This window comes from Enterobacter sp. ENT03, from assembly GCF_019218745.1.
In the GTDB taxonomy this organism is placed as follows: domain Bacteria; phylum Pseudomonadota; class Gammaproteobacteria; order Enterobacterales; family Enterobacteriaceae; genus Enterobacter_D.
Window position 1 is genome coordinate 286,695 of sequence record NZ_JAHUXA010000002.1, and the last position, 50,371, is coordinate 337,065.

The 50,371-nt window shown below is 54.7% G+C and carries 45 protein-coding genes, 1 tRNA gene, 1 other RNA gene and 2 pseudogenes (1 of these 49 running past the window's edge); 42 read left to right on the forward strand and 7 right to left on the reverse strand.

Features of this window, described 5'->3' with window-relative positions:
- The 6 genes from KW828_RS06320 to KW828_RS06340 form a co-directional block, all read left to right on the forward strand.
- A tRNA-Arg gene (locus KW828_RS06320) sits at positions 1-37 on the forward strand (it extends 40 nt beyond the left edge of the window).
- A 216-nt stretch (positions 38-253) separates the two neighbouring features.
- Positions 254-442 carry a hypothetical protein gene (locus KW828_RS21870; RefSeq protein WP_256350025.1) on the forward strand — a complete coding sequence of 63 codons (189 nt, stop codon included), beginning with the start codon at positions 254-256 and terminating at the stop codon, positions 440-442.
- Positions 443-529: 87 nt separating this feature from the next.
- Positions 530-910 carry a phage holin family protein gene (locus KW828_RS06325; RefSeq protein WP_218335602.1) on the forward strand — a complete coding sequence of 127 codons (381 nt, stop codon included), beginning with the start codon at positions 530-532 and terminating at the stop codon, positions 908-910.
- Positions 897-1,181, forward strand: a complete 285-nt coding sequence (locus tag KW828_RS06330; protein WP_072570100.1) for a phage holin family protein — start codon at positions 897-899, stop codon at positions 1,179-1,181. Before KW828_RS06325 ends, KW828_RS06330 begins: the two co-directional genes overlap by 14 nt.
- Positions 1,178-1,804 (forward strand): glycoside hydrolase family 19 protein, encoded by a 627-nt coding sequence (locus KW828_RS06335; protein ID WP_218335603.1) that lies wholly within the window; start codon positions 1,178-1,180, stop codon positions 1,802-1,804. The genes KW828_RS06330 and KW828_RS06335 overlap by 4 nt, the downstream gene beginning before the upstream one ends.
- A complete protein-coding gene (locus KW828_RS06340; RefSeq protein ID WP_218335604.1) occupies positions 1,801-2,268 on the forward strand; it encodes a lysis protein in 468 nt (155 codons plus the stop codon). Before KW828_RS06335 ends, KW828_RS06340 begins: the two co-directional genes overlap by 4 nt.
- Here the strand turns inward: KW828_RS06340 and KW828_RS06345 are convergent, their stop codons facing one another.
- Positions 2,269-2,547, reverse strand: coding sequence for a hypothetical protein (locus KW828_RS06345; RefSeq protein WP_218335605.1), 279 nt, complete (start codon positions 2,545-2,547; stop codon positions 2,269-2,271).
- Positions 2,548-3,036: 489 nt separating this feature from the next.
- On the opposite strand from KW828_RS06345, the gene KW828_RS06350 reads away from it, so the two are divergent.
- Together KW828_RS06350 and KW828_RS06355 are read left to right on the forward strand one after the other, a co-directional pair.
- Positions 3,037-3,237 carry a hypothetical protein gene (locus tag KW828_RS06350; protein WP_218335606.1) on the forward strand — a complete coding sequence of 67 codons (201 nt, stop codon included), beginning with the start codon at positions 3,037-3,039 and terminating at the stop codon, positions 3,235-3,237.
- Positions 3,238-3,462: 225 nt separating this feature from the next.
- Positions 3,463-3,912 carry a hypothetical protein gene (locus KW828_RS06355; protein WP_256350026.1) on the forward strand — a complete coding sequence of 150 codons (450 nt, stop codon included), beginning with the start codon at positions 3,463-3,465 and terminating at the stop codon, positions 3,910-3,912.
- Positions 3,913-4,164: 252 nt separating this feature from the next.
- Here KW828_RS06355 and KW828_RS06360 read toward each other — a convergent pair whose 3' ends face one another.
- Entirely contained in the window at positions 4,165-4,539 is a 375-nt protein-coding gene (locus tag KW828_RS06360) for a hypothetical protein (protein WP_218335607.1), read from the reverse strand.
- Between the two features lie 414 nt (positions 4,540-4,953).
- On the opposite strand from KW828_RS06360, the gene KW828_RS06365 reads away from it, so the two are divergent.
- From KW828_RS06365 to KW828_RS21875, 28 genes and pseudogenes are all read left to right on the forward strand, one after another.
- On the forward strand, positions 4,954-5,553 hold the full coding sequence (locus KW828_RS06365) for a DUF1983 domain-containing protein (RefSeq protein WP_256350027.1): 600 nt from the start codon (positions 4,954-4,956) through the stop codon (positions 5,551-5,553).
- A gap of 129 nt (positions 5,554-5,682) precedes the next feature.
- Positions 5,683-6,141 (forward strand): hypothetical protein, encoded by a 459-nt coding sequence (locus tag KW828_RS06370; RefSeq protein ID WP_218335608.1) that lies wholly within the window; start codon positions 5,683-5,685, stop codon positions 6,139-6,141.
- Positions 6,142-6,234: 93 nt separating this feature from the next.
- The gene (locus KW828_RS06375) at positions 6,235-6,591 is read left to right on the forward strand and encodes an HNH endonuclease (protein ID WP_218335653.1); all 357 of its coding nucleotides are present in this window, start codon (positions 6,235-6,237) and stop codon (positions 6,589-6,591) included.
- A 17-nt stretch (positions 6,592-6,608) separates the two neighbouring features.
- Positions 6,609-7,163, forward strand: coding sequence for an HNH endonuclease (locus KW828_RS06380; RefSeq protein ID WP_218335609.1), 555 nt, complete (start codon positions 6,609-6,611; stop codon positions 7,161-7,163).
- A gap of 123 nt (positions 7,164-7,286) precedes the next feature.
- On the forward strand, positions 7,287-7,784 hold the full coding sequence (locus KW828_RS06385; protein ID WP_218335610.1) for a phage terminase small subunit P27 family: 498 nt from the start codon (positions 7,287-7,289) through the stop codon (positions 7,782-7,784).
- 3 nt (positions 7,785-7,787) lie between these two features.
- Positions 7,788-9,518: a terminase large subunit gene (locus tag KW828_RS06390; protein ID WP_218335611.1), complete on the forward strand. Its 1,731-nt coding sequence runs from the start codon at positions 7,788-7,790 to the stop codon at positions 9,516-9,518.
- On the forward strand, positions 9,518-10,822 hold the full coding sequence (locus KW828_RS06395; protein ID WP_218335612.1) for a phage portal protein: 1,305 nt from the start codon (positions 9,518-9,520) through the stop codon (positions 10,820-10,822). The genes KW828_RS06390 and KW828_RS06395 overlap by 1 nt, the downstream gene beginning before the upstream one ends.
- Positions 10,823-10,830: 8 nt before the next feature.
- Positions 10,831-11,682, forward strand: a complete 852-nt coding sequence (locus KW828_RS06400; protein WP_218335613.1) for a head maturation protease, ClpP-related — start codon at positions 10,831-10,833, stop codon at positions 11,680-11,682.
- Positions 11,683-11,691: 9 nt separating this feature from the next.
- A complete protein-coding gene (locus KW828_RS06405; RefSeq protein WP_218335614.1) occupies positions 11,692-12,900 on the forward strand; it encodes a phage major capsid protein in 1,209 nt (402 codons plus the stop codon).
- A 42-nt stretch (positions 12,901-12,942) separates the two neighbouring features.
- Complete coding sequence (locus tag KW828_RS06410; RefSeq protein ID WP_218335615.1) at positions 12,943-13,275, forward strand: head-tail connector protein; 333 nt, start codon at positions 12,943-12,945, stop codon at positions 13,273-13,275.
- Positions 13,272-13,628: a phage head closure protein gene (locus KW828_RS06415; RefSeq protein WP_218335616.1), complete on the forward strand. Its 357-nt coding sequence runs from the start codon at positions 13,272-13,274 to the stop codon at positions 13,626-13,628. Before KW828_RS06410 ends, KW828_RS06415 begins: the two co-directional genes overlap by 4 nt.
- Positions 13,597-13,986, forward strand: coding sequence for a hypothetical protein (locus tag KW828_RS06420; RefSeq protein ID WP_218335617.1), 390 nt, complete (start codon positions 13,597-13,599; stop codon positions 13,984-13,986). Before KW828_RS06415 ends, KW828_RS06420 begins: the two co-directional genes overlap by 32 nt.
- A complete protein-coding gene (locus KW828_RS06425) occupies positions 13,983-14,387 on the forward strand; it encodes an HK97-gp10 family putative phage morphogenesis protein (RefSeq protein WP_218335618.1) in 405 nt (134 codons plus the stop codon). The genes KW828_RS06420 and KW828_RS06425 overlap by 4 nt, the downstream gene beginning before the upstream one ends.
- 32 nt (positions 14,388-14,419) lie before the next feature.
- A complete protein-coding gene (locus KW828_RS06430; RefSeq protein ID WP_218335619.1) occupies positions 14,420-14,872 on the forward strand; it encodes a phage tail protein in 453 nt (150 codons plus the stop codon).
- A gap of 63 nt (positions 14,873-14,935) precedes the next feature.
- Positions 14,936-15,298: a phage tail protein gene (locus KW828_RS06435; RefSeq protein ID WP_218335620.1), complete on the forward strand. Its 363-nt coding sequence runs from the start codon at positions 14,936-14,938 to the stop codon at positions 15,296-15,298.
- Positions 15,299-15,536: 238 nt separating this feature from the next.
- Positions 15,537-18,878: a phage tail tape measure protein gene (locus KW828_RS06440; RefSeq protein ID WP_218335621.1), complete on the forward strand. Its 3,342-nt coding sequence runs from the start codon at positions 15,537-15,539 to the stop codon at positions 18,876-18,878.
- 2 nt (positions 18,879-18,880) lie between these two features.
- Positions 18,881-19,219, forward strand: a complete 339-nt coding sequence (locus KW828_RS06445; RefSeq protein ID WP_218335622.1) for a phage tail protein — start codon at positions 18,881-18,883, stop codon at positions 19,217-19,219.
- Positions 19,216-19,971, forward strand: coding sequence for a phage minor tail protein L (locus tag KW828_RS06450; protein WP_218335623.1), 756 nt, complete (start codon positions 19,216-19,218; stop codon positions 19,969-19,971). Before KW828_RS06445 ends, KW828_RS06450 begins: the two co-directional genes overlap by 4 nt.
- Before the next feature lies 1 nt (position 19,972).
- Positions 19,973-20,683 (forward strand): C40 family peptidase, encoded by a 711-nt coding sequence (locus KW828_RS06455; RefSeq protein ID WP_218335624.1) that lies wholly within the window; start codon positions 19,973-19,975, stop codon positions 20,681-20,683.
- A 43-nt stretch (positions 20,684-20,726) separates the two neighbouring features.
- Positions 20,727-21,335 (forward strand): hypothetical protein, encoded by a 609-nt coding sequence (locus KW828_RS06460; RefSeq protein ID WP_218335625.1) that lies wholly within the window; start codon positions 20,727-20,729, stop codon positions 21,333-21,335.
- 36 nt (positions 21,336-21,371) lie between these two features.
- Positions 21,372-21,962, forward strand: coding sequence for a tail assembly protein (locus tag KW828_RS06465; RefSeq protein WP_218335626.1), 591 nt, complete (start codon positions 21,372-21,374; stop codon positions 21,960-21,962).
- Positions 21,963-22,015: 53 nt separating this feature from the next.
- The gene (locus KW828_RS06470) at positions 22,016-25,468 is read left to right on the forward strand and encodes a host specificity protein J (protein WP_218335627.1); all 3,453 of its coding nucleotides are present in this window, start codon (positions 22,016-22,018) and stop codon (positions 25,466-25,468) included.
- Positions 25,468-25,779, forward strand: a complete 312-nt coding sequence (locus KW828_RS06475; protein WP_218335628.1) for a hypothetical protein — start codon at positions 25,468-25,470, stop codon at positions 25,777-25,779. The genes KW828_RS06470 and KW828_RS06475 overlap by 1 nt, the downstream gene beginning before the upstream one ends.
- The gene (locus KW828_RS06480; RefSeq protein WP_218335629.1) at positions 25,779-26,429 is read left to right on the forward strand and encodes a hypothetical protein; all 651 of its coding nucleotides are present in this window, start codon (positions 25,779-25,781) and stop codon (positions 26,427-26,429) included. Before KW828_RS06475 ends, KW828_RS06480 begins: the two co-directional genes overlap by 1 nt.
- A 107-nt stretch (positions 26,430-26,536) precedes the next feature.
- Positions 26,537-26,767 (forward strand): cor protein, encoded by a 231-nt coding sequence (locus KW828_RS06485; RefSeq protein WP_218335630.1) that lies wholly within the window; start codon positions 26,537-26,539, stop codon positions 26,765-26,767.
- A 56-nt stretch (positions 26,768-26,823) separates the two neighbouring features.
- Positions 26,824-28,086 carry a tail fiber domain-containing protein gene (locus KW828_RS06490; protein WP_218335631.1) on the forward strand — a complete coding sequence of 421 codons (1,263 nt, stop codon included), beginning with the start codon at positions 26,824-26,826 and terminating at the stop codon, positions 28,084-28,086.
- Between the two features lie 24 nt (positions 28,087-28,110).
- Positions 28,111-28,242, forward strand: a pseudogene (locus KW828_RS06495) (helix-turn-helix domain-containing protein); the annotation flags it as partial.
- A 294-nt stretch (positions 28,243-28,536) separates the two neighbouring features.
- Positions 28,537-28,746, forward strand: a complete 210-nt coding sequence (locus KW828_RS21875) for a S24 family peptidase (RefSeq protein ID WP_341450893.1) — start codon at positions 28,537-28,539, stop codon at positions 28,744-28,746.
- 19 nt (positions 28,747-28,765) lie between these two features.
- Here the strand turns inward: KW828_RS21875 and KW828_RS06505 are convergent, their stop codons facing one another.
- The 3 genes and pseudogenes from KW828_RS06505 to ssrA all read right to left on the reverse strand — a co-directional run bounded on the left by KW828_RS06505 (position 28,766) and on the right by ssrA (position 30,439).
- Positions 28,766-29,368 carry a hypothetical protein gene (locus KW828_RS06505; RefSeq protein ID WP_057107384.1) on the reverse strand — a complete coding sequence of 201 codons (603 nt, stop codon included), beginning with the start codon at positions 29,366-29,368 and terminating at the stop codon, positions 28,766-28,768.
- A gap of 197 nt (positions 29,369-29,565) precedes the next feature.
- Positions 29,566-29,804, reverse strand: a pseudogene (locus KW828_RS06510) (DinI-like family protein).
- Positions 29,805-30,076: 272 nt separating this feature from the next.
- Positions 30,077-30,439: a transfer-messenger RNA gene (ssrA, locus tag KW828_RS06515) on the reverse strand.
- Between the two features lie 575 nt (positions 30,440-31,014).
- Here ssrA and KW828_RS06520 point away from each other — a divergent pair.
- The 4 genes from KW828_RS06520 (at position 31,015) to KW828_RS06535 (ending at position 48,091) form a co-directional block, all read left to right on the forward strand.
- A complete protein-coding gene (locus KW828_RS06520) occupies positions 31,015-43,359 on the forward strand; it encodes an Ig-like domain-containing protein (RefSeq protein WP_218335632.1) in 12,345 nt (4,114 codons plus the stop codon).
- Between the two features lie 72 nt (positions 43,360-43,431).
- The gene (locus tag KW828_RS06525) at positions 43,432-44,769 is read left to right on the forward strand and encodes a TolC family outer membrane protein (protein ID WP_218335633.1); all 1,338 of its coding nucleotides are present in this window, start codon (positions 43,432-43,434) and stop codon (positions 44,767-44,769) included.
- A gap of 9 nt (positions 44,770-44,778) precedes the next feature.
- A complete protein-coding gene (locus KW828_RS06530) occupies positions 44,779-46,911 on the forward strand; it encodes a type I secretion system permease/ATPase (protein WP_218335634.1) in 2,133 nt (710 codons plus the stop codon).
- A 10-nt stretch (positions 46,912-46,921) separates the two neighbouring features.
- On the forward strand, positions 46,922-48,091 hold the full coding sequence (locus KW828_RS06535; protein ID WP_218335635.1) for an HlyD family efflux transporter periplasmic adaptor subunit: 1,170 nt from the start codon (positions 46,922-46,924) through the stop codon (positions 48,089-48,091).
- Positions 48,092-48,148: 57 nt separating this feature from the next.
- Here KW828_RS06535 and smpB read toward each other — a convergent pair whose 3' ends face one another.
- The gene (smpB, locus tag KW828_RS06540; protein ID WP_072571551.1) at positions 48,149-48,631 is read right to left on the reverse strand and encodes an SsrA-binding protein SmpB; all 483 of its coding nucleotides are present in this window, start codon (positions 48,629-48,631) and stop codon (positions 48,149-48,151) included.
- A 156-nt stretch (positions 48,632-48,787) separates the two neighbouring features.
- On the opposite strand from smpB, the gene KW828_RS06545 reads away from it, so the two are divergent.
- Both KW828_RS06545 and KW828_RS06550 read left to right on the forward strand, forming a co-directional pair.
- Complete coding sequence (locus tag KW828_RS06545) at positions 48,788-49,225, forward strand: type II toxin-antitoxin system RatA family toxin (RefSeq protein ID WP_218335636.1); 438 nt, start codon at positions 48,788-48,790, stop codon at positions 49,223-49,225.
- Positions 49,215-49,511, forward strand: coding sequence for an RnfH family protein (locus KW828_RS06550; protein ID WP_218335637.1), 297 nt, complete (start codon positions 49,215-49,217; stop codon positions 49,509-49,511). Before KW828_RS06545 ends, KW828_RS06550 begins: the two co-directional genes overlap by 11 nt.
- A gap of 61 nt (positions 49,512-49,572) precedes the next feature.
- Here the strand turns inward: KW828_RS06550 and bamE are convergent, their stop codons facing one another.
- Positions 49,573-49,914 carry an outer membrane protein assembly factor BamE gene (gene bamE, locus KW828_RS06555; RefSeq protein ID WP_218335638.1) on the reverse strand — a complete coding sequence of 114 codons (342 nt, stop codon included), beginning with the start codon at positions 49,912-49,914 and terminating at the stop codon, positions 49,573-49,575.
- Positions 49,915-50,371 lie beyond the last annotated feature (457 nt).

A 50,371-nucleotide genomic window follows, 5' to 3' on the forward strand; every position in this document is an offset into this window, starting at 1 on the left:
TCTGCGGTTCGGGGTTCGAGTCCTCGATGGCGGACCATTGACTGAACGGATGTATTGGAATTAACGTATTGATGTGGTGAATCCCCCTGTGCGGTGGGGCGATCCAGCATCTGCACATATGCATCGCGGGTTCTGTGTGCTGGCGCAGGCTCACCGGGAGGCACCCGGCACCACAGTTTATCCAATAAGGCTTCACCGTTCTGAGGCTTTTAAGCTGCTTTAATCTCTGTCTCAATCAAACGGAACTTCAACTATGAGAGAAGGATTTTACTGGGTAAGCCATAACGGTACTGTGCAGGTGGCTTACTACACCGATGAGCCGGTTGATGACATCGTCACCGGTACTATAGTTTCAGGCATATGGCACATGACTCGTGGTGACGACTTGTGCAACAACGGTGAAGTCGAGGTCCTAAAAGGCCCACTTGAGCCGCCACTCTAAATTCTACGTCTTTTCGAGGCTCCCTTACGGGGGCCTTTTTTATTTCCCCTCATCTGAGAGGATCAACAGCAATGACGAGGGGGCTAAATGTCCGAACCTTTATCCGGTTCTGTTGCAGCTGCGAGCGCTTTAACCGGAGCCAGCATTTATGGGCTGCTGACTGGCACTGATTATGGTGTCGTGTTCGGAGCGTTCGCTGGTGCCGTTTTCTATGTGGCCACTGCAGCAGACCTGACGATTTTCCGCCGATCTGCATACTTCATCGTTTCCTATTTTGCCGGGGTATACGGTTCAGGGCTGGTGGGCTCCTGGCTTGCCAGCATGACCAGTTACAACGACAAGCCGCTTGATGCGCTGGGCGCGGTGCTCCTGTCCGCCGTTGCTATCAAGACACTCACGTTTTTCAGTGAGCAGGACCCGCTGACGTTATTGCAAAGGTGGAGAGGAGGAACCAATGGTAATAAGTGATCCTCTGGTGCTGACCAACGTAATGACATGCACCGCGATTGTTCTGCGCCTGATGATGTTTCGTAAGCCGGGCGGGAAACATAACTGGTGGGCGTCCTGGCTGGCGTACCTGATCATACTCGCGTATGCCTCGGTGCCGTTCCGCTTTCTGTTCGATTTCTATTTCCACGCCCACTGGGCAACCGTCACCATCAACTTAATCATCTGCGCCGCCGTGTTCAGGGCACGGGGTAATGTGGCGCGGCTGTTCTACGTTCTGAGGCCAGAATGAACCAGACACAATTTCAACGGGCGGCTAATCTCAGCGCCGGGTTAGCCGCGCGCTGGTTTCCGCACATCGATGCGGCGATGCGTGAATTCGGTATTACCGAACCCGTACAACAGGCCATGTTCATTGCGCAGGTCGGCCACGAATCAACAGGCTTTACCGCGCTTGTGGAAAGCTTCAATTACAGCGTGGCAGGGCTGGCCGGCTTCATTCGTGCCGGGCGTATCACCCAGGATCAGGCGAATATGCTCGGCCGCCGCGCTGGTGAACCTTCCCTGCCACTGGAGCGACAGCGGGCGATCGCCAACCTGGTATACAGCAAACGCCTCGGCAACAAAGGTCCGCAGGATGGCTGGAAGTATCGAGGTCGAGGTCTGATTCAGATCACCGGGCTTGAGAATTACCGCAGCTGTGGTACCGCGCTGAAACTTGACCTGGTCACCACGCCTGAACTGCTGGCGGAAGACCTCCACGCAGCCCGATCAGCAGCATGGTTCTTTGCCACCAGCGGTTGCATGCGCTATCCGGGGGACGTGGTGCGGGTGACGCAGATCATAAACGGCGGGCAGAACGGCATTGAAGACCGCTCAAAGCGTTATGAGGTAGCGCGGCGGGCACTGACATGAGCCTCGCCTTCCTGAAGACATGGTGTAAACCGCTGGTTGTACTGGTGGTGATCATTCTGCCGCTGGTGGCTGCCTTACATTATTACGGCAAAGCAACTGGCGAACAGCGCCGCGCCGAAACCGCCGAACATAACCTCAAACTGGCCAACGACACCATTACCGACATGCAGAAGCGGCAGCGTGACGTGGCCGCGCTGGATGCCAAATACACCGGAGAGTTGGAAGATGCTAAAGCCACTATTGCTCAGCTTGAGCGGGATGTTGCTGCTGGGCGTAAGCGGCTGCAAGTCAACGCAAGATGTACCGCGAACGGATCGCCCGGCACCGGCAGCATGGTCGATGCTTCCGGCCCCCGACTTACTGACGCCGCTGAGCGGGATTATTTCACCCTCAGAGAGCGAATTGAAACAGTAACGAAGCAGGTTGGTTATTTGCAGGAATACATCACCAGGCAATGCCAGTAACTACTTAAAGTATTTATCCATGGGGTCGTAATGCTGGTATTTTCTGTAAAAAAAGAGCCAATAGACAAATCCTATAGCAGCACCTAGCCCTGCCATCATGAGATAAAGATCCTCGCGATGGTTAAGCAAGTCAGAGAAGGAATATGAACCTTTCCATATATCAATAAGGCTACCGCCAATCACCACATCTAAAATCAGGGCCATCAGTGGCAGGGCAATAGCATGTGCCGCCATGAGGTAGAGCAGAGCTCCAAGTCTGTACTTGGTATTTATGTGCATAGCCTGCCTCCTTACAAGTTGCTATGAAGCATAACATAATCATTCAAGAGCCTGGCTTCTGTCGGGTTTTTTATTGGGCCATGACAACCCCCAAGAAGATTCACCTGCACATAAAGAGCAACATCAGCCTCGCTCATGCGGGGCTTTTTTATGCGCATCGCACGAACATTAAATTCTTTTTGTTAGCCACATGTTGGATGGTTTTTGTGCGTTCAGAAAAAAGTATTATGATAAACGCGCCGTCAAATGATGGCCTATACATGGTAAGCACAATGAAAAAGGCACTGGCTGTACTGTTTGTTCTGATGTCTCTGGGTGTAACAACTCAAGCGTATGCAGGTAACTGTCAACATGACTCCGATACCGCAAGCGATGGTTCTCGCTGTGGTGGACGATCTGCTGACTCCCGTCCTGGAGGCGGGGGATCTCGTTAAAAAATCAAAGGTCGCTTAGGCGGCCTTTTTTATTAACAGAAACAGGAGAAGAAGCATGTTGACAGTAAAAGTAATGTCGCCGGGCGGCGGAGAAGAGATTCATTGCGGTCTGAGTGTAGGTTTCAATCCTGTACAGCACAGTATTGCTGTATCTGGCATGGACCAGAATATCTTCCTCAAAGAGGGAGAGGTTGCATACGTGATGAATCCGGCAGGAAAGACCATTTCTCATTATGAGCATGTGCAACAGCAGTAAGCAGCCCCAGGCGCTTTCGAGCAGAGCGCCTGATGATGTTCTCCACTCTGCACAACACGGTTAGCCACGCTAAGAAATTGTTTCTTCATTGCACAGGAGTGAAAAATGACTTTCTTAGCGTTTATTATAATCAGGGTTACCAAATTTAGTAGGTTGAAACTCAATTTCTTGATTGTCTCAATTTTTTTTTGAATAGTATAGCGACCTCACCAGCAGTCACGAATCATGATAAAACTTAAGAATATTTTTGGCCTTTGTCTTTTGGTTGGAGGCTACTGTAGCGCAGACTCAAATTCACGCGAATACAATGTCTGGTATGAAAAAGATGCCGTTTTGTACGATATAACACAAACTTCTGATGGTCGTCCTGTAATGATAAGTATCTCACAGGCTGGCTTTAAAACTGCCAACATGGTTATTTCTTATTTAACCGAAGGTAGTTGCCCGTCAGAGAGTTTACCGCTTCTGGTTAATGGCGAACAGATCCCTTCTGAGTATGTGTGTAAGCAGCAAGGGCATGAAAAACTTGAGCACTATGTCGTCAGGGATGCAGGAAGAGTTAACGCCATGGTCCAGCACCTGAAGTCAGACTTTACATTAATTGTACAAAAAGAAATTAAGGTCTGGGCAGCCAATATAAATTCACCAAAATATGGCATCGCCCCTAAATTTTAAGACTGCTTTCGACAGATCATTAAGTATGACTGAAGTAATGAGTCCCCTTAAGGAAGTCAGCCAGCATCTCGTCAATCTATTGGAAACCACGTAGGAACAGATGCTGATCCGCGAAGGGTCGCCATGGCAAAAACTGAGATGCCGAAAACCTACATGTTCGCGTGTCGCTTGGTAGCGAAGCCATCTGGCGACTGCCAAGGCATTACAGCAGGCATTCATTGAATGCCTGTGATAACGCCTTATGAGATCAGGTTAGCGATGATCGCGAAGCCATGCTTCTTTTAATAAATCAGAAGTGCCTGTAATTTGCTCATTGAAGCTTGCGCCATTACGCTCCATTAACGCCGCAAATTTGTTTATTAAACGAGTGCCATCCTCATGAGACACTATGTTTGAGAAGAATTCCTCAGATATTCCTTTTTTAAGACATAGAGTCTTTAGGATGATGATAAAATCCTTTTGCTTTTCATAATCAGAAAACCACGTAGGCCGCAAGTTATCATCTGTTGTGCCAATTTCCCGCATTGCTCGCTGTACGTTTGCATAGTGCATACGTGATTTTGCGCGCATGTATCCTTTGATTAAAATTAAAGCAATCACTGCGATGATAAAAACGAAAATAACCATCTAAAAATCCTGTAGTTAAGGGGCCTCTACATACAGTATCATTTCCTTCTACATAACTTTACATACTAAATATGGTACCCCGTATGTTTTGGATCTGGATTATCGTTGCTGCCTTGCTTTACAAACCTTTTTGCCGCTGGACTGCCACCTGTCAGGCCCCAATACTTAGCGCTATATTCTGGCCTTTGTTGAGTGCATTTATGCTTGGTGCGCTGATTTTCGCCATCATTAAGGACAAGTTGGGCCACTGACAAGTGGCTTTGCTCCTTTCTTATCTAAGCCACTGGCATCTGCTGGTGGCTTTTTTATGCGCTTCGCACGCGCACCAGAGAGTCTTTCAGCCGTGAGCCTGGGGATCCGCCTCTCTCGGGCGGCTGTCCCGTGCGACAGGCTCACATCTAAAAGGAAACCACCATGGGTTATATAAAATCCCCCGCACTGTCTGACAAAGCGCACGATGTGCTGTATGCGCTGTTCTTCAGAGGCGCGTTGAAGAGTGGCGAGCTGCCATCAAAATCTGGTGCTGATGAGCTTCGCGAGCTGGGATTCGCAGAAACCCGCCATACTGCGACGCAATTCCAGAAGGGAAACTATTTCACATTCCTTACTGCAGAGGGGCAGGATTTTGCCATTAAGCATCTGGTCAACACGCGATTTGGCGAGCCTGCTGGTGGTTACATCGGCAACCAGCATGCTGCAGGCATGGTCATCGGCGTTGAAGATGACCAGAGCAAGATAGTGTTTGAGGCTGATCGCTATAAAGTGCATGAAGACGTTTCATCCATCATCCAAAATGCCAAGGCAATTACAAACACGAAGATTAAGCTTGGCGATGAAATGAAGCAGGCCGTCATTGACACTGTGCGGGAAAGTGATTTGCTTAAGTCGCTGCAGGCTTCACTTGATGCTCAGTTTTCTGCTCAGTTAACAACGCAGCTGAACATTAATGAAGCTGTAAAACGCGCCATCCTTAACGCACAGCAACCCGGCGGGCTGCTGTATAACCTTCGTTAGCGGTGCAGCTTATGGCATCCAGTTCACCATGGCACAACCTCTACAACACTAAACGCTAGAGGAAAAGCACATCCTCAGATGATACCCTGAAAAGCTGTTAACACTTTCAACGGCTAAAGAGGCAAAAGGGTGATTGGAATTCTGAAACGTGGTCGCGCTGCAGTAAAAGTTAAAAATCATGTCACAGACTTGATGACTGCAATGAGAGTCTCCTTCCGAGAATTAACGACTGGAGAACGCTTCGATGAGACTACGCTGCATATAGTTTGCACGAGTATTATCGTTGCGGCGATCATGGAGCGAGGTGTCAGCTCACCCAGACTAATGACTGCTCTCTCTGATCATATAATGAACTCATACGGATTAAACCTAGAGGAAATGCAGCTTACGCCTGTACTTGCGCATGGAATGCTCAAAGGAGTAAATGGCAAAGATCCACAGCAGGTTAAAATGAGCATGCTAAATGACATTTGCCCTGGGCATGAGTTTAGTGTGACAGGAATTGGGTGGTTTGAAGCCAACATGATGTTAGTAAGGGAACAAATCGATTCAAACCTTAAGGAAGCTATTCATATTCTGAGTAGATAGTTAGGTTGCTGGTTCGCCACACATAGAATGACACTTCTCCTTACACTTGATAAGCCACTGGCATCTGCCGGTGGCTTTTTTATTGGAGTGAATATGCCTTCAGCAATACCGAGAGCCTGTCGTAAGCGCGGCTGTTCAGGCACGACAACGGACCGGTCAGGTTACTGTGAAGCACACCGCAATGAAGGCTGGCAACAGCATCAGCGGGGGCTTAGCCGCCACCAGCGCGGCTATGGAAGTAAGTGGGACATTATCAGAGTCCGTATCCTGACGCGTGATCGACATCTATGTCAGGAGTGCCTGAGGAATGGAAAGCCCGTCCCGGCATCGACAGTTGACCATATCAAACCCAAAGCTCACGGCGGCACCGACGACGATCGGAATCTGGAGTCTCTTTGTTACTCCTGCCACTACCGAAAGACAGCTAAAGAACGGCTGAACCCCCAGTAATCAATAGGTAAATTAAAATGACTGAGTCGTTAAATGATTCAGGGTTGCCGCACGCCTGTCTCAAAGACATCCCCGGCTACCCAGGGTATCAGGCTAGCGATGATGGATTTATTTACTCGCTTCGCTCAGGCAAGGCCCGGCAGCTCTCAATGCGGCTACATAACGGCTATTGGCATGTGAATGTTAATACCGGCTTTAGCCGAGCGACGAAAGTTAAAAAGCAAGTGCATCAGTTGGTGTTGTTTGCATTCGCCGGGGTTAAACCATCGGACATGCATGTCACTCGTCATCTTGATGGCAACCCGCTAAATAACAACAGGTCAAATCTTGCATGGGGAACACCCATAGAGAACGCCGCCGATAGTCTTAACCACGGCACGGCTGTATGCCTCAGGAGAGGGCAGGGCGCCCCGGCCACAAAGTTAGCACCAGCGACCATCATGAGTATTGAAAGAGACGCGAAGTCTGGAATGAAACTGGTCGATGTTGCAAAGCGCTATGGCATCACACATACGCACGTACGCCGCATCAGGGATCACGAATGCCACCCTGACATGTGGCCTAGGGGATAGGGCGGGTGAAAACTTCAGGGCATGTGCCCCAAGGGACCGCCGCCTAACCCTTTTTCACATCGCCGCAGGTTAGAAAACTTTTTTATGGGGATCCCCACCAACGATTAATAGGAGTTTTCGATTATGCCCGGACCACCGAAAACCCCGACACATCTGGCTCTGGTGAAGGGTAACCCATCCAAACGAGCTATCAACAAAGCAGAACCAAAACCTGCTTCAGGGGTTCCCCCAGTTCCGAAGCATTTCGACAAGATGGGGAAGTACTGGTTTAAGCGAATCGGCGAAGAGCTTGATGCTGTCGGGGTGATGACCACTCTGGACGGTAAAGCGCTCGAGCTGCTAATCGAGGCTTACACCGAGTACCGAAGTCACTGCGACACGTTAGAGCGGGAAGGTTACACCTATGCCGTCTACAGCGAGGATGATCCGGACGAAGGAAAGGAGCGAGAAATAAGGATGATCAAACCGCACCCGGCGGCAGTGATGAAAGCCGATGCGTGGAAGCGCATCAGGGCAATGCTCGCTGAATTCGGTATGACCCCGGCCAGCCGATCCAAGGTTGGTGCAAAAGGCCCGGCTGAGGCCGATCCACTGGAAGAATTTCTTAAAAAGCGCAAATGATGAATGGCAACGGTTTCGGAAGGTGTTCAGTACGCCGAGCGCGTGCTGTCTGGCGAGATTGTTGCTGGCGAACTGGTACGTCTGGCGTGCCAGCGATTCCTTAATGACTTAGAGCATGGGCCTGAGCGCGGCATCTACTTCAGCGAGGAACGCGCCCAGCACATTCTCGATTTTTATAACTTCGTTCCTCATGTGAAAGGAGCGCTGGCAGGCAAGCCGATAAAGCTGATGGCCTGGCACGTTTTTATCCTCATCAACATTTTTGGTTTTGTCATTCCGCTTATTGATGAGATGACAGGTCAGGCGGTGACTGATGAGGATGGTGACATTGTCATGGTGCGCCGGTTCCGCACGGCTTATGACGAGGTGGCGCGTAAAAACGCCAAATCGACACTTTCTTCAGGCATTGGGTTGTACATGACCGGCGCCGACGGCGAGGGTGGGGCTGAGGTCTACTCAGCTGCGACGACACGAGATCAGGCACGGATTGTTTTTGATGATGCCAAGAACATGATCAAGAAAGCCCCCCGCACGCTGGGGCGTCTTTTTGGTCACGTTAAGCTGAACATTCATCAGGAACGCTCGGCCTCTAAGTTTGAGCCCTTGTCCAGCGATGCTAACAACCTCGACGGCCTGAACATTCATTGTGGGATTGTCGACGAGCTGCATGCTCACCGTACCCGTGATGTATGGGACGTTCTGGAGACAGCCACCGGCGCGCGTCTTCAGTCTTTGCTTTTTGCTATCACAACCGCAGGGACCAATAAAGACGGAATCTGCTATGAGCAGAGGGACTATGCCATCAAGGTGCTGCGCGGTGTGGTGGAAGATGACACTTACTTTGCTCTGATCTACACCCTGGACGAAGGCGACGATCCCTTTGACGAGGCCAACTGGCCAAAAGCTAACCCCGGACTGGGCATCTGTAAGCGCTGGGATGACATGCGTCGTCTGGCGAAAAAAGCGAAAGAGCAGGTTGCTGCACGGCCGAACTTCTTCACCAAGCACCTCAACATCTGGGTTACTGCGGAAAGCGCCTGGATGGATATGGATCGCTGGGCGAGGATGCCGGGCATTGCACCTGAGGCTGAGCGTAAAGCCTGGCCTCTGTGGGTGGGTGTCGATCTCGCAAACAAAATCGATATATGCGCAGCAGTGAAAGCCTGGCGCGATCCCGCTGGTGAAACTCACATGCAGCCACGCTTCTGGATCCCGGAAGGGAGACTGGAAACAGCACCTGCACACATTGCCGAGCTTTACAGGAAGTGGGCCGATGCCGGGTATCTTGAACTGACTGATGGTGATGTTATCGATCACGGGATGATTAAAGCCGACATTGTGCAGTGGGTTAAAGGCGAGAACATCAAGGAGATTGCTTTCGATCCCTGGAGTGCTGTTCAGTTCAGCCTGTCACTTGCGGAGGAAGGTTTGCCGCTGGTGGAAGTTGCGCAGACGGTCAAAAACCTTTCTGAGTCCATGAAATCAGTGCAGGCGGAAATTTACGGTAACAAGTTCCACCATGACGACAACCCAGTAATGCGGTGGATGATGTCAAACGTTACGGTTAAGCCGGACAAAAACGACAACATTTTTCCAAACAAATCCACGCCTGAAAACAAAATCGACGGACCGGTAGCACTGTTCACCGCTAAAAGCCGAATGCTGGTGAATGGCGGGGAAGATGCACAGGACCTGAGCGGATTCTTTGAAAACCCGATAATGATAGGTATCTGATGAAAGCGAACAAACAGCCCGGCAGGGTTAAAAGTGCGCTGCTTAACTGGCTGGGGGTGCCCATCAGCCTGACCACAGGAACGTTCTGGGAGGAATGGTTTGGTACAAGCAGCAGCGGCCAGGTAGTTACTGCTGACAAAGCAATGCGGCTTTCAGCAGTGTGGGCTTGCGTCAGGCTGCTTAGCGAGTCTGTTTCTACCCTACCGCTGAAGATTTACGAGCGGCAGGCGGACGGTTCCCGCAAGGTGGCAACTAACCATCCGGCATATTCAGTGCTTTGTCGCCGGCCTAATTCGGAAATGACGCCATCACGCTTCATGCTGATGGTTGTCGCCAGCATCTGCCTGCGCGGTAATGCGTTCGTCGAGAAGAAATACATCGGTCAGAAGCTGGTATCGCTGGTGCCTTTACTGCCGCAGAACATGGTGGTGAAGCGACTCGATAGCGGTGCGCTCGAATACACCTATACCGAGAACAAAACAAAGCGCGTGATTCCGGTAAAAAACATCATGCACATTCGGGGATTCGGTCTCGACGGGGTTTGCGGGATGATGCCCATGATGGCCGGTCGGGATGTGATTGGCGCTGCGCTGGCGGTGGAGCAGTCTGCCGCAAAAATCTTTGAAAATGGCATTCAGAGCTCGGGGTTTCTCTCTTCCGATACAGCACTAAATGACGATCAGCGCGCGCGTCTGCGGAGCTATATGCAGGCGTTCACCAGTTCGAAGAATGCCGGAAAAATCATGGTGCTCGAGGGCGGCATGAAGTATCAGGGCGTCACGATGAACCCTGAAGACGCGCAGATGCTGGAAAGCCGATCATTCAGTATTGAAGAGATCTGCCGTTGGTTTCGCGTCCCGCCGTTTATGGTAGGTCACGCCGACAAACAGAGCAGCTGGGCATCCAGCGTTGAAGGCATGAACCTGCAGTTCCTGACTAACACGCTCCGGCCTCTGCTGGTGAATATTGAGCAGGAGATTTCGCGCTGCTTGCTGGACAGTGATGATGAGCTTTTTGCAGAGTTCTCAGTAGAAGGTCTGCTGCGTGCCGACAGCGCTGGACGATCTGCCTATTACACAACTGCGCTGCAGAATGGCTGGATGTCGCGCAATGACGTGCGCCGGCTTGAAAACCTGCCACCGATTGAGGGTGGTGAAATTTACACTGTCCAGCTGAACCTGACGCCGCTTGATCAGCTGCGTGAGAACAATGTTGGGGCGCAGGCCAGCAACATCATGAAGCTTCACGCCTTCCTTTTCCCGGACATTCCACCGGAGCAGTCACCGCTGAAAAAAGCGGCTTAGGAGAACCAATGAAGAAGATGAGCACTCTTCCGGCGGCGCCGGAGGGGCGGATTTCTGCGTCCGGAAAACGCGATCTGCCTGCAGCAGCTATTGAACGCTGGGACAGCAGCATTCGAGCTGCTGCGCAGTCAGGCGAGAACACCATCACCATTTTCGACGTGATCGGAGAGGACTGGTGGGGGGACGGCGTGAGTGCAAACCGGATTGCAGCAGCGCTGCGTTCGCTCGGCGGCGAGGATGTGACGGTTCACATCAACTCACCTGGCGGGGATATGTTCGAAGGTCTCGCCATTTACAACCTTCTGCGTGAATACCAGGGGAAGGTCACCGTGAAAGTGCTGGGTCTCGCAGCGTCAGCGGCATCCATCATCGCAATGGCGGGGGATGAGGTCCAGATTGGCCGCGGCGCGTTTCTTATGATCCATAACGCCTGGATTATGGCTGCCGGCAACCGGAATGATTTCCGGGAATACGCCGACTACCTGGAGCCATTCGATAAAGCGATGGCAGACATCTATGCCGCCCGCTCCGGCATGCCGGTCGAAGAAATTAAGTCGCTGATGGACAAAGAGTCCTTTATTGGCGGTAGCGACTCAGTGGCCAGAGGCCTGGCCGACGCGCTGCTCCCGTCCGATGAAATCACCAGCGATGAAGAAAGCCCAGCAGCAGCAATCCGTAAAATTGATGCTTTTCTGGCGAAGGGGGGCATGCCCCGCTCTGAACGCCGGAAGCACCTGAAAGCTTTGAGCAGCATGCCAGGCGCTGCTGCCAGAGAAAACGACAAGCCGGGCGCTGTCGATGAAGTAAGTCCTGAAGCAATCAACTCTCTCAAATCTGCGCTGGCGTCGTTCGGCGAATAAGGAAACAACATGTCCCAAGTAAATGAACTCCTGCAGAAGGTATCGGCCAAACTGGAAGAGGTCTCCTCTGATTTCAGTAAGAAGGCTGAAGACGCGCTGGCTGAAGCCCGCAAGTCAGGCTCATTGTCTGCAGAAACTAAAGACGCGGTTGATAAAATCGCGCTTGAGCACAACGTGCTCAACGAATCCCTGAAAACGCTTAAAGCCTCAGTTGGTGATCTGGAGCAGCACGTAGCCAGCATGCCGCTGAACGCTGCGAAAGAAGGCGTCCAGTCTGTCGGTCAGCAACTGGTGTCGGCGGAAGTGATGAAAGATATTCGCTCCAGCATGGAGGGTGGTAAGCGCCTGAGCGTGCCGGTGCAGGCTGCCATCACCACCGTTGACGTTCCGGGGCAAATTATCGCACCGACGCGCCTGCCTGGCATCGATCAGACGCCGAAGCAGCGTCTTTTCATCCGCGATCTGATTGCACCGGGCCGCACCCAGTCGAACACCATCTACTACGTGAAGCAGACCGGCTTCACCAACAATGCCGCGGTTGTACCGGAAAACACCACGAAGCCTTACAGCGATATTCAGTTCACTGAAGAGACGACGCCGGTGCGTACCATCGCGCACATGTTCAAGGCATCTAAGCAGATCCTGGACGACTTTGCACAACTCCAGTCAACGGTGGACGCGGAGATGCGTTACGGCCTCAAGTACGTCGAAGAGCAGGAAATCCTTTTCGGCGACGGCACCGGCGCGCACCTGAAAGGGATCATCCCTCAGGCCGTTGCGTTTAACCCGGCGTTTGCAGTTGAGAAACAGTCCGGTATCGACGTACTCCGTCTCGCAATGCTGCAGGCGCAACTGGCGCGCTTCCCGGCGTCCGGACACGTCCTGCACTTTACCGACTGGGCGCGCATCGAGTTGACCAAAGACGAGCTGGGCCGGTATATCCTGGCAAATCCGGCGCAACTCACCACGCCGACACTGTGGGGTCTGCCTGTGGTTGCGACCGAAGCTGTTCAGTTCCTGGGTAAATTCCTGACCGGCGCATTTAACTCAGGCGCACAGCTTTTCGACCGCGAAGATGCCAACGTTGTGATCTCAACCGAGAACGCCGACGACTTCGAGAAGAACATGATCTCCATTCGCTGCGAAGAGCGCGTTGCGCTGGCTGTTTATCGTCCGGAAGCGTTCGTGTTCGGTGCCCTGACGGGTGCTGGCAGCTAAACACTACGGCGGCCTGCGGGCCGCCATTTTTGAGGCAAATTCATGTCGTTTCTTGAACCGTCCTTAGTCCGTAGCCATTGCCGTATCGATGATGATTTTACAGGTGATGACAACCTGCTTGAAATCTATACCGGCGCGGCGGCGCGCTACGTTGAAACCTGGACACGGCGCAAGCTCTACAAAACCAATGATGAGCCGGGCTTTGCTGATGACGCCGATCGTCTGCTTCTCAATGACGATGTGCGCACGGCGATGCTGCTGCTTATCGGCCACTGGTACGCCAATCGTGAAGCAGTCGCTGTTGGCGAGACGGCGGCCCAGGTCCCTTTCGCAGTGGAGGCTCTTCTTCAGCCTTACAGGATTTATGGACTATGAGTTCGTTGCGAGCTGGCGAGCTGAATAAGCGCATAACTCTACAAACAGTAGAAATTCAACGTGGGCCTCTGGGAGAGCAACTACCAGATCAGCCTGTTCCTGTTGCTAAAGTATGGGCAAAAGCGGAGGTCGTTTCTAACCGGAAAATTCGCACGCTTGATCAACAGCAGGTGGTTGAAACGTGGTTATTCACAATCCGTCCCCGCAAAGACGTGCAGACAGACTGGAAAATAACCTGGGGCGATGAGGTCTATACCGTGCGCGCTGTGGATCGCAGCCAGCCAGATCGCGCTGTAATGACTGCAGAAAGGGAGAACCGCCATGATAGAACTGGCAATCAAAACTTCTCTTGAACGCCTTTCCGGGATGGCTGTTTACCCACTTTTATTACCAGACAGCGAGCAAAACGGGGTAACTTTTCAGCGAATATCAGATCCTGATGTTGAAAACGGTATGGTTCGCACAGGCCTTATTGCCGGACGCTTCCAGATTTCCATGTACAAAGTTGACGATTACACAGGCCTGTTACAACTGGACAAAGCGATCTGGGCTGAATGGAAAAATATCATTCACGGATACCTCGAGGGATATCCGGTTCAGTATGTTCAGCGCGGCAATATCCTTCAGGACAAAACCACGCTGACGAGTAATCAAGTTCAGTATCGGCTCATCCGCGATTTCATTCTTTATTTTTATGAGGATTCATCATGATCCGCATGGAAGTAAAAGGGCTTCAGGAACTCGAGCGCCAACTCCTGGCGCTGGGCGAAAAGGTCGGGACGCAGATTCTACGTGATGCCGGGAAAGCTGCTCTTGAGCCCGTGCTGGAGGACATGAAAGCACATGCTGGTTATGACGAAACAGCAAAAGGTGAGCACATGCGCGACTCCATTAAAATTCGCTCATCCACTTCCAAAGCCAGGGGCAATGCGGTTGTTTATCTTCGCGTTGGCCCGAGTAAAAAACACTTCATCAAAGCCCTGGCTCAGGAGATGGGGACGGTTAAGCAGGTTGCCAGTCCCTTCATTCGTCCGGCCCTCGATTATCAGAAAGCGAAAGTTCTGCGCATTCTCGCGATAGAAATCCGCGATCGTATTGAAAACCATCGGTAGCGCTCGCTGCCACCTTTAAAGAGAGAGAAATTATGGCTGATAAAACTTCGCCAGAGTACGCGATGCTGCCTGCCGGCACAGTCGTTATGTGGGGTACTGCGGGCAGCAACGTAGCAACAATGAAACCGCTTATTAACTGTAAGGCGCTGGGCGCAACCGGACAGACAGGCAGCTTTGTGGACTGCACCACACTGATTGATACCAGCAAGCAGTTTATTTCCGACCTGCCGGAAGGCCCGGAAAAATCGCTTGGCTTCATCGACGATCCTGCCAACCAGGACTTTGCCGATTTCCTTAACGCAGCGGAGAACCGTGAAACCGTGCAGTTTTACGTTGAGCTGCCAAACGGACGTACGGCGAATATGATCCTGGCGCTGTCCGGCTGGCAGATGAATGAAATCACCGCGCCGGCCAGCGAAGTCATTCAAATTACCGTTCAGGGTAAACAGAACAACATTGCCTGGGGTACGGCTGCAGGCAGCTGATCTTCGACATTATTCATTGGCCGCCTCTGGCGGCTTTTTATTATTTAATTCTCAGGAAAAACTATGACTACCATTGATGTGTCTGCTCTGAAATCTGCGCTTCTGAAACCAAAAAACGCCATTATTACTGCCGAAATCTTTGGCACTACTGTTTATCTTCGCCGAATGACTGCCGGCGAACTTATCGATCATGAAGAAGCACTTCGTGACAGCCAGATCGCCGAAGATGCTCGTAAAGCCTCAGAGCTCAGCGTACAGCTCATTGTCGACTGCCTTGTACAGCCTGACGGCAGCCCTATTGCCGCTGAAGACAAACCTACCGCAGCCGAGCTGCTGCAGGCGCATGATAACGTCGCGCTGTTGGACGCTATTGCCACCGTCAAAAAGCATGCCTTGGGCAAGCTTGAGGATGCGGAAAAAAACTAACCAGCTCGCCCTGGCTTGAGCTGATTTTCTGGCTGGCCGACCGCTGGGGCGAGCCCGATCCGTCGAAGATAGCTTCACTCCCGGTAGAAACTCTCTACCACTGGCGCGCGTATTTCCTGCGTACCGGTGCCATCAGCCGTCCCGGCGAGGAGAGTGGGCCACCTCCTGAAACCCCGCCTCCCGCTGCAGTCAGTAACGTTGACGATCAGTGTGCGGCCGTAATGAGAGCGTTAATGTAATGGCTGACGTTGCCTCCCTTGCCGTCGGGCTGCATCTCAACGCAGCCAATTTCAAATCTCAGCTGATGGGCGCATACGGTGACGCTGAGAACTCCTCAAAACGCTTCAACCGCAACGCCCAGGAAGATGCAAAAAAGACCGATGAGGCCTATTCCCGGATAGGAAAAACTGTCACGGGCGTTGCCGGCCGTCTGGCGGGGCTTGCTGGCGTCGGGCTGTCACTGGGTACCATCATCACGACAACCCGTGATTACGGGCAGGCATTATCGGATCTGTCGGCCATCACTGGCGCAACGGGCGCCCAGTTAAAGACGCTCGATGAAGCCGCCCAGGAAATGGGTCGGAGCACTGAATACAGTGCGAGCCAGGCTGTTGAAGCACTGAAGCTGATGGCTTCGGCTAAACCTGAACTGCTTCAAACTGCAGACGGACTGACTGAGGCAACAAAAAGCGCGCTTACGCTTGCCCAGGCAGCCGGGTCAACTTTGCCGGACGCAACCCGGACGCTGGCCCTTTCGTTAAACCAGTTCGGCGCAGGCGCTCAGGAGGCAGACCGTTATATCAACGTGCTGGCTGCCGGTGCCAAATTCGGTGCTTCTGAAATTGCTGATACTGCCGCCGCCATCAAAAATGGCGGTGTGGCCGCGGCGCAGGCCGGGGTAGGGTTTGAAACGCTGAACGCAGCGATTCAGGTTCTGGCTGAGCGTGAAATTAAAGGCGGTGAAGCAGGCACCGCGCTGAGAAACATCATTCTTGCTCTGGAAAAAGGCACTGACAAAACGCTGAAGCCGTCAGTTGTAGGGCTCAGTGGCGCACTGGAGAACTTGTCGAAGAAAAATCTTTCCACCGCGCAGGCCGTTAAACTCTTCGGGGTTGAGAACATCAACGCGGCATCCGTGCTGGTGGACAACCGTAGCAAACTTGACTCCCTGACCCAGGCCCTTACTGGCACCCAGACGGCGCATGAGCAGGCTGCTATTCGGGTGAATAACCTGAATGGTGACATCATGGGGCTGACCAGTGCTTTTGAAGGGATGATCATTAAGATTGGTCAAAGCAGTACCGGCCCTCTGCGTTCCGGTATCAAGTCAGTAACCGATGGCATTAACCTGCTTACCGATAATTTTAATGCCGTTGCAAGCGTGGCGCTTTATACGCTGATCCCCGTCCTTTCAACGAAGCTCACCGCGGGGCTGAGGGAAAGCGTAAGTGCCTGGCAGCAGAATCAGGCAGCCGTAAAAGCTACGGCTGCGGCCCAGGCTGATGGCGCGCGCAAAACGCTGGAAGCTACTGCCGCCACGCTCAAGCGAAATGACGCTGAGTTTGGTTACTATCGTCAGCTGGAAAAAACCGCCAGGCAGCATGGTCTTAACGTTAACTACCAGGGGGAGTTTAACCGGCTTATCCGGGAGGAAACCGAGCAAACTAATCTGGCCACGCGTGCCCAAATGCAGCTGGCAGCGGCCAATCGTCAGGTATCACTGACAGCTCGTGCTGCCTCGGTTGCAGTTGGTCTGGCTCGTGGTGCTTTAGCTCTGGTTGGGGGGCCATTCGGCGCAGCAATGCTGGCGGGATCCGCGCTTCTGTATTTCCATCAGCAGGCGAAAGATGCCCGCCAGTCTGCAGTTAACCTCAAGGATGCGGTCGTTGAAACCACGGCTGCGCTGATGCAGCTTTCTGATAAGCAACTGGCTGTTAAACAGCTCGATCTTGGGGACCAACTTGAGAGCCAGCTGGGAGAACAGGAAAAGCTTCAGAACCAGCTGAAGTACATGAATAAACAGATTGATCAGTCGAACAAGCAGGGCTGGATCGGCGATGTCTTTGGTAACAAGAAGGACATGCAGGCTGCGCGTCAGCGAGCTGAAGCTGATTTGGAGTCGGTTAATCAGGGTATTCAAAAAACACGAGACAATCTGGAAAACGTCGGTAAAGCGCGATTTTTAGTTCATACAGGTATTGCCAACCAGGCCAACGCCTTAGCGAATGACATCAAGACCATTACAGCCGAGACAGCGAAAGCCGGGGAAGGTGTCACTACACCGTGGACCGGGAAAGATACTGAAAAAGCCAAAAAGGAAACGGTTAACCAGTACCTTCAGTTGCGCAGGGAAATCGAAGAAGCTCACGCTACCAGCCTTGGCAGAATCGACCTGCAGGAAAGGGCCAGCCAGGAAAAACTGATCGCCGCCGCTCGCAAAAATGGGGCAAGTGAGCAGGATCTGCAGCGCACTCTGCTGATGAATGCCGAGAACTACGAGAAACAACGCGCTGAACTGGCCGAACAATATTCCCCTGCGCGCGCAGCTATCAATCAGGAAAAGGAGGCCAGTCAGGAACTCAAGTCGCTACTTGATGCCCGTCTGCTTACCGAGAAGGAGTATATGGCGGCGCGGGTTAAGCTGTCACAGGATACTTCCCGGCAGATTTTGCAGGCACAGGCTGATGCCCTTGCGGCGCCGCGTCTAGATCCTGGTGGGGATGTGGATCCATTGGCCCAGCAAAGGAATCAACTGGTACAGCAGCAAAGCCTTATTGAAACCTACTATCGAAATGGGGCCGTCAGTAAGCAACAGTACGAAATGCTGATGCAGAAGAGCAGTAAAGATTCTGCAGATGCTCAGTATCAAACCGCGCTGGAATTATATCGCTCACAAAGTGACTTCAATAACCTGGCGATCGGCATGGTTGAAGCCACCCGGGAGCGAACCACGAATGTTCTGACTGGCCTGCTGACCCGTACCCAGACTTTTAAAGAAGGCATGATCAATCTGTTCTCCACGCTGACTCAGTCGATTATTCAAAACCTTGTCGATATGGCAGCGCAGGCGCTGGTTACTAATACCATTTTGAGTTCGATTATGGGTATTGGTTCGAGTGTGCTTGGCGGTGTCAGTGGAGGCGCGGCGGCCAGCTCTGGAACAGCGATTTCCGACTATGGCAGCAACTTCCAGTTCAACGCTAAAGGCGGCGTTTATTCGTCCTCAGATTTAAGCGCATACAGCGGTCAGGTTGTCGATAACCCCACGTTCTTCGCCTTCGCGAAAGGGGCAGGGGTAATGGGCGAGGCAGGCCCGGAGGCGATCATGCCGCTAACCCGCGCAGCTGATGGCTCACTGGGTGTACGTGCAGTATCTGGAGCCGGAACAGGAGGCGACGCGGCACCGAGGGTTTATATCACCATCGACGGCAATGGCAACACATCCACGCAGGCGCCTTCCGGACTGGAACAATTCGGAGCTGACGTCGGACGATTCGTCGATCAGCGATATAAGCAAAACGTCATGCGTGATATTCGTCCCGGCGGAGATATCTGGAACTCGATGAAAGGAACCCGATAAATATGGCCATCGAAACCTTTCCCTGGAGTCCCAGGGTTAGTCCGTCCCAAACAGTCTCGTTTAGAACCAGAAGTGCAAAGTTCGGTGACGGATATGAGCAGATCTCTGGTGATGGCATTAACCCTCGTAACCAGCAATGGGAGCTTAACTTTGTAGGCACAGAGGAATACATCCAGAAGATCAAGAATTTCCTGGACAGGCATGGAGGTACAAAAGCCTTTCTATGGAAACCACCGCTTGAATCGCTGGGGTTATATCGCTGCGCCGAGTATAAGCCCACTCCTATGGGGGGTGAGAACTACTCCCTTTCTGCAACGTTCCAACAGGCCTTCAAACCATGAGTCTTAACGCAGATTATCAGAAGCTTGAGCCCGGCGATGAAGTCAGGCTGTTCGAGGTGGATGGTACTGCCTTCGGTACGGGCGAGGTGTTGCGCTTTCACAGCTACCGCCTTGCTCACACTGAAGCGGAAATCGCCGCTGCTGGTGGGGATGAAAATAAGCTACCGGCGAAATCTATCTGGTGGCAGGGTGAGGAATACAAAGCCTGGCCTTGTCAGATTGAGGATATCGAATCTTCTACCAGTGGCAGCAGCGCGCAACCGAAATTATCGGTGGCTAACCTCGACAGCTCCATCACGGCGCTTTGTCTTGCCTATGACGATATGCTGCAGGCGAAGGTGACGATCCATGACACCCTGGGTAAATATCTCGATGCTAAAAACTTTACTGGGGGTAATGCCACAGCCGATCCGACGCAGGAGAAGCTGAAAGTTTTTTACATCGATGCAAAGAGCAGTGAAACCAACGAAGTGGTCGAGTTCACGCTCTCCAGCCCGATGGATCTGCAGGGGCTGATGATACCGACGCGCCAGCTCCATTCTCTTTGCACCTGGTGCATCCGGAATAAGTACCGCACCGGCGACGGTTGCGACTATGCAGGGACGCGCTATTTTGACAAAAACAACAATCCGGTAAGCGATCCATCACTGGACGAATGCAACGGAACCCTGACGGCCTGCAAGCTCCGGTTCGGTGAAAATAACGAACTCTCTTTCGGTGGCTTCCCCGGCACGTCTTTAATCAGGAGCTGATATGCGTCAGAAAACCATTGATGCCATTATGGCGCATGCCGAAGCTGAGTATCCGCGCGAGTGCTGCGGTGTGGTAGCGCAGAAGAGCCGGGTAGAGCGCTATTTTCCGTGCCGGAATCTTGCTGCGGCGCCGGAGGACAATTTTGTCCTTTGCCCGGAGGATTACGCAACGGCAGAGGACTGGGGAACAGTTACCGCCATCGTTCACAGTCATCCTGATGCAACCACACAGCCGAGCGAAACGGATAAAGCTCAGTGTGACCTTAACGGGCTTCCATGGCACATCGTCAGCTGGCCGGAAGGTGACCTGCGAACCATTATGCCTCGGGGAGAAATCCCCCTGATCGAGCGGCCTTTCGTTCTGGGCGTGTACGATTGCTGGGGGCTGGTGATGAGCTATTTCCGGCAGACGCATGGGATCGAGCTGCACGATTACAGGGTGGATTACCCATGGTGGGAAAACGATTATCCTGACAACTTTTATCAGGACTGCTGGTATGAGTGCGGTTTTCGTGAATTCGAGGGGCCGTCGAAACCCGGCGACATGGTGATCATGCAGGTCCAGTCCGATAAGTGGAATCACGCGGGCATTCTGCTGGAAGGCAACATGCTGCTGCACCATCTGTATGGACACTTAAGCCAACGTGTCCCTTATGGAGGTTACTGGCTAGAACGCACGGTTAAATGCGTCAGACATAGAGAAATGATCTAAGATTTCACTATAATATGGAGCGGTTTAACATAGAGAGGCCCGTATGAAGTTTATTATCAAAAATATATTATTTTTTGTTTTTATTGCTTTTGGGAAATGCTATGCAGACATAGCCGCTCCTCTAGGGCTGGTTTGGGGATTAAAATCAGATGTTATAGAAAAAGATTATTCTGCAACTTTGGTTGATGAATTTGATGGTAGAGGTAAAATATTCCTCATTGATAATCCTCCTATAAAAATAGAAGATTTCAATGAGGTATATGCGGCAGTTGATAGTAAGTATGGCTTATATAAGGTTATTCTTTTTAAGAATATCAATAATGATGCTTTTGGTAATGCAGGCAAATCCTCTTTTGATAATTATGAAAAAGTGTTAACTGAAAAATATGGCAAACCAAAAGACTTATTAAAAGTTATAGGTAAGTCGCTATATACTCAAAGTGATGAGTTCTACCAGTGTCTTAATTACCAAGGCTGTGGAGCTTATAGCGCATTTTACTCACCTATAAATGGAGGCGGGGTGTTAATGAAGCTTGATGGAAAATCCAGAGGGAATGGCGCTTTAAATATAACCTATGAATCTGCGGTCTATGAAAAAATTGCCAGTGAGCAGAAAGCCAAAGAAAATGGAAAAATAAAGCAAGGCCTCTAAATTAAGTTCATTAGATGAGGCCGTAGAGGAGGTGCAATGGAAGAAGTAATGACCAGGATTGAATTAGGAGGAGTGCTGGGCAAAACGTACGGAAAAACTCATCACCGGTTAATCCGTACTACTTCTGAAGCTATTAATGCTCTCACCAAGACCATTGATGGTTTTGAAAAATTCCTCAATACGAGCAAGGCTCGAGGGTTAACATACGCTGTATTCAAAGATAAAAAGAATATCAGTGTAGATGACTTCGGGTTTCCGGTAACAGGGGAAGTTATTCGTATTGTCCCTGTAGTGATAGGCAGTAAAAAAGCTGGTGTGCTACAAACAGTGTTAGGTGCTGTGTTGGTTGCTGTTGGTGCTGTCCTTAGTTTCACCCCATGGGCTGCAGCCTCGCCATTTTTGTTTAAATTTGGTGCAGCCATGATGCTGGGTGGTGTTGTCCAAATGCTTTCCCCTCAGCCGGCTGGACTGGCCAGCAAACAGGATGCAGATAACCAGGCGTCTTACGCGTTCGGTGGAGTAACAAACACCGCGGCTCAGGGATACCCGGTCCCGCTTCTTTACGGTAAGCGCCGTATCGGAGGGGCAATTATTTCTGCCGGGATTTACGTCGAAGATCAGCAATAAAAATTAACCTTTCATTCAGGCCACCTTCCGGTGGCTTTTTTTATGGGCGAAATATGGTAAACGCAACCGCTATACGGGGCCGCAAAGGCGGTGGCTCTAAATCCCGCACGCCTACAGAACAGCCTGACGATCTCCAGTCTGTTGCGAAGGCGAAAATATTAATCGCTCTCGGAGAGGGTGAGTTCTCAGGGCAGTTAACCGGCAAAGACATCTATCTTGATGGTACCGCGATCGAGAACGCTGACGGCTCCCAGAACTTCAGCGGCGTGACCTGGGAGTTTCGCCCCGGCACCCAGGCGCAGAAATACATTCAGGGTATTCCCGGCACTGAGAACGAAATCAGCGTGGGTACCGAAGTATCAAGCGCCACAGCCTGGACCCGGACATTTACCAATACCCAGCTTTCTGCTGTTCGCCTGCGCCTGAAGTGGCCCTCGCTGTATAAGCAGGAAAACGACGGCGATTTGGTGGGCTACTCCATCAATTATGCAATTGACCTCCAGACGGACGGCGGCACATGGCAGACGGTGCTTAATACCAGTGTGACCGGTAAAACGACTTCAGGTTACGAGCGCAGCCATCGTATCGATTTACCTCAGGCTGGCAGCACCTGGACAATTCGTCTGCGCAAACTAACCGCTGACGCAAACAGTGCGAAGATCGGCGACACGATGACGCTGCAGAGCTTCACCGAGGTGATCGATGCCAAGCTGCGTTATCCGAACACCGCGCTGCTGTACATTGAATTCGACTCGAGCCAGTTTAACGGCTCCATTCCGCAGATCGCCTGCGAGCCGCGCGGCCGCGTTATTCGCGTTCCTGACACCTACGACCCTGAAACCCGCAGTTACAGCGGCACATGGACCGGCTCTTTCAAATGGGCGTGGACGGATAACCCTGCCTGGATTTTTTACGATCTGGTGGTGACTGACCGTTTCGGGCTGGGTGATCGCCTGACCGCGGCGAATATCGATAAGTGGACACTTTACCAGGTAGCGCAATACTGCGATCAGCCGGTACCGGACGGGAAAGGCGGCAGCGGCACCGAGCCACGCTATACCTGTAACGTTTATGTGCAGGACAGGAATGAAGCATATACGGTACTGCGTGACTTTGCGGCCATTTTCCGTGGAATGACCTACTGGGGCGGCGATCAGATTGTTGCACTGGCGGACATGCCGCGTGATGTGGATTACAGCTACACGCGCGCTAACGTGATTGATGGCCGGTTCACCTATTCAAGCAGCACGACCAAGACACGTTACACCACGGCGCTGGTATCCTGGTCCGATCCGGCTAACGCCTATGCAGATGCGATGGAACCGGTGTTTGAGCAGGCGCTGGTGGCGCGGTATGGCTTCAACCAGCTGGAGATGACCGCCATCGGCTGCACCCGCCAGTCGGAGGCGAACCGGAAAGGCCGCTGGGGTATCCTCACCAACAATAAGGATCGCATCGTTTCGTTCGATGTCGGCCTGGACGGGAACATTCCGCAACCCGGATACATCATTGCCGTGGCTGACGAGATGCTCTCCGGTAAAGTCATGGGCGGGCGTATCAGCGCCGTAAATGGCAGGGTTATTACCCTTGACCGTAAAGCAGATGCCGCTGCCGGCGATCGCCTCATCCTGAACCTGCCTTCCGGCGCATCGCAGAGCCGCACCATTCAGGCGGTGAATGGTAAGGCTATCACGGTCACAACAGCTTACAGCGAGACGCCACAGGCGGAGGCTGTCTGGGTGGTTGAATCTGACGAACTCTATGCTCAGCAGTATCGCGTTGTGAGCGTGAAGGACAATAACGATGGCACGTTTTCTATTGCGGGGGCATGGCACGATCCGGATAAGTACGCCCGCATCGATACCGGGGCCATCATCGACCAGCGTCCGGTAAGTGTCATCCCGCCGGGTAACCAGGCACCGCCAGCCAATATTGTGATCAGCTCTTTCTCGGTGGTACAGCAGAATATCAGCGTGGAAACCATGCGTGTGAGCTGGGATCAGGCGCAGAACGCTATCGCCTATGAAGCGCAGTGGCGCCGCAACGACGGGAACTGGATCAACGTGCCGCGCAGTTCCACCACGTCCTTCGACGTACCGGGTATTTATGCCGGACGCTATCTGGTGCGCGTACGCGCCATTAATGCCGCTGAGATTTCCTCCGGCTGGGGCTATTCGGAAGAGAAAACGCTGACAGGTAAGGTGGGGAATCCGCCGAAGCCAGTAGGCTTTATTGCATCCGAAAATGTAGTTTTTGGTATTGAGCTGAACTGGGGATTCCCGGAGAACACGGACGACACGCTGAAAACTGAAATTCAGTACAGCCTGACTGGTAGCGAAGACGACGCGATATTGCTGGCAGATGTTCCGTATCCTGCGCGCAAATATCAGCAGATGGGCCTGAAGGCAGGGCAGGTTTTCTGGTACCGCGCGCAGCTGGTGGACAGAACCGGTAACGAGTCGGGCTATACCGACTGGGTGCGCGGTCAGGCCAGTATTGATGTTTCTGACATTACTGACGTGATCCTGGATGAGATCAAAGAGTCTGAAACGTTCAAGGATCTGATAGAAAGCGCCGTGGATAGTAATGAAAAAATTGCCGGGATGGCCGACGACATCAAACAGAACGCCGACGAACTGGAGCTGCAGGCGCTGGCCATTCAGGAGAACACTGACGGGCTGGCACAGGCAGCCGTCAAAATCGACGAAATTTCCGTTTCGATGGACGGTATGACCGGCGGAGTTAAAAACTCATCAATTGCCGTGATCCAGAACAGCCTGGCGCAGGTGACGGCGCGTCGATCCCAGACTGCCACCAATAATGGCAATGTCGCAAAAATTGACCGGATTGATACCACAATTGCCAGCACCAGTGAGTCGGTGGCGCGGGCGCTTGTCACCCTTGATTCTTCTGCTGCCGGTAATGTCGCCAATGCCACTGACCTGACCGAAACGCTGGCCAACTTCACCCAGGCATCTGCAACGAAGATTAATTCGTTGACGGTCACCGTCAACGGGCAGACAGCAGCGATTACGCAAAATGCTCAGGCTACGGCTGATCTGTCAGGTAATCTGAATGCGATGTACAGCATCAAGGTTGGCGTCGACTCCAACGGCGTCCAGTACGCTGCCGGGATGGGGATCGGGGTTCAGAACACCCCTTCAGGAATGCAGTCCCAGGTGGTCATCCTGTCTGACCGTTTCGCCGTTATGAGCCAGGCTGGCGGGGTAGTGTCGCTGCCTTTTGTCATTCAGAACGGGCAGACCTTCATCAGGGATACCTTCATCCAGGACGGTACTATATCCAATGCCAAGATAGGTAACTACATTCAGTCTAGTAACTATGTGGCTGGTTCTGCTGGCTGGAGACTTGATAAGGGCGGCACCTGGGAGAATTACGGAACGGACGGCACTGGTGCTATGAAGCAGACAAACGTCACAATCAGCGTCAAGGATGAAAACGGTCGACTGCGCTGCCAGTTCGGTAAAATTACGGGGGTATTTTAATGGCGTGGGGGTTTCAGACGTGGGATGCCAGCGGGAAGCCCAATAACTACGGTCTGGTGCCGGTAACCGTAGTCGGCCGGTTGTCGGTCACCTTTGAGCAGGTCAGCGGATCGGCATCTTACACGGTTCCTGCTGGTTATGTACTGGACTATATTCAGGCCCCTGTCAGCTTCGGTTATACACAGGTCAGGCGTTCGATAACGATTAATGGCGGTACGATTACTGTTGGTCAGGCCGCGCAATCGAGTTTCGGCGCGGGAACTGAGTCAGCTCAGGCCGCTATTATTGTTCTTTATCTGAGGAAAGTATAATGAACTGGGGGGCGCTTATTACCGCTGATGACGGCACGGCATTTATTACTGATGAGTCAACACCTATCTCTCTTCAGGGTATATACACAGCATCCGGAAGCAGGACGGTTACGCAATCAATACCCGTTAACACCGACGATGTAGTATTGCCGTTTTGCCTGGCAACCGGAGATGCTTACTTTACCTATGGAATTAACGGCTCAATACTGAACGTTACTGCGCAAACAAATGACTCTAATTCCTCTCCATTTTCTTTCACATGCTATGTCTTTACCACCCGCGCTCAGCCCGTTCCTGCATGGGGTGTGGCAATATGGAATAAGAACGGAAAATGTATATTAACAAATGAAACAAAGGTTCTTACCGATGTGGTTAATATTGGCACAAAGGGTGGTTCCAGTTCAGGGATGAACCTGACCAGCACAAGGGCCGGAAAGTGGGCAATAATTCCGGAGGTGGCAGGATTCTATGTTGGGGTCATTCAGCAGCGGCCATTTCAGATAGGGGTAGGTTTTACGGCGAGATACAATGGTTCTAATACTGTAATCACGGGTATTATGGGATCAACTGTGCCTGCTGGCGGCCAGCTCGGCACTCCCTTAGATATGAAGACAGCTGTGAGAGCTATCGATGTGTCACGCTATGAGTAGTTTATAGATTTAGTCGATCAATAATCGATAAACGATCTGATTTATGCGTTTCATTTATTCAAAATCAGCTGGTAGCGTCCTTTATTATTTATATAAGGTAGCTGCACATGTTTAAAAAAATCATTATCGCCATTCCGTTTCTGTTATCCGCCTGTGCTGGATCCTTGCCTTCACAAAAACCGATTTGCCAGTCCACCGCTATAATCGGCGGCCAGGAATATAGCGTTAATATCTACGGAGCGCGCAAGCAAAATGGTCAGACGCTTTTGAAAGCAGGTTATCCATTTAACTGGCAGTGGGTTAATCTTTCTAACTTTACGAACACCAACTGCAAATAATACAAGTCCATTTCACAAACCCGCCTCGGCGGGTTTTTTTATTGCCCGGAGAAAATATGATTTACAACGTAGGTACAGTTTCATTCAGCGGTAATACGATCACTGGCTCTGGAACCAACTTCACTGCACCGGCAAGTCAGATCCGCATCGGCCAGACACTGATAATTGCTACAAATCCTGTGCAGCTTGTGCAAATAACGGGCATCAACAGCGCGACATCACTCACTGTAACTCCAGCGGCTTCTCCCGCAGTAAGCAGTCAGAAGTATGGCATTCTGGTAACAGACAGCCTTTCCGTTGATGGCCTGGCGCAAAGCATCTCACTCCTCATTAATGAATATGATGAGAACATCGGCGCATGGGAGGCTTTTGCCAGTACGAGCGCAAATCAGAGTGTCACAGTCACCATCAACGGCCAGAGCATCACTATTCCTGCGGTGGGTAAGCTATTGCAAAAAGGAAGCAATGGCGCGCTGGCGGTTAAAGATGGCGGTACCGGCGCAAATGACGCCGCAGGCGCTCGCTCAAACCTCGGTTTAGGATATGGCACCACAGCAGGCACTGTTGCTGCCGGGGATGACTCGCGATTTAATACCATCGATGGCAAGACCGGTGGCGTTATTAAGGGTGGCACGACTGTCACGCCTGTATCGGGGGATTTAACCGGTCCACGGTCATTTATTGGTGCCGGCAGCCTTGATCTTTACGCCTCATCACTTCCCAATGTTGCATTTTATTACGGGAACGCCGCGACTTACACATCGCGATTCATCGAAGCCTCGGCAGGCGTAATGGCGTTGCAGGCTGGAGGCGGCATAGCCAGATTAAGGGTCGAGGGCGGGATTGTGTGTCGCGCCGGGTTGACCGGCGTTTCCCGCTCGAATTGCTTTAACTTCGACTTCTCAGGCGGGACCCTGCTTTACATCGATCAGACCCTGATAGGCAGCGTCAACACGTCATCCGTTTCTGATAAGCGACTAAAAAAAGAGGTTGTTTACCAGGACGACTCGGACAATATCGCCGCCTATGAACAGGTAATGCAATGGCGTCCGGCGACCTACAGGTTCAAAGCTCGCGGTGAGCTGATCCCCGAGTCGGATACTAAACTCGGGATTATCGCGAATGACCTCGTAGAGATTAGCCCCGAGTGTGTAGACGGGCATGGCCTTGATGATTCCTATGATGGCATCAATCCGTATAACGCTTACTATCTGGATCATGATGCCATGCTGATGAAACTGACTATGGCTATTCAGCACCAGTCCGGGCTGATTGAAAAGCTTCAGAGTGAGATTCAGGAACTTAAATCTGGTTCATAACAACTTATCGGCTGTTCAGCGATATTAACAATCGAGCAGTGGGCGCAGGCCGGGAGGCTTATAGAAAACGGCGTGAACAGAAAGCAGGTGGCGATCATCTATGACGTGGCAGTGTGCACTTTGTATAAAAAATTCCCGGTGTCAAAACAGGTTTAACTGCGCGCACATCAAGTATGCAAAGAAAATTTACAAATACCACAATTCGATAGACGAGAAAAACTTCCACTCGAAGCCGTGAGGCTTTGAGCGGGTGGCACCCAGGTAGACTCTTGCGTTTCTTTCGGAATAAAACTACTGTATATATACACAGTAAGTTACAAAGGAGGTAATTATGCGACTACAACGCCTTATTTTTCCGGACGTTCCGGTATATATCCCTGTTTATGGGGATCTCATTTCGGCAGGCTTTCCCAGTCCTGCCGCTGACTATATCGAGAGCGGCATCGATCTGTGTCGCATCTTATTCTCCACCCCTCATCGACATATACACTTCGCGTCGCCAGAGATTCAATGATCAATGCCGGCATCCTCGATGGTTCATACCTTCTCATTGATTTCAGCCTCCATCCCGAAGACGGTGATATTGTCGTCAGTAACATCGTGGGCGGGTCTGGTTTCTACAAAGATTCCCGCACAACGGGCGGGAATCGGGTAAGCTGAACGGCATGAAATTGCCGGGCTAGTTTAAAAATGGATAAACTTTAAAAGAAGCCCATAAATCATTGTTAAGTGCCAACAAACCTACGGAGATATAGGATAATATCGCAAGTGCTCCTGTAAAATAAAGTATGGATTTCTTTATTTTTTTCCAAAGAATTAGGGCTGGAATTGAAGTTACGGCAATCACACCCATCTGATAACAAAATTGTCTGGCAATGTCACCATCACTCCAAGGGTATATAAAAACATAAGGGGCGAAAAGTATTAAATGGACAAGTCTAAGTATAACCCCTATACATGCCCCAGGTATTGCAAAAAAGCCCCCCGCGCTTTGTAATAATAAGCTTGCCCTCATGCCGGGTATGAGAATAAAAAAATTAAGAATAGCCCAGAATATTAATATTATCGTGGCATAGCCAAAAAGAGTGCTTAACCCAGATTGACCGCCAACTGCTGTAAACTGTGGCGTCTGGTAAGACTGGCTCGGCTGACTAACTGATTTGCTGGCATCACATGCACTTTGCCAGCTCTCTGCATTGTCTGCCTGCCATTTATGATCATACTGTGTAAAAGGCCTGTCACTGGTAACATACTTGCCTTCATCATCTTGCCTAACACCCATATTTAAGCCCCACTATTTTTATTCATGCCGACATGTGTAGTTGTACGACTTATACTTAATGGAAGGTACGATCCCGTAGTCGTTACACTTGATATGATAACGCAATATGACCTATACAGAAGAGAACAATTACAGCAACCACTTCCGGTAGGATGCGGTCTCTAGCATTCAACATAACTCTCTGGGGCTTTCAGGATTTAACCCGCAGCCAGCCTCATATCGGCCTCTTCAAACATATCTTCCAACATGCGATTCAGTTTTTCCTGATCACTCTTGCTGGCATCGCTATTTGAGCCGCTCGCCTGCATCGGCTCCACCTTCACTTCGGCATAAGGGAAATATAGTGCGCTCGCTTCGTCAGCTCCGCCAGAATGATATCTCTGGCCCTTTCAAGTCCCTCTACGTTTCGTTTGTCATAAACCAGTTCAACGAACATAAAAGACTGCGGAAAGAACTGTGGTTGCAAACAGTATTTTCACTGTAAAAATAAACAGTGTCATAAAGAGTACGGAGAGGAAGGGTATGTGTTTTTTTTGTTACCCTTATTTACAAATAGAAAAACCCCAGACCGTGAGATCTGGGGTTAATTTAAAGTGCACGTGCACTTCACGTGCATATTTTTGTCTTTTCTCGGTCTGCCTGCTGTCTGGTCAGTGTCCGTAAGTGGCTGTTTTTATTGCCGCTGTCCGGTTACAGTCCTATCAAAAGTGGTGGAGCTGGCGGGAGTTGAACCCGCGTCCGAAATTCCTACATCCTCGGTACTACATGCTTAGTCTGTCTTTACATTCGCTTGCCAGCTGCGAACAGACACGCCACTGACAAACTAGCCTGATTAGTTTTAACGCTTCAACCCCAGGCAGGGCATCCACGCGATCTCTTTTGGGTTTGACCTCTCTTGATCCCCGTCCTAAGAGCGGAGGCTAGGGAGAGAGGGCTCTTAGCAGGTTATTAAGCTGCTAAAGCGTAGTTTTCGTCGTTTGCGACTATTTTTTTGCGGCTTTTTACGAGGCAAACCGCCCCTCGGCATGCACCTTGGGTTTCGCAAATCCCGTCGAATCCAGAATCAGCCCCAATGTGTTGAACTCAGTATAACAGATTTTTGACACGACACACCAGTCCATAAGCCTGCAACTTACGTCTGACGCGCGTTCGCTTAAAGTATGAACAGCGCGCAGCGCCTGAGGTGTAAGCGTCGCTTCACTTCTCTGAAGCTCTCCTGAATATTATTAAATAAAATAACCTGTCCAGAAAAATAAAAGGATACAGGATATATCTTTATTTGGTATTTACGTTCAGCTTACATTATATGAATTTAAAGTAATCACCTGTGAGTCTATTTAAGCAGTGCTTAACTCTTATTTTAGTGGGTCAGGATATATCCTGTTTTTCCAAAAAATATGTATGAATTTGTGATATTGGAATTTGCCAATTATGGAAAACTCATTATATATTTTAAGCAGATGATTTTCGTAGTTCTGCAATGGATGAAACATCAAAACCACCAAACATCAAAGATTTACCTCAAAAACCGCTCCCAAATTGTAACCGAGCTCAATTCTGCCAGATAACTTTGGCTGCCATTGGCTTATCCAAAATAAATACGTCAGGTGCGTGATAACAGGCACTTGCTGCAAGAGGAAGATAATATGGCGCCGAAAAATGGCCTTCCCGGAACCGTGGATATTATAAATCAGAAAACCGGCGATGTTGTGATGGAATATCCGCAGAATGCGGATCGCGTCGTTAATCTCTCGCAGACAAGTGTTGTGCGCGTAAATGCTTCTCCCGCCTCGGTAAACTTTTACGAGCGCGAAGGGAATGACCTGATTGTCCATATGAAAGATGGCACGACGGTGCGCTATCAGAAGTTCTTTTTTCTGGATGAAAATGGTCTGCATAGCCAGTTAGTTTTTCAGGACGATCTCGGTGCGCATCAGGCCGTGTTCCCGTTCGCCTCAGAAGCCGGACCCCTGGCCGCTGAAGCGATCGTACCGGTGATGTCTGAGGTTGCGGTTGATTCCTTAATTGGCGCAGGCGGCATTTCAGCCCTGGCGGTACTGGGCGGTCTGGCAGCCGTGGGCGGTATCGTGGGGGTCGCCGCGGCTTCCGGCGGCGGTGGTGGGGGCAGCGACAACGACAATAACAATGGTGGTACCACGCCACCGGGCGGTGGAGGCACTACACCCCCTGATGGCGGCGGTACCACACCTCCGGACGGTGGCGGCACGACACCCCCTGATGGCGGCGGCACCACACCCCCTGACGGTGGCGGCACTACACCGCCTGATGGTGGCGGCACCACGCCGCCTGACGGTGGCGGAACGACACCGCCCCTTAACTCAACCCTGACCGTACAGCCCATTGCCGAAGATAATTTGCTCAACCAGCAAATGGTGTCGTTCAATCAGGTACTGAGCGGATCTACCCAGGCGGCAAACGCGGGTAGCGTCATTACTATCATGTGGGGCAACAGCGTCTGGACCACCACGGTCAATGCTGACGGATCCTGGGCCTTCACGTTCCCGCCTGCCATCCTGCAAAGTCTGGCACAGGGCCTGAGCACCATTAAAGTTCGCCTGGTGGATAACAGCGGGCGCACCATTGAAACCTCGATGCCGGTCATGGTGGATACCATTCCGCCTGCGCTGGATCCGGTCGATTTTGTACCCAACCGAATTTTCGACAGCTCACAACTGAGCGGCGATAAGATCCTGCGCGGTTACTCCGACTCGGCAGACGAAGGCAGCACCGTTCTCATCACCCTGAATGGTAAAACCTACACGGCGATGGTCGATAATAACGGTAACTGGCAAACCACTATCCCGCTGGCAGATTTGCAGGCCCTGAGCAACGGCGGTAATTACACCATTGACTACAAAATCACCGATCTGGCGGGTAACATCACCACCAGCAACAGCGGTTTTACGGTGAATCTTACCGCGCCGGTCATCGCGGTTAACCCGCTCACCGCCGATGATGTGCTCAATAATGCGGAGATCCAGCTCGATCAAATTCTCTCCGGCACCACGCAAAATATCGCCGCCGGTCAGACGGTGACGATTACGCTCGGCGGGCAGACGTTTTATGCGGTGGTGCAGGGCGACGGCAGCTGGAGCGTGACGCTGCCGTCCGGCGATCTGCTGGCGCTGGCTGATGGCACCAATACCGTCACCGTCAGCGTGGTGGACAAAAATAACCAGACCCTCACCAGCACGCATCCGATCACCGTCGATACCGCGCAGACCGGTATCGCCATTGCGATTGTCTCCACCGATGATTATCTCAACGCGGCCGAAGTGACGCAGCCGCTGGAAGTGCGCGGCGTGACCACGGTGGTTGGCCCGGCGGTAACGGTGCGGGTGGAATTTAACGGTAAAACCTACGAGGCCGTCGTGGACAACGCCGGCTACTGGAGTGCCGTGATCCCCGCCGCCGATCTGGCAGAGCTTAAAGATGGCCCGCGTGAAATCACCGCCACCGTCACGCTCGGCACACAGAGCGCCTCCGACGAGCATATTCTGAACGTGGCAATCAACCACGTTCCACAGCCCACGCTGTCCACCCCCTTTGTTGACGGCATTCTGAACGCCGCCGAGCGCGAAGTGCCGCAGGTGGTGAGCGGTAACACTGGCGTCAGCGGCGGGGGCCAAAAAGTCTCCGTCTTGCTGGGCGGAAAAACCTACACCGCGACCGTCGACAGCGACGGCAACTGGGCGATCACCGTACCGCCAGCCGATTTGCAGACCCTGCCGCAAGGGGCGGTGTCGATGATCGTCAACGCGTCGGATGCCGCAGGCAATACGGCGACGCTGCCCGGCAGCGCCATTGTCGACACGCTGGCACCGGACCTGGCGGTGCTGCCGGTTTCCGGCGACGGCCGTCTGGGCCTTCAGGACATGAACATCGCCCAGGCGCTGAGCGGTATCTCATCGGTGAATGAAGCCGGACGGCCTGTCACCGTGGTGCTGAATAACAAAACCTACACCACCACCGTGGGCAGCGACGGCAACTGGAGTATTACGCTGCCGCCAGCCGATCTGCGGGCGCTGGCTAGCGGCGCAAACGTGGCAAAAGTCACTCTCAGCGACGCCGCCGGTAACGAGCGCGTGGTTGAGCAGACGATTAATGTGAAAACGACACAGCCCAGCGCCACCGTGACGGCCTTTGCCGGTAGCGACGGGCTGGATGCGGCGGAAATCAAAACTGATCAGCTGATGCGCGGTACCACCACCGATGCCGAGCCGGGCAGCCGGGTAGCGGTGACCATTGGCGGCAACACATATCAGTCCGTGGTCGCCAGTGACGGCAGCTGGACGGTGTTGATCCCGTCCGGTGCACTGCATCAACTGACGCCGGGTGCCAATACCGTGCTGATCAGCGTTACCGATATTTATGGGCAGACGACGAGCAGCCCGTATCCGGTCACCGTCGACAGCGCCCCAACGGCGGTCGCCATCAGCATTATCTCCGGCAATGACTACATTGGCGTACAGGAAGCCGCGGGTGTGGTGACCATCAGCGGCACCAGCGCCGGTCTGCCGCCGAATACTCCCGTCCAGGTGCTGGTAAACGGCACGTCCTATCCGGGCACGGTCGATGCAAACGGCAACTGGAGCATTTCTCTGACGGCGGGCGCACTGTCCGGCGCGGCGGATGGCCCGCTGACCGTGACGGCAACGGCGGTGGTCAACGGCGTGACGGTCAGCGACAGCCACACCGTTAACCTGATCCTCAATTCGCTGCCGCAGGCAACCAGCGATCCGCTGTTTGGCGACGGCGTGCTGAACGGCAGTGAAATTCAGCAAAACCAGATCCTCACCGGCGACACTGGTGTTTCCGGGCCGGGGCAGACGGTCAGCGTTACGCTCGGCGGCAATACTTATACCGGCACGGTAAGCGAGAACGGGCAGTGGAGCGTCACCATCCCGTCCGGCGCACTCGACGGGTTAACCAACGCGAATTCGCCGCTGCCGGTCACCGTGACGGTGACGGATATTGCCGGTAACACGGACACCAGTGCGCCGATCAACGTCAGTATTGACGTCGAGCCGCCGGTGCTGAGTTTCGATCCGTTTGCCGTTAACGACATTCTTAATCTGGCGGAAGCCGGGTCAACGCAGACGCTCTCCGGCATCGCCAGTGGCGCAGGCGCAGGCCAGCCGGTAACCGTGGTGCTCAACGGCCAGACGTATACCGGCACCACGGGCGCGAACGGCGTCTGGTCGGTGAATATTCCGTCATCGGCATTGCAGGCGCTGCCGGACGGCCAGGCGACCTTTACCGTCACGGTGACGGATGCGGCGCAAAACAGCACCACCGCCAGTCATAACATCAGCGTGCGCATCGATCCGCAGAAACAGCCCTTGCTGACCATCGATCCGGTAGCCGGCGATAATGTCCTCGACGCCGCCGAACGCGGGGAAACCATTACCCTCACCGGGAAAGTGTTTCACGTTGAGGCGGGCCAGACGGTTACCGTCACTCAGGGTACTTCCAGCTGGACCGGCACGGTGGGCACCGACGGCACCTGGCAGGTGACTATTCCGCAGGGCGATCTGGCGGGGCTGCTGGACGGTAACTATGCGCTGAACGTGAAAGTCAGTGATACGGCTGGTAACAGCACCAGCGCCACCCGTCCGTTTACCGTGGATTCCACCGTCAGCGCCATTTCTGTTGCACCGCTCACCGGCGATGATCGGGTGAGCGTCAGCGATATTAGCAGTGGTCTGACGATCAGCGGCAGCTCGGTCGGGCTGGCAGACGGCACGCCCGTCACCATCACGCTGAACGGTAAGCTGTATCAGGCCACCGTCGGCGCAGGCGGGGCGTGGAGCGTTACGGTTCCGGCGGCCGATGCCCGTGCTATCAGCGATGGCAACACGACCCTCACGGTATCGGCGCAGGACAGCAGCGGAACTGTCGTCAACAGCAATCATCAGTTCATCATCATTACCCATGCGTTGCCTGAGGTTGCCATGAACCAGCCGTTTACCGACGGCATTGTTAACGGCAGCGAAGCGTTGGCGGGCGGTACACTGAGCGGCACCACCGGCGTCAGCGGCGCAGGTCAGGTCGTGCAGGTTCAGATCGGCACCGGCCCCCAGGCGCAGACGTTGACCGCCACCGTCGATGCCAGCGGCAACTGGTCGGTAAACGTGCCGTCAACGGTATTAAACACTCTGGCTGACGGCACCGTGCCGGTGGTGATCACCGCCACCGACGTGGCCGGTAACCCGGCGGTGCTGGAAAGCAGTATTGTGGTGGATAAAACCCCGCCGCTGCTCAGCGTCGATCTGGTGTCAAACGATGGCATCGTCAATGCCGCGGAAGCAGCAGGCCCGATGGTGATCACCGGCAGCGCCACGCCTTACGATCCGGCACAACCGCAAACCGTCGTGGTGCAGATCAACGGCCAGACCTATAACGCGCTGATCCAGAATGGCGGCAACTGGAGCGTGACGCTACCTGCCGGGGCGCTCAACGGTATCCCGGATGGACCGGTCAGTATGACGGTGGTGGCCACCGACAGCGCGGGCAACAGCGCCATACTCAAACCGACCTTTACCCTCGACGCCTCGCCGGCCAATGCGCCGCAGGTGACGATGAACAGCATTTCAACAGACAACTACGTTAACGCCAGTGAAGCCGGCACGCCGCTGGTGGTCTCTGGCTCGACGGTGAACGTTGAAGCCGGGCAAACTGTGACCGTCACGCTGAACGGCGTGGGTTATCCGACCACCGTCCAGCCCGACGGCAGCTGGAGCGTTTCGATCCCGGCAGGCGCACTGGCGGCGGTGCAGGACGGCGTGCAGCCGATCCGCGTCACCGTCAGCGATAAGGCGGGTAACGTCGATGACGCGACGCAAAATGTGACCTTTATTGCGCAACCGGCCAGCCAGCCGACGCTCACCATCGACAAGGTGGCGGGCGATAACGTGATCAATGACACGGAAAGCGGCAGTACCGTCACCATCACCGGCGCGTCCACGCATCTGACGCAGGGCACCGTGGTGACCATCACGCTCGCACCGAACGGCGGCAGCTATACCGCCACCATTGGCGCAGACGGGAAATGGTCGGTCGCGGTTCCGTCAGGCGTTGTCAGCAGCCTTGTGGATCAAACCTATACCGTCACCGCGACTGCCAGCGATCTTGCTAATAACCCGGCGAGCAACACCCAGCAGGTGCGCGTCGATACCGTCGGGCCGGACATCACGCTTAACAGCAGCTTCCTGTCCGATGGTCTGATCAACATCAGCGAATCCGCCACCGCGCAGACCCTGAGCGGTACCACCGCGCCAGGCTCCATCGTATCGCTTACGATCAACGGCACCGCTATCGAAACCCGGGCCGATCAGTCGGGGAACTGGAGCATTGCCATTCCGGCAGAGGAATTACAGGCGCTGCCGCAGAATGAGTCCTCCCTGACGTTGACCGCCACGGATCCGGACGGCAACGTCACCAACCAGCCGCTGCTGATTAACGTCGGTAACGCCGCGCTGCCCACCATCACCCTCACTAATTCGGGGGTGCTGAGCGATGGCATGGTCAATACCCTTGAAGCCGCCGGTCCGGGCCAGATCTCAGGGGTGTCGACCGGGCTGCCGGTTGGCGCGATCATCACGCTGGTTATCGGCACGGTGCGGATTGGCACCGCCACGGTGGACACGGGCGGAAGCTGGACGGCGACCATCCCGGCTGGCACCTTTGAGCAGTTTACTGACGGCCCGTACACCATTACCGCCAGCGCCAGCGATATTTACGCTAACCCGGCCAGCGGTAGTCTGGGCATAGAAGTGGTCATTGATACTCCGACCGCCTCGCTGCCGACCACGCCGTTTACCGACGGCATTATTAACCAGCTGGAAGCCAGCACCGGCCAGACGTTAACAGGCTCGACCGGACTTACCGGCGGCGGGCAGACCGTGTCGATCACCCTTGACGGCGGCGATCTGAGTGGTCCTGTCGTCGTTGAGGGGGCGGTGGACAATAACGGTAACTGGACGGTGCAACTGCCATCGAGCGTGTTGCAGGATCTTAATGACGGCGAATACACCCTGGCGGTGACGGTCACCGATAAAGCCGGCAATACCGCCACCAGCCCGACGGTAGACTTCGACGTTCGCGCGGACACGCTGCCGACACCGACGCTGAACACCGCGTTCGGCAATGGCGTGTTGATCAGCAGTGAAGTAGCAGACAGCACCTTGACCGGTACTACGGGACTGGATAAAGCCAGTATTCAGACCATTCAGGTGAGTATTAACAACGGGCCGCTGATCACCATCAGCAATGCCAATATTGATGCCAACGGTCAGTGGACGCTGCCGGTGAGCGCCGGTACGCTCGGCGCGCTGCCGGATGGCACGATCCCGGTGAAAATCATCGTCACCGACACCGCGGGGAACGTGATTTCTGGCGGGGGTAACTTCCAGGCGGTGATCAATAACGTGCCGGAGGTGACGCTGGGCACCCTGTTCACCGATGGCGTGCTGAACAATCCGGAGGCGACGGCGGGCCAGGTGCTGACCGGTAACTCTGGCGTTACCGGTGCCGGGCAGACCGTCACCGTCACCCTTAACGGCGTGCCGTACAACACCGGGGCGACGGTGGATGCTAACGGACAGTGGAGCGTAACGCTGCCGCCGTCGGCCTTAACCGGCTTAACCAATGGTCAGACGCAGACCGTGATCGTCACCGTGACGGATGTCTACGGTAACAGCGACTCCGCCACGCAAACCTTTGTGCCGCAACTGGCGCTGCCGACACCCAGTGTCACTAACCTGTTTGGCGGCGATGAAATTCTGAATATCAGTGAAGCAGCGGGGCCGCTGACGCTGACCGGCAGCACGGGTCTGAGCGGGGGTGGACAGTTTGTCACCGTCACCATTGATGTCGACGGCGTGACCTACATTGCCAATGTGGATGCGAATGGGCAGTGGTCGGTTTCCTTGCCTGCCGGGACGCTACAGGGCCTCAATCCCAATGAATCTCATGCCATTATCGTGCGCGCCGAAGATCAGTACGGTAACACTGAAACCGCCAGCCAGTCCTTTGCGGTCGCCTTCGACGCGCCGACCGTGAAGGTCGTCTCGCCGGTATTTGGCGATGGCTATCTGAATATCAGCGAAGCGTCCGGGCCGTTAACCCTGTCCGGCACCTTTACCTCTCGCGATCCGTCGGCGACAACGGTGCAGGTGACTATCGGCGGTAAACTCTTTACCGCCATCGTCGATCCGCAAACGGGAAGCTGGACGCTGGCGCTGGACAGCAATAGCTGGACCGGTGTCGCGCGCGGTCAGCAGAGCGTGACGGTCACCGTGACCGACAACGCCCTTAACACTGCCAGCATCAGCGCGCCTGTGGTGATCGCACTCAACCAGCCAACCATTTCGGTCAACGCGCCGTTTGGCAACGGCGATCTCGACTGGACGGAAAGCCAGCAGCTGCAAACCCTTACCGGCACTACCAGCAACGTGGAAGCGGGGCGCACCATTACCATCACGCTGGCAGGGCAGACCTTTACCACCACGGTACAGCCAGGCAACACCTGGGCATTGCAGCTCACGCCGCAGCAGATGGCGACACTCACTAACGGCAGCGCCACGCTGGTGGCGACGGTTAACGATGTTGCCGGTAACCCGGCCACCAGCGGACCGGTCAATGTCACCATCGACACTGTACCGCCAGCCTTCAGCGTGACGGTGAACCCGGTGGCGGGCGATAACATTATCAACGCCAGCGAATTTAACGCCGCGCCGACGATTGCCGTCAGCGGGGAGAGTAACGGCTACCCGGCGGGCACCGTGCTGAACATCACCGTTAACGGCGTGCTTGTCGGTACCGCCACGGTGGACGGCAGCGGCAGTTGGACGATCAATCTGCCCACCAGCACCTTCCCGAACCAGGGGGATTACACCCTGGTCGCCACCAGCCAGACCGCGCCGAATACCGCGTCGTCGGTGGTGGTGCAGGTGGATACTGTCCTGCCGACGGTGACCCTTAATGCGGTGTCCGGTGATGACGTGATCAACGCCGCAGACAGTGGCTCACCGCTGACCCTGAGCGGCACCGCCAGCCTGTCCGAAGCCGGACGCACGGTGGCGGTCACCCTGAACAACAAAACCTACTACGCGGTGGTCGGCGCTGACGGCACCTGGTCCACGGTCGTGCCGCAGGCGGATGTCGCCGCGCTGCCGCAGGGCAGTAGTCCGGTTATCGCCCGTTTGAGCGATGGCGCGGGCAACCCGGCGCAGGATGGCCGCATCATCAGCGTGGATCGCGATGGCCCGCTGCTGGAAGTGAATGCCCTCAGCCTGCCGGCGGTACTGAACACGGTGGAAGCCGGTACTGGCCTGCTGGTGCAGGGGCGCGGTGAACCGGGTAACACCGTCAAGGTCACCCTCGGCCCGCTCAGCTGGAGTAGTACGGTCGATAGCAACGGAAACTGGAGCCACACCTTCCCGGAACTGGATCTGCGCACGCTCAGCGACGGTGCGCAGGTGATCAACATCACCTCCACCGATGCGGCGGGTAATACGTCAAGCAACAACGTCGGGCTTAACGTCGCCCTCAACCAGGGCCTCGGCGTGCTGGTCAACGATGTCTTCGGTACTGACGGCGTGCTGAACGTCGCGGAATCGCTGGTGACGCAGCTGGTGACCGGGCAGGTGAGCGGCGACTATCGCGGCGCCACGGTGAAAGTGACCATTGCCGGGGTGAGCACCACCATCCCGACCACCGTGGTCGGTGCGGATGGCAAATTCACGATCCAGTTGCCGCCAGACCTGTGGGTCGGCCTGACGCAGCAAACCCTGCAATTGCAGGTGAACGTGACCGATATTAACGGTAACACCACGAATAAGATCATTAATGTCGGCACGGCGCTGACCGATCTGCCGGTGATCAGTGATATTACGGTCGCGGGCGATAACATCATTAACCTGGTCGACAGCACCGCCAGTCAGGTGGTGTCGCTGGGACTGAGCAATGCGGCGAACGTCGCGGGCGTGGTCGTCACTATCGCCGGGCAGACCATTCAGGGGACGCAGGATGCGCTGGGCAACTGGATCGCCACTCTACCGCCGTCGTTACTCGGCGCGCTGCCGGATGGCAATGTCGGTCTTGCGGTCAGCGTGACGGATAAATTCGGCAACGTCGTCAACGGCACTGCGGGTATCACCGTCGCCGTGAAAACCCAGCCTGCCATTGTGCTCGACCCGCTGTTTGGCGATGGCGTGCTGAGTATTCCTGAACTGCTGAACGGCGTGATCAGCGGCACAGCCACCGGGCTGAATGGCCGTACCCTGAGCATTAAAGTCGGCAATACCACCGCGTTCACCACCAATGTGGATGGCAACGGGAAATGGTCCATTGCCCTGCCGGACACGGTGAAATCCGTGCTCCAGGGGCTGGGTTCGGGCAATGTGGCGGTGAGCGTCGAGGCGACCGATCAGTATGGTAATAACGCCGCGGTGGGCAGCAACGTCGCGCTTAATCTGCTGCCGCCGGTGCTGAATGCCGTGACGCTGTTTGGCGATGGACTGCTGAGCGCCGCCGATGCGCTGCTGACACAGACCATTACCGGCAGCGTCGGGCTGGCCCCGGCCGGTTCAACGGTGAGCGTAGCGGTGGGCGGGAAAACCTTTGCGGGCGTGGTGGCGGGGAACGGCACCTTCAGCATTACCGTTAGCCCGGCGGATCTCGCCACCCTTGCAGACGGCACGCTGACGCCTGTCGTCACTATTCTGACGCCGGACGGCAACAGCGCGACCATCAACGCCCCGGCGATCAAAGTCGGGCTGACCAACCTGCCGACGGTGGGAGTTAACCTCGGCACGCTGTTTGGCGGTGACGGCTATCTGAGCCGCGCCGAAGCGGATGTGGCGCAGACCATTAGCGGCGTCACCAGCCTTGCCAGCGGCACGGTCACCGTGCGCGTCGGCAGCGCCACGCTGACCGGCACCATCAACAATGGCACCTGGTCGGTGAGCGTCCCGTCTTCGGTCCTGAAAGGATTAGCCGATGGTAATGTCACCGTCAGCGCCAGCGTGCGCGATGATGTAGGCAACCTCGGCACCGGCTCGCAACTGGTGAACGCCATTGTTAACGCGCTGCCGACCGTCAGCCTGAATACGCCGTTTGGCGACGGCAACCTCAGCCTGTCGGATCTGCTGGGGGCGCAGGTGCTTAACGGCACCACCACCAATCTGGCGGCTGGCACTGCCCTGACCGTTACCCTCGGCGGCCTGACGTTTAACACGACCGTCGGCAGCGATGGCAGCTGGCGCTTACCGCTGCCGACCGCCACCCTGCAAGGGCTGACGGACGGTACGCTGTCGGTCGGCGTGACGGCGCGCGATGCGGCGGGTAACGTCGCCAGCGACAGCAAAAATCTGCTGGTGGCCATCCAGCAGGCGCCGACGCTGATTATTAACTCCCTGTTTGGCGACGGCGGTCTGAGCGCGGCGGATATTCTCAGCGCCCAGGTGATCACCGGCTCCTCTACCAATGCAGCCGGCTCGCTGGTCAATGTGACGCTGGGCGGCAAGGTTTATCAGACGCTGGTCGGGGCCGACGGTAACTGGTCAGTCACGGTGCCGAAAACCGATCTCAGCGCGCTGCTTGACGGCACGCTGACGGTGAACGCCTCGGTGACGAATCCGGCGGGCAACGTGGCGGGTACCAGCGGAGTGCTGAACGTCATCACCCACAGTCTGCCGTCCATTACGTTAAGCTCGCTGTTTGGTAACGACGGCTTCCTTAACGTTGCGGAGTCGAACGGTACGCAGATCATTTCCGGGCGCATCAACGGCGGGATCACCGACGGTTCCCGCGTGGTGGTGTCGCTGGGCGGCACCAGTTATAACGCCACGGTGAATACCGACGGCAGCTGGTCGTTGCCGGTTAACAGCACCATTCTGAAAGGGCTGACCGGCGGGGCGCTAAAAGTCGGCGTCTCGGTTATCGACAAAGTGGGCAACACCAACAGCACCAGCGCGGATGTGACGGTCAAACTCACCACGCCAGAGCTGTCATGGAACGCGCTGGCGACCCTCAACCCGCTGACCCTGTTAACCAAAGGGTTGACGCTGAGCGGCGGATCGCGCAACCTGGCACCGAACTCGGTGGTGCATCTGTCACTGCTGAACGGCACGGTAAGCACCACCGCCGTCACCGACGCCAACGGTAACTGGTCAACAACGCTCTTTCTTGGGCTGAACATTCTGAACCTGCTGTCGCTGACCAGCGCGGTTAACCTTTACGCCGCCGATGAAGCAGGTAATACCGGCTATCTGAACGTCGGCCTTGGCGGGAACATCATCTCCACCACACCGCCTGCCAGCCTGATGGCGATGACGGTGGATGATCCCAGCGTTGTGCTGCACTCCGACAGCATTAACACCGTGCAGGAAACCAGCAGTGCACCGGCCAGCACCCTGACCGCGCGCACGGCGGCCACCGTCACCGAAAGTGAGCATACCGCCGCGCAGCCGGAGGAGGGGGCCTACACCATCGGCGGCGTCAGCATCACGCTGGCGGATGGCAGCGAAGTCAGCGGCGACAGCGTGCAGGGCAGCGCAGGCAACGACACCATTCATCTTGCGACGCTCGGCTTTGTGGAGATCGACGGGGGCGCGGGAACCGATACGCTGCTGCTGGACGGGGTCGATCTGGTGCTTAACCTGATCGATGCTGCTACCCGCGTGCACAACATCGAGATCATCGATCTGGGTAAATCGGGCACCAACAGCATCACGCTGGATGTGCACGAGGCGCTGACGGTCACCGATAAACCGGAAGACGATTTGATCATCAAAGGCAGTACGGGGGATCGCGTCAACCTGGTGCAGGGCAACAGCGACATCTGGTCGGTCAGCGGTCACCGGGAGGTGGATGGCATGCAGTTCGACATCTATCACAACAGTTCACAAAGCAACACCTTAGGCGATGTACTGGTGCAGCACGGGCTGCACGTCAATATGGTCTGATGACCGGATCGCGGCCTCAGGGACGAGGCGAGGGAACGTAAAATATCACCACGGGCAGCCAAAGGTGGAACCATGAAATTAGCAACGATAGGGCTGTTACTGCTGGCAGTGCCTGGGACCGCGATACTGCCAGCCTGGGCTGACGAGCATCAGTGGCAGACCGCGCCTGGCGAACAGCTTCAGGCGCAGCTGACCATCAAAGAGGCGATCCTGCGCGCCTTCGCCCGCAATCCGAAAATTGCCCAGGCGGCGGCGCAAATCCAGGTGGGGAAGGCCAATCTTTCAGAAGCGGAAAGCGCGTGGTTTCCGCAGGTCTCGTTACAGGGGAACGTCGGACGTTCACACCGCACCGACTCGGCAGGCTCGCTGAGCAGTAATGGCGCGGGGGGCGTCAGCTTAAAACAGCTGATTTATGACTTTGGCAAAACCGGCGGCAGCATTGATGAGCAGCACGAGCTGTCGGATGCGTACCGCTACGATCTCTACCATTCGCTGAATGAAGTCGGCATGGAGACGCTGCAAACCTATTTGCAGGTCAAACGTTACCAGGCGCTGGCGGACGCGGCGCGTAAAAATATCACCTCGTTGCAGGCGGTGCAGGAGATGGCTGATCTGCGCGCCCAGGCCGGGCTGAGTTCCCAGTCCGACGTCTTACAGGCCCAGACGCGAATTGCCGGGCTGAACGCGACGCTTGCGCAATATGAAGCCCAGACCCGCTCCGCGCAGGCGGCGCTGAGCGTGCTCACCGGCGTGGTGGCAGACTCGCTGCCGGATCTGCCCGACGATCTGATGAAGCAAAAAATCACCCTCAAATCGCTGCCTTACGAGCGCAGCAACGCCGTGCGTAGCGCCCAGTCAAAGCAGCTTGCCGCCGAGCAGCGCATTCGCCAGGTGCAGGCGCAGCACTGGCCGACCGTCTCCGTACAGGCGGGGCGTACCCGCTATCAGAATGAAAACAGCAGCTACTGGGATGACCAGGTGCAGCTGGTGGTGGACGCGCCGCTGTATCAGGGCGGCGCGGTCAGTGCGCGGGTGGAGGCGGCGGAAGGCGATCGCGCCAATGCCCGCGCCCAGGTCGAGGCCAGCAAGCTGGAGATAAATCAGCGGGCTGCCACCGCCTGGGCGGATCTTACCGGGGCGCAGCAGCGCCAGCGGGCGGGGGATGCGCAGTTCCTCAGCGCCGATCGCGCCCGCGAGGTGTACCGCGACGAGTATCGTCTCAGCAAACGCAGCCTCAACGATCTGCTGAGTATTGAACAGGATGTCTTTCAGGCTGACACGGCGTCGATCACTGCGCGCTATGACGCCTGGGACGCCGCCGTTCGTTATGCCGGGGCCGCAGACAATCTGCTGGATATGCTGGGCATTGAACGCAGCCGCACCATTGGCGATACCTTGCCGTCACTTTAAGGAGCAGTAATGCAAGAGCCTGATACCGAAAGCTGGATCAATGTCATGGTGCGCGCCGCGGGACGATTCGGGCTGCCTGCCGATGCGCCTGCGGTGCGTCAGCAGATGCGCTGGTTTGAAGCGCTGCCGCGAAGCGCCCGACTGGAACGTTTAAGTGGCCTGATGGGATTACAGGTGCGCACGGTGCCGCTGGCGCGTATGCGCTGGAATGCGCAAAATCTGCCGGTGATCGTCCAGCTGGAGTCCGGGGAATTAATGCTGCTGGAGTCCATTGATGCCGAGGGGCTGGCGACCTACTGGCTGTCGGAAGGCGGCGATCTGGTGCGCGAAGAGCCGCTGGAAACGCTGCTCACCCGCGTAAAGCCGGAAGTGGTGATGCTCGGCATCGCCGCCCGTGGTCGTGACGCGCGCATTGATGATTTCACCAAACCCTGGGAAGCGCACTGGTTCTGGCGGCACTTCCGGCACAGTGGGCGCAAGCTGTCGGAGATCGCGCTCGCCTCGCTGCTTGGTAATGTGCTGGCGCTGGCGGGGATCTTATTCTCGATGCAGGTGTATGACCGGGTGATCCCGGCCCAGTCGATCCCGACGCTGTGGGTGCTGTTCATCGGCGTATTATTCGCCGCCATGCTGGAGTTTTTTATCCGCCTTGCCCGTACCCATGTGTCGGACATTATGGGCAAGCATATCGATCTGAACGTCTCATCGCTGTTTTTTGCCCGGGCGCTGGCGATCAAAAACGATGCGCGCCCCAAATCCACCGGTTCGTTTATTTCCCAGCTGCGCGAAATTGATCAGGTGCGCGAACTGCTCACCTCCACCACTGTCGGCGCGGCAATGGATATTCCCTTCGTGCTGCTGTTTCTCGCCATTATGGCGCTGGTGGGCGGTCCGCTGGTGGCGATCCCGTTGATCGCCATTCCGCTGATTGTGATCCCCGGCATCCTCGTGCAGTGGCCGATGGCGAAACTGGCGAAAGAGGGGATGCGGGAAAGCGCCATTCGTAACGCGGTGCTGGTGGAGTCCATCGAAGGCGTCGAAGACATTAAAGCGTTGCAGGCGGAACCCTATTTCCAGCGCCAGTGGGAGCACACCCATGCGGTGGGGGCGGGGATTGGCATGAAGCAGCGCGTATGGGGTGCGCGGCTCAGCGGCTGGGCCTCCACCGTGCAACAAATTACCTATGCCGGAATGCTGGTGTTCGGCTGCTATCTGGTGATGGAAGGGAGTATCACTACCGGGACGCTGGTCGCCTGTAGCCTGCTGTCGTCGCGTACCATCGCGCCGCTGATGCAGCTCACCATGGTGTTTTCCCGCTGGCAGCACGCGAAAACGGCGATGAATGGTCTGAACGATCTGCTGAAAAAACCGCTGGATAAAACGGCGGGCGAAAAAATGGCGCACTGCCCGGTACTGGCCGGGCATTTCCAGATGCAGCAGGTGCAGTACAGCTACGATGTGGAAAAGGGGGAGCAGGCGGTGCAGATCCCGGAGCTTGAGATCAAGCCCGGCGAGCGCGTGGCGATCCTCGGTAAAACCGGCGCGGGAAAATCGACCCTGCTGAAACTGCTTTCCGGTCAGGCGCAGGCCAGCAAGGGCAAAGTGATTATTGATGGCGTGGATATGGCGCATATCGACCCCAACGATGTGCGTCGCCAGCTCGGCTATCTGTCGCAGGATTCACGGCTGTTTTTCGGCACGCTGCGGCAGAACCTGATGCTCGGTCATCCCCACGCCACGGAAGCGGAGCTGATCCAGGCGCTGCGCATCAGCGGGGCGATCGGCATGGTGCAGCAGGATGCCGCCAGTCTGGACAGGCTGATCAACGAGGGCGGGCGCGGGCTGTCCGGCGGGCAGCGGCAGATGGTGCTGCTCAGCCGCCTGATTGTGCGTAATCCGCAGATCGTGCTGATGGATGAACCTACCGCCTCGATGGACGAGCAGCTGGAAGCCTGGGTGATCCGTCAGCTTTCCCAGTGGCTGACCGGGCGCACGCTGGTGCTGGTGACGCACCGTCCGGCGCTGCTGAATCTGGTCGACCGCATTGTGGTGATGGAGAACGGCAAAATCGTTGCCGACGGGCCGCGCGATTCGCTGATAAAACAGGCGGTGCGTAATAGTAGCGTCTCGTCAGTCGCATAAGGAGTACGCCATGAGTCAATTAAGTATGCAGGACGATCTGGCGCGCCAGGGCCGCTTCTACTCCTCCGTGATCTGGCTGACGCTGATCGGACTGCTGTTTTTTGTCGTCTGGGCCTGGTGGGCGGTGCTGGATGAGGTGACGGTGGGGACGGGGAAGATCACCCCGTCCAGCCATGCGCAGGTGATCGACAGTCTCGACGGCGGCATCGTCAATGATCTGCTGGTGAAAGAGGGGGATATTGTCGAGCGCGGGCAACTGCTGGCGCGCCTCGATCCAACCCGTTTTCAGTCTAACTATGGTGAGGCGGCCTCCAGAGTGCGCACGCTGCGCGCCTCCAGCGAACGTCTGCGTTCCGAGCTGACCGGCGAGCCGCTGCGCTTTAGCGCCGAGTCGATGCGCGAGCCGGATCTGGTCGCCCGTGAGCGGCAGCTATATGAATCGCGGCGGCGCAACCTTAATGAGACGGTGGCGAACCTGCAAAAAACGTATCAACTGGTGATGTCGGAACTGAAAATGACGCAGCCGCTGGTGGCAAAAGGGGCGGCAAGCCAGGTGGAGGTGATCCGCCTGCAACGCCAGGCCGCGGAATTGCAGGGCAAAATCGATGACGCCCGTAACCAGTTTGCGGTGCGGGCGCGTGAAGAACAGGTGAAAAATAACGCCGATCTGGACGCACAGATCCAGGTGATGTCCGGTAAGGCGGATCAGGTGGATCGCGCCTCGCTGTTCTCGCCGGTGCGCGGTATCGTAAAAGATATTCAGGTGACCACCGTCGGCGGTGTGCTGCAACCGGGCGGCAAGCTGATGGAGATCGTGCCGCTGGAAGATCAGCTACTGGTGGAGACGCGCATTAATCCGCGCGATATTGCCTATATTCGTCCGGGCTTACCGGCGACGGTAAAGGTGACGGCCTATGACTCGTCGATCTACGGGGATTTAACCGGCAAGGTGGAAGTGGTGTCGCCGGATACCCTGCAGGACGAGGTGAAGCGGGATCAGTTTTATTACCGGGTGTATGTGCGCACCTCGAAAGCCGAACTGCATAATAAAAGCGGCAAAAGCTTCCCGATTTTACCGGGCATGGTGGCGAACGTGGAGATCAAGACCGGGCAGAAATCGGTGATGGATTATCTGATTAAACCGCTGAACAAGGTCAACGAGGCGTTGCGGGAACGGTAACGAAGGCGGCAGGAAATGTCCTCTCCCTGTGGGAGAGGACCGGGGTGAAGGCAGGGATTAGCGACCGGCGTGTTTCATAATGCGGGCTTTATCCACTGCCCACTCTTTATCTTTCACATCGTTACGCTTGTCGTGCTGTTTCTTACCTTTCGCCACGCCAATTTTCACTTTGCACCAGGCGTTCTTCCAGTACAGCGACAGCGCCACCACGGTATAGCCATCGCGGTTAATGCGACCATACAGCGTGTCCAGCTCGCGCTGATTCAGCAGCAGTTTACGGGTACGGGTGGGATCGCAGACCACGTGCGTGGAGGCAACGGCCATCGGCGTAAAGTTTGCGCCGAACAGGAAGGCTTCGCCATCGATCAGGATGACATAGCTGTCGCTGATGTTTGCTTTACCGGCGCGCAGAGATTTAACTTCCCAGCCCTGTAAGGCCAGACCCGCTTCAAATTCATCTTCGATAAAATATTCATGGCGGGCGCGCTTGTTGAGCGCGATGGTGGCTGAGCCAGGTTTGTGTGCTTTTTTCTTGGTCATAATGCCGCTCAGTATAGGTAATCTGATGTTATAAAAACACCCCATTCCGTCCTGCGAGGTGTAACGCGTTATATTAGCACGAGTTGCGGCTAAGCGTTTTCCTTTCCTGGGAGGGAGATGTTATTATTTATAAGGTGTAGATCCCAGGAAAACGCTATGCCTCAGATTAGCCGATCTGCGTTAGTGCCTTACAGCGCAGAGCAGATGTATCAGTTAGTAAACGATGTGAAGTCTTATCCGGAGTTTTTGCCGGGCTGCACCGGCAGCCGCGTGCTGGAGTCCGGTCCGACGCAGATGACCGCCGCCGTGGATGTCTCCAAAGCCGGTATCAGTAAAACGTTTACCACACGTAATACATTGACCAGCAATCAAAGCATTTTGATGCACCTGGTCGATGGTCCCTTTAAGAAGCTGATGGGCGGCTGGAAGTTTACGCCGCTCAGCCCGGAAGCCTGTCAGATCGAGTTTCAGCTTGATTTTGAATTCACCAATAAGCTCATTGAGCTGGCGTTTGGTCGTATCTTCAAAGAGCTGGCGATGAACATGGTGCAGGCGTTTACCCATCGCGCTAAAGAGGTTTACAGTGCCGGGTAAAATCGTGGTGGAAGTGGCTTATGCGCTGCCAGAAAAGCAGTATTTGCAGCGCGTGACGCTGAACGAAGGTGCGACGGTTGAAGAAGCGATCCGCGCCTCCGGGCTGCTGGAACTGCGTTCAGATATATCGCTGACCGAGAATAAAGTCGGTATTTTCAGTCGTCCGGTGAAGCTTAAAGACGCGCTGCATGACGGCGATCGCGTGGAGATTTATCGCCCGCTGATTGCCGATCCGAAAGAGCTGCGCCGCAAACGGGCAGAAAAAAGCGCGGATAACGAGAAGTAAACGTTGTTCACCAGCCATAAAAAAAGGTGCTCAAGAGCACCTTTTTTGCTTTTCGGAAGCCTTACTGAGAGGTCAGCGCAGGCTTGTTATCGATATTAGTCAGCACGCCGTTGCTGTTGAAGGTCAGCGTCAGGGTTTGCTGTGTGACATCTTCATGGCCTGGCTGCTGACGGAAGACGTAGAACCAGGTGTTAGTCCCGAACGGATCGGTCACCATCGGCGTGCCGAGTGCGTAAGCAACCTGCTGTTGCGTCATACCGATACGGATTTTAGATACGTCGTTAGGTGCCAGGTAGTTGCCCTGATTAATATCAGGACGGTAAACCACTCGCTCCAGAGTGGAACAACCTGCGGTCAACATCAGAAGAACCGCTGCGGCAGCAGTCAGCATTTTACAGCGCATAGTGATTTTATTCCTTTTCGGGCCAGAGCAGTACGCGGCTCATTGGTAATATGCCGATGATAATAGACCTTTAGTCACATTAAAACCTTTATACACTTCATCCTTCAGGCTGCCTCGTCGTTGGCTGCGTTCACTCACCCCAGTCACATAGTGAACTATGCTCCCGGGGATTCGCTCGCTTGCCGCCTTGATGCAACCTGAATGCTTTTGTGTAAGCCCACTTCATCCTTCAGGCTGCCTCGTCGTTGGCTGCGTTCACTCACCCCAGTCACATAGTGAACTATGCTCCCGGGGATTCGCTCGCTTGCCGCCTTGATGCAACCTGAATGCTTTTGTGTAAGCCCACTTCATCCTTCAGGCTGCCTCGTCGTTGGCTGCGTTCACTCACCCCAGTCACATAGTGAACTATGCTCCCGGGGATTCGCTCGCTTGCCGCCTTGATGCAACCTGAATGCTT

Coding starts and splice junctions, on each gene's coding strand:
- KW828_RS21870 (WP_256350025.1), top strand. CDS start 254: ATGAGAGAAGGATTTTACTGGGTAAGCCATAACGGTACTGTGCAGGTG.
- KW828_RS06325 (WP_218335602.1), top strand. CDS start 530: ATGTCCGAACCTTTATCCGGTTCTGTTGCAGCTGCGAGCGCTTTAACC.
- KW828_RS06330 (WP_072570100.1), top strand. CDS start 897: ATGGTAATAAGTGATCCTCTGGTGCTGACCAACGTAATGACATGCACC.
- KW828_RS06335 (WP_218335603.1), top strand. CDS start 1,178: ATGAACCAGACACAATTTCAACGGGCGGCTAATCTCAGCGCCGGGTTA.
- KW828_RS06340 (WP_218335604.1), top strand. CDS start 1,801: ATGAGCCTCGCCTTCCTGAAGACATGGTGTAAACCGCTGGTTGTACTG.
- KW828_RS06345 (WP_218335605.1), bottom strand. CDS start 2,547: ATGCACATAAATACCAAGTACAGACTTGGAGCTCTGCTCTACCTCATG.
- KW828_RS06350 (WP_218335606.1), top strand. CDS start 3,037: ATGTTGACAGTAAAAGTAATGTCGCCGGGCGGCGGAGAAGAGATTCAT.
- KW828_RS06355 (WP_256350026.1), top strand. CDS start 3,463: ATGATAAAACTTAAGAATATTTTTGGCCTTTGTCTTTTGGTTGGAGGC.
- KW828_RS06360 (WP_218335607.1), bottom strand. CDS start 4,539: ATGGTTATTTTCGTTTTTATCATCGCAGTGATTGCTTTAATTTTAATC.
- KW828_RS06365 (WP_256350027.1), top strand. CDS start 4,954: ATGGGTTATATAAAATCCCCCGCACTGTCTGACAAAGCGCACGATGTG.
- KW828_RS06375 (WP_218335653.1), top strand. CDS start 6,235: ATGCCTTCAGCAATACCGAGAGCCTGTCGTAAGCGCGGCTGTTCAGGC.
- KW828_RS06380 (WP_218335609.1), top strand. CDS start 6,609: ATGACTGAGTCGTTAAATGATTCAGGGTTGCCGCACGCCTGTCTCAAA.
- KW828_RS06385 (WP_218335610.1), top strand. CDS start 7,287: ATGCCCGGACCACCGAAAACCCCGACACATCTGGCTCTGGTGAAGGGT.
- KW828_RS06390 (WP_218335611.1), top strand. CDS start 7,788: ATGGCAACGGTTTCGGAAGGTGTTCAGTACGCCGAGCGCGTGCTGTCT.
- KW828_RS06395 (WP_218335612.1), top strand. CDS start 9,518: ATGAAAGCGAACAAACAGCCCGGCAGGGTTAAAAGTGCGCTGCTTAAC.
- KW828_RS06400 (WP_218335613.1), top strand. CDS start 10,831: ATGAAGAAGATGAGCACTCTTCCGGCGGCGCCGGAGGGGCGGATTTCT.
- KW828_RS06405 (WP_218335614.1), top strand. CDS start 11,692: ATGTCCCAAGTAAATGAACTCCTGCAGAAGGTATCGGCCAAACTGGAA.
- KW828_RS06410 (WP_218335615.1), top strand. CDS start 12,943: ATGTCGTTTCTTGAACCGTCCTTAGTCCGTAGCCATTGCCGTATCGAT.
- KW828_RS06415 (WP_218335616.1), top strand. CDS start 13,272: ATGAGTTCGTTGCGAGCTGGCGAGCTGAATAAGCGCATAACTCTACAA.
- KW828_RS06420 (WP_218335617.1), top strand. CDS start 13,597: ATGATAGAACTGGCAATCAAAACTTCTCTTGAACGCCTTTCCGGGATG.
- KW828_RS06425 (WP_218335618.1), top strand. CDS start 13,983: ATGATCCGCATGGAAGTAAAAGGGCTTCAGGAACTCGAGCGCCAACTC.
- KW828_RS06430 (WP_218335619.1), top strand. CDS start 14,420: ATGGCTGATAAAACTTCGCCAGAGTACGCGATGCTGCCTGCCGGCACA.
- KW828_RS06435 (WP_218335620.1), top strand. CDS start 14,936: ATGACTACCATTGATGTGTCTGCTCTGAAATCTGCGCTTCTGAAACCA.
- KW828_RS06440 (WP_218335621.1), top strand. CDS start 15,537: ATGGCTGACGTTGCCTCCCTTGCCGTCGGGCTGCATCTCAACGCAGCC.
- KW828_RS06445 (WP_218335622.1), top strand. CDS start 18,881: ATGGCCATCGAAACCTTTCCCTGGAGTCCCAGGGTTAGTCCGTCCCAA.
- KW828_RS06450 (WP_218335623.1), top strand. CDS start 19,216: ATGAGTCTTAACGCAGATTATCAGAAGCTTGAGCCCGGCGATGAAGTC.
- KW828_RS06455 (WP_218335624.1), top strand. CDS start 19,973: ATGCGTCAGAAAACCATTGATGCCATTATGGCGCATGCCGAAGCTGAG.
- KW828_RS06460 (WP_218335625.1), top strand. CDS start 20,727: ATGAAGTTTATTATCAAAAATATATTATTTTTTGTTTTTATTGCTTTT.
- KW828_RS06465 (WP_218335626.1), top strand. CDS start 21,372: ATGGAAGAAGTAATGACCAGGATTGAATTAGGAGGAGTGCTGGGCAAA.
- KW828_RS06470 (WP_218335627.1), top strand. CDS start 22,016: ATGGTAAACGCAACCGCTATACGGGGCCGCAAAGGCGGTGGCTCTAAA.
- KW828_RS06475 (WP_218335628.1), top strand. CDS start 25,468: ATGGCGTGGGGGTTTCAGACGTGGGATGCCAGCGGGAAGCCCAATAAC.
- KW828_RS06480 (WP_218335629.1), top strand. CDS start 25,779: ATGAACTGGGGGGCGCTTATTACCGCTGATGACGGCACGGCATTTATT.
- KW828_RS06485 (WP_218335630.1), top strand. CDS start 26,537: ATGTTTAAAAAAATCATTATCGCCATTCCGTTTCTGTTATCCGCCTGT.
- KW828_RS06490 (WP_218335631.1), top strand. CDS start 26,824: ATGATTTACAACGTAGGTACAGTTTCATTCAGCGGTAATACGATCACT.
- KW828_RS06505 (WP_057107384.1), bottom strand. CDS start 29,368: ATGGGTGTTAGGCAAGATGATGAAGGCAAGTATGTTACCAGTGACAGG.
- KW828_RS06520 (WP_218335632.1), top strand. CDS start 31,015: ATGGCGCCGAAAAATGGCCTTCCCGGAACCGTGGATATTATAAATCAG.
- KW828_RS06525 (WP_218335633.1), top strand. CDS start 43,432: ATGAAATTAGCAACGATAGGGCTGTTACTGCTGGCAGTGCCTGGGACC.
- KW828_RS06530 (WP_218335634.1), top strand. CDS start 44,779: ATGCAAGAGCCTGATACCGAAAGCTGGATCAATGTCATGGTGCGCGCC.
- KW828_RS06535 (WP_218335635.1), top strand. CDS start 46,922: ATGAGTCAATTAAGTATGCAGGACGATCTGGCGCGCCAGGGCCGCTTC.
- smpB (WP_072571551.1), bottom strand. CDS start 48,631: ATGACCAAGAAAAAAGCACACAAACCTGGCTCAGCCACCATCGCGCTC.
- KW828_RS06545 (WP_218335636.1), top strand. CDS start 48,788: ATGCCTCAGATTAGCCGATCTGCGTTAGTGCCTTACAGCGCAGAGCAG.
- bamE (WP_218335638.1), bottom strand. CDS start 49,914: ATGCGCTGTAAAATGCTGACTGCTGCCGCAGCGGTTCTTCTGATGTTG.